Origin of the sequence: Citricoccus parietis, assembly GCF_042433045.1 — a bacterium.
GTDB classification, from domain to species: Bacteria; Actinomycetota; Actinomycetes; order Actinomycetales; family Micrococcaceae; genus Citricoccus; species Citricoccus parietis.
The window spans coordinates 115344-171840 of sequence record NZ_JBHLWH010000013.1 but is presented as its reverse complement, the minus strand read 5'-3'; the positions used below and the strand labels follow the sequence as shown (position 1 = coordinate 171840).

Below are 56497 nucleotides of genomic sequence, written 5' to 3'. Positions count from 1 at the left end.
ATCCTCGAGCGGGGCTGGCTGGCCGGCGGCAACATGGCCCGCAACACCACGATCATCCGCTCCAACTACCTGTGGGACGAATCGGCGGCGATCTACGAGCACTCCCTCAAGTTGTGGGAGGGGCTGCCGGAGGAACTGGAGTACGACTTCCTGTTCTCCCAGCGCGGCGTGATGAACCTGGCCCACACCCTGCAGGATGTGCGAGAGTCCCAGCGGCGTGTGAATGCCAACGTGCTCAACGGCGTGGACGCGGAGTGGCTGGACCCGCAGCAGGTCAAGGAGGCCTGCCCCATCATCAACATCGGGGACGACATCCGTTACCCGGTCATGGGGGCCACCTACCAGCCACGCGCCGGGATCGCCAAGCATGACCATGTGGCCTGGGCTTTCGCCCGCAAGTGCGACGAGATGGGCGTGGACATCATCCAGAACTGCGAGGTCACCGGCTTCATCAAGGACGGCGAGCGGGTGGTGGGTGTGGAGACGTCCCGCGGCCGCATCAACGCCGGCAAGGTGGCCCTCGCGGCCGCCGGTCACTCCTCGGTGCTGGCCGACCTGGCCGGGTTCCGCCTGCCGATCTCCTCGCACCCGCTGCAGGCACTCGTCTCCGAACTCTTCGAGCCGGTCCACCCCACCGTGGTGATGTCCAACCACGTCCACGTGTACGTCTCACAGGCACACAAGGGCGAGCTGGTCATGGGTGCCGGGATCGACTCGTACAACGGCTACGGCCAGCGCGGCGCGTTCCACGTGGTGGAGGAGCAGCTGGCTGCCGCGGTCGAGCTGTTCCCGATCTTTGCCCGAGCGCACCTGCTGCGCACCTGGGGCGGGATCGTGGACACCACCTTCGACGCCTCGCCGATCGTCTCCACCACCCCGATCGACCAGATGTACGTGAACTGCGGTTGGGGCACGGGCGGTTTCAAGGGCACACCAGCCTCCGGCTACACGTTCGCCCACACCATCGCCACCGACGAGGCCCACCCGTTGAACGCCCCGTTCGCGCTGGACCGCTTCGAGACCGGGCACCTCATCGACGAGCACGGCGCCGCCGCCGTGGCCCACTAGGAAGGTACAGGCAGGAGAAAAATCATGCTGCTGATCGACTGCCCACACTGCGGGCCGCGCAACGAGACCGAATTCCACTACGGGGGCCAGGCCCACATCGCCTACCCCGAGGACCCGCACTCCCTGGACGACCGGGGCTGGGCCGAGTACCTCTTCTACCGCGACAACCCCAAAGGGCTGTTCGCCGAGCGCTGGCAGCACGGCGGCGGGTGCCGCAAGTGGTTCAACGCCCTGAGGGACACCCACACCTACGAGTTCGCCGCGACCTATCCGGCCGGTTCGCCGCGGCCCGATGCCGGCGACCTCCCGGACCCCGGCCACGGCAACTCCACCCGGACCACCCCTTCCAGCCCTGCCAGTGCGAACACCGATCACGGAGGCCACCAGTGAGCACCGCCAACACCCGGCGTCTTGAGGCCGGACGCGCCCCCGGCCACGGCATCGACCGCAGCCGCGAGATCACCTTCACGGTGGACGGCCACCAGTACACCGGCCACCCCGGAGATACCCTCGCCAGCGCCCTCATCGCCAACGGCCGCCTCGACTGCGGATCATCGCTCTACGAGGGCCGACCGCGCGGCATCCTGTCCGCCGGCGTCGAGGAGCCCAACGCCCTCGTCACCGTCGCCGCGCGCTTTGCCGGGCACGTGGACGAGTCCATGCTGCCGGCCACCACGGTGGGTCTGACCGAGGGGCTGCACGCCACGTACCTCTCCGGGCTCGGCGTTCTGGATCCGAGGAACGATGAGGCGGTCTACGACCACAAGTATGTTCACGCCGACGTCCTCGTGGTGGGTGCGGGACCGGCTGGCCTGGCCGCCGCCCGCGAGGCTGGGAAATCCGGTGCCCGCACCATCCTCATGGACGACCAGCCCGCCCCGGGAGGCTCCCTGCTCTCGGGGCGCGCCGGAGACGCCGAGGACCTGATCGACGAGATGGACGCCCGCGACTGGGCCGCCGCCACCCTCGAGCGCCTCGCCGGCGCCGAGGACTTCACCTACCTGCCCCGCACCACTGCCTTCGGCAGCTATGACGAGAACTTCGTGGTGGCCGTCCAGCAGCGAACCGATCACCTGCCGGCGCGCGAGAGGCCCGGCGTGTCCCGCCAACGGATCTGGCACGTCCGCGCCGGCCAGGTGGTGCTGGCCACCGGCGCCCACGAGCGCCCGCTGGTCTTCGCCAACAACGACCGCCCCGGCATCATGCTGGCCGGCGCCGTGCGCACCTACCTGAACCGGTATGCCGCGCTGGCCGGCGAGAGGATCGCGGTGGCCACCACCAACGACTCCGCCTACCGGCTCGTCGCGGACCTGCACGCCGCCGGCGTCACCGTGGCGGCCGTCGTCGACTCCCGCCCGGAGGCCTCCGGCACCGCGCTGGAGGTCCTCGAGGCCACGGACGTGCGCGGGATCTTCGGCGCCGCCGTGGTGGACACGGCCGGTGACGGACCCGCCGGCCGGATCAGCGGCGTGACCGTCTCCGCCCTGGACGGGGACGGTGCCCTGACCGGTGAGCCGGAGACCCTGGACGTGGACCTGCTGGCCGTCTCCGGTGGCCACTCGCCGGTGGTGCACCTGCACAGTCAGCGCCAGGGCCGGATCGTCTGGAACCGCGAGCTCGCGGCATTCGTGCCGTCTGCCCGCGTCAAGAACCAGTTCACCGCGGGAGCTCTGACCGGGGCCGTGACCCTGGGTGAGGCGCTGTCCCAGGGTGCCGAGTCCGGCCACCAGGCCGCCCGGGCCACGGGCTCCTCCGCCCCGCTGCTGGTGCCGAGCGCCCCGGCGCCCCCCGCCCCGGGAACCGTCCGGCCCGTGTGGCTCGCCCCGGCCCTGGCCGGTGAGCCGGCCGGGTGGGACACCCACTTCGTGGACCTGCAGCGGGACCAGACCGTGGCGGACGTGCTGCGGGCCACGGGTGCCGGGATGCGCTCGGTGGAGCACGTCAAGCGCTACACCTCCATCTCCACCGCCAATGACCAGGGCAAGACCTCGGGGGTTAACGCGATCGGCGTGATCGCGGCCGCCCTGAACGAAGGCGATCTCGGGGAGATCGGGACCACCACCTTCCGGGCGCCCTTCACCCCGGTGGCCTTCGCCGCCGTGGCCGGCCGCCGCCGCGGCGAGCTGTTCGACCCGGCCCGCGTCACCTCGATCCACCCCTGGCACGAGGCACAGGGTGCCCTGTTCGAGGACGTGGGCCAGTGGAAGCGCCCCTGGTACTACCCGCAGGACGGGGAGGACATGGACGCCGCCGTGTACCGCGAGTGCGCCGCCGTGCGGGATTCGGTGGGCTTCATGGACGCTTCCACCCTCGGCAAGATCGAGGTCCGCGGGGCAGACGCCGCCGAGTTCCTCAACCGCATCTACACCAACGGCTTCCTCAAGCTGAAGGTCGGGATGGGCCGCTACGGGCTGATGTGCTCCGCGGACGGCATGCTCTTCGACGACGGAGTGACCATGCGCCTGGCCGAAGACCGGTTCCTGATGACCACCACCACCGGCGGGGCCGCCAAGGTCCTGGACTGGGTGGAGGAGTGGCACCAGACCGAGTGGCCGGAACTGGACGTGGTGTTCACCTCGGTGACCGAGCAGTGGAACACCGTCGCCGTCGTCGGGCCCAGATCCCGCGAGGTGGTGGCGAGAGTGGCGCCGGACCTGGACGTCTCCAACGAGGCGTTTCCGTTCATGGCCTTCCGCGAGACCACCCTGGCCAAGGGGACCCGTGCCCGGATCTGCCGCATCTCCTTCTCCGGCGAACTCGCCTACGAGATTAACGTGGAGGCCTTCTCCGGCCTGTCCACGTGGGAGGCCGTGGCGGCGGCCGGTGCCGAGTTCGGGATCACCCCGTACGGCACCGAGACCATGCACGTGCTGCGGGCCGAGAAGGGCTTCATCATCATCGGCCAGGACACGGACGGCACCGTGACGCCGCAGGACGCCGGGATGGACTGGGCGGTGTCCACGACGAAGGACTTCGTGGGCAACCGCTCGTTCTCCCGGGCGCACACAGCCCGCGAGGACCGCCGCCACCTGGTGGGTGTGCTGCCCGTGGACCGCACCACGCGGCTCGCGGAGGGCGCCCAGCTGGTGACGGCGGGCACCCCGCTGACGCCCGACGCCGGCCCGGTCCCGATGATCGGCCACGTCACCTCCTCCTACAACTCGCCCGCGCTGGGCCGGACCTTCGGTCTGGCCCTCGTGGACAACGGCCGCAACCGCATCGGCGAGACCGTGCGCTCGCCGATCGGCGCCGGTGCTCCGGACGGCGAGAACTACGTCGAGGTGGAGATCGCCTCGCCCATCCTCTACGACCCCGAAGGGACCCGCCGTGATGGCTGAGACTCTGATGACCCGATCGATCCGCGCCTCCCCGGCGGCCCACCTGGAGTCCCTCATGGCGGCGGCCGAGGTGACCGGCGGCCGCGCCGTGTCCCTGCATGAGCTTCCCTTCGCTGTCCAGATCGGCCTGCGGGCCGCGCCGGACTCCGAGTCCGCGCAGGCCCTGGAAACAGTCCTGGGCGTCCAGTTGCCGGCCGGTCACGGCCAGAGCGCGGGGGACGCTTCCGGCCAGCACGTGCTGTGGCTGTCCCCGGACGAGTTCCTCGTGGTGGACGTCTCTCGCGAACAGTCCACGGGCGATGCGGACTCGCTCGAGGCCGCCCTCGAGGGATTGCCGGGCCAGGCTCTGGACCTCTCCGCCAACCGCACGATCCTCGTGCTGGCCGGGCCCTCGGCCCGAGACGTCCTGGAGAAGGGGTGCCAAGCGGACCTGCACCCGCGCTCCTTCCCCGTCGGCCACGCGATCGTGACGGCGGTGGGACCGGTCCCGGTGCTGCTGCACCGCTCCGGTGAGCGAGAGTACCGCGTCTACCCCCGTGCATCCTTCGCCGACTTCCTCGTACGCTGGTTGGTGGATTCCATGGCGGAGTTCAGGCAGGAGGAAGTGCTATGACGCTCAGCGTGCTGGACCTGTTCTCGATCGGCCTGGGGCCGTCGTCGTCCCACACCGTGGGGCCGATGCGGGCGGCCCGCCTCTTCGCCCGCTCCCTGGCCGACGCCGGACGGCTGGGTGAGGTGGCGCGGGTCAAGGCCGTGCTGTTCGGCTCGCTCGGCGCCACCGGCCAGGGGCACGGCTCGGACCACGCCGTGATCCTCGGCCTGGCCGGGCTGGACCCGGAGAGCGTCGGCGCGGACGAGGCCCCCCGGGTGGTGGCCGAGGCCGTGGAGTCCGGACGGCTGAGGCTCGACGGCACGCACGCGGTGGCCTTCTCCTCCGACGACGTGGTGCTCAACGGCTGGGAGTCCCTGCCCGGCCATCCCAACGGGATGCGCCTGACCGCCTACTCCTCCGAGGAGGCCGCCGAGGCCGCTGGGACTGGGGCCGACGATGATCCGGAGGGGGCCGGCGTCGTGTCCTCCCAGGAGTACTACTCGGTGGGCGGCGGGTTCGTGGTCACGGCGGAGGACTTCAGCAACCCGGCCGATGCCGAGCCGGAGGTCCCGGAGCCCTACCCGTTCGCCAGTGGGGCCGAACTGCTGCAGCGCTGCCGGGAATCCGGGCTGTCCGTGGCCGGCGTCATGCATGCCAACGAGCTGACCCGGCACTCGGCCGAGGAAATACGCACGGCCCTGCTGGATGTCTGGGCCGTGATGCAGGAATGCGTGGAGAACGGCTGCAGCCGCACCGAGGAGGTGCTGCCGGGCGTGCTGCTGGCCAAGCGCCGGGCCCCCGGACTGCGCCGCCGGCTGCGCGAACAGCAGGCCCAGGGGGACACCCTGGACACGCTGTGGGCCATGGAGTGGGTCAACCTCTTCGCCCTGGCCGTGAACGAGGAGAACGCCTCGGGCGGCCGGGTGGTCACGGCCCCGACCAACGGTGCCGCCGGGATCATCCCCGCCGTGCTGCACTACTTCGACATGTTCCGCGAGTGCAATGACGACCGGGTGGAGGAGTTCCTGCTCACCGCCGGCGCCATCGGCACCCTGTTCAAGCGCAACGCCTCCATCTCCGGCGCCGAGGTCGGCTGCCAGGGCGAGGTGGGCTCGGCCTGCTCGATGGCCGCCGGGGCCTTGTGCGCCGTGCTGGGCGGCACCCCGGAGCAGGTGGAGAACGCCGCGGAGATCGGGTTGGAGCACAACCTCGGGCTGACCTGTGACCCGATCGCCGGCCTGGTGCAGATCCCGTGCATTGAGCGCAACGCGATCGCCTCCGTCAAGGCCATCAACGCCGCCCGGCTGTCCCTGGCAGGCGATGGCACCCACCGGGTCTCCCTGGACGAGGCCATCATGACCATGCGGGACACCGGTCGGGACATGATGTCCAAGTACAAGGAGACCTCCCGCGGCGGGCTCGCCGTGAACGTGGCGGTGAACCTCCCCGAGTGCTGAGGCGGTTTTCCGCCCCGTGAAAGGGGATCGGACGGGCGGGGCGCCACCGGCGACGATGGGCCTGTCCACAATCCCGCTTCCGGATGGAGATCCCCGTGGCAGACACCGCATTCCCCGCGCCCCTCACCGACGACCTGGCCAGCCCGCCGGACCGCTGGCTGGAGGGCAGGACGGCCGTGGTGGCCGGAGGCGGACTGTCCGGTCCTCTCGGCAACGTGGGCTTCGCCCTGGCCTGGCTCTACCATCTCGCCGGGGCGCGCGTGGCCGTCCTGGACCGGGACCGGCGGGCCGGGGACCGGACCGTCCAGTCGATCCGGGACGCCGGGGGAGAGGCTGAGGCCTTCGAGGTGGACCTGCTGGACCAGGAGTCCACGCGCCACGCGGTGGACGCCGCGCACGAGCACTTCGGCCGCCTCGACGTGGTGGCCACCACGATCGGCGGCGGCGGCGCCGTCAGCGTCTTCGAGGTGAGCGAGGAGGAGTGGGACCGCACCTTCGACCTCAACCTCAAGGCCGCCTGGCGGCTGATGGTCGCCGCGAGGCCCCACCTGACGCCCGGCAGCGCGATCGTCACCGTCTCCTCGGGGGCGGCCGAGGGGCGGGGTCCGGCCATGCCCTACTCCATCGCCAAGACGGGGATCGAGAAGCTCTCCGTGGGCGCCGCCGCGTCGCTGGCCCCGGAGGGGATCCGGGTCAACTGCATCCGCGTCGGCATGATCTGGGGTGCCTTCGCCGCCCGGGGCATGAGCGAGGAGCAGCGGGAGGTGCGCCGGCAGAACGTGGCGCTGCAGACCGAGGGCTCACCCTGGGACATCGCCTCCGCGGCGGTGTTCCTGTCCACCGACCAGGCCCGGTGGATCTCCGGCCAGGTGCTGGCCGTGGACGGCGGCGGCTTCGCCATGCGGAACGTCGGCGCGGCCGGTTCGAAGTAAATCCCGCGGCAATTCCCGCGTCGTGGGTGTTGCCTGCATCACAGATTCATACCTATGCTCATAGGTATTAGGTTTCGCCGCACGTGCAGTCGTGCACCCAACATGCAGGAGAGTCAGTGATGCCGGAGCAGAAGTCGTTGCAGCAGTCCCTGGACGCCGCCGGGAGTCCCGTCCAAATGATGCGGAACTCGAAGGTGGGTGCCTACGTCTACCCGGTGGTGGCGCCCGAGTTCACCAACTGGCGGGACGAGGTCATCGCCTGGCGCGAGTCCGCCGTCATGTTCGATCAGACCCACCACATGGACAACCTGATCATCAAGGGCCCGGACGCCAAGAAGCTCGTCTCCTACACCGCGATCAACTCGCTGGAGAACTTCCCCGTCAACCGCGCCAAGCAGTTTGTCCCGGTCACCCCGGCCGGCCATGTCATCGGTGACGGGATCCTGTTCCACGAGGACCAGGACCAGTACACCTACGTGGGCCGCGCCCCCGCCACCAACTGGCTGAAGTTCCATGCCGAGACCGGTGGCTATGACGTCGAGCTGATCGAGGACCGGCGCTCGCCGTCGCGGCCCATGGGCAAGGCGGTGTCCCGAGAGTACTGGCGCCTGCAGATCCAGGGCCCCAAGGCCTGGGACGTCATCGAGAAGGTCAACGGCGGTCCGGTGGAGCAGCTGAAATTCTTCCACATGGACACCATGAACGTGGCCGGCACCCAGGTGCGGACCCTGCGGCACGGCATGGCCGGCGCGCCCGGTCTCGAGCTGTGGGGCGACTACCAGGACTATGACAGGATCCGTGAGGCCATCATGGAGGCCGGTGCCGAATTCGGCCTCGCCGCCGTCGGCGCCCGGGCCTACTCCTCGAACACCCTGGAGTCCGGCTGGATACCGTCCCCGCTGCCGGCCATCTACTCCGGCGGCGGCATGCTCGCGGACTACCGGGCCTGGCTCGGCGCCGACTCCTACGAGGCCAACAATGCCATCGCCGGCTCCTTCGTCTCAGACAACATCGAGGACTACTACACGACCCCGTGGGAGCTGGGCTACGGCAACTTCATCAAGTTCGACCACGACTTCATCGGACGCGAGGCGCTCGAGAAGGTCGACGCCTCCACCCAGCGCCACAAGGTCACCCTCGCCTGGGACGACCAGGACATGGCCACCATCCACGCCTCGATGTACGGCAAGGGCGAGATCGGCTACAAATTCTTCGATCTGCCCAACGCCAACTACGGCTCCTCGAACTTCGACTCCGTGGTGGACGGCTCCGGCAAGGTCGTGGGCCTGTCCATGTTCACCGGCTACTCGGCGAACGAGCGCACCGCGCTCTCCCTGGCCGTCGTCGACCCGTCCGTGCAGGTGGGGGACCGGCTGAAGGTCGTCTGGGGCGAGCCCGACGGCGGCTCCGGCAAGACCACGGTGGAGCGTCACCGCCAGATCGAGGTCAACGTGACCGTCTCCCCGGTGCCGTACTCCTCCGAGGTGCGGGACAACTACGAGGGCTCCTGGCGCAAGGCCGGTCAGGTCTGAGCTGAATCGTCGTTGAGCGGGTTCGGGCCGGTGTGGGCCTGACTCGTAGGACCCACTTCCTGCCGGCAGCACTGAGGCCGTACCTCCATCGAACCATCGAGGGAGGTGCGGCCTCAGTGCTGGTGCGGGTCAGGCCGTGCGCAGACTGTCTTCGGGTAACGCTTCCTCGGGTCCATTGAGGGCGCGGGAGATCCTCTGTGCGGTGGAGACCAGCGGGGGGATGAGCTGGTGCGGGGTGAAGCGGTCCTTCGGTGCCGTGATGCCGACAGAGGCCACGGGGTGGCCGTGTGGTCCGACGATCGGGGCGGCCAGGGCGATCACTCCGAGGGCGATCTGGTCATAGGCAACAGCGACGCCGCGCTGCCGGACCTCGGCCAGCAACAGCCGGAGCCGGTTCGGGTCCGTGTCGGTGTGGGGCGAGTAGGCCGCGAGCGGTTGGCGCAGCAGGTCGTCGAGTTCCTCGGGGGGCAGGGCGGCCAGCAGAACACGGCCGGTGGCCGTGGCGTGCATGGGCCAGCGCCCGCCGAAGCGGCTGGTGACCGGGGCTCCGCCCGGTGCCAGCATTGACTCCAGGTAGAGCACGTCCTGCTGAACGGACACCGAGAGGTGGATGTTGGTGTTGGTCGCGTGGTGCAGGCTGTGGAGATAGGGGTGGGCCAGCTGCTTCAGGCGCAGGCGGTGCCCGGCGAGTGAGCCGAGTTCCAGGACTTTGAGGCCGATGGTGTAATCGCCGTCAGGCTGGCGGTGGAGGGCCCCCCATGCGGTGAGTTCGCCGACGAGGCGATGGGTGGTGGGGAGGGTCAGCCCTGAGCGTCGTGCGATCGAACTCAGGGTCTGGCTGTCATGCCGGTCGGTGAAGGTGTCCAGGATGGCCAGGACGCGACCAGCGGCGGTGGGTTTGGTCGGAGATGCCAAGACGACTCCTTTGGCGTGATCTGGATCACATCAGTCTAAGGATGGATCCACTATAGGGATAGGTATCACTTGCGTCGACCGGAGGGTGACGGCGGGTGTACTCAGACCGCGAAGGGCTGGACTGCGGACCCGGGGGCGCCCGGCGGCGAGATCCCCGAGGAGGCCGAACCCAGGGCCCGGGACAGGGCGCGCGCCGTGGCGTTCAGCGCCGGCAGGACCTGGTGCACGGTCCGTGATCCGTCGATTTTCAGCGTGACGCTGAGGGCGGCCACCACCCGCTCGCTGGGCCCGCGGACGGGCACCCCGACGGCGAACGTGCCGAGGGTGATCGTCTCCGTCAACACGGCCACCCCGGTGCGGTGCACCTCTGCCAGCATCCGGCGCAGGGTGTCCGGATCGGTGATGGTGTGGTCCGTGTAGCGCTTCAGCGGGCTGGCCAGCACGTCCTGGCGGACGGCTGCTGGCGCGGAAGCCAGCAGGACCATGCCCGTGGCGGTGGTGTGCAGGGGCCAACGCCCACCGAGCCGGCTGAGCACGTGGGCGCCCGAGTGCCGTTGCAGCGACTCCACGTACACCACGTCATGGCCGTCCCGGACGGAGAGGTGTACGTTGGCCCGGACCGCAGTCTGGAGGTCCGCAAGGTAGGCCGGGGCCACGTCCCGCAGTTGCAGCATCTGCGGCTCGAGGCTGCCCAGTTCCAGCACCCGCAGTCCGACGGCGTACCGTCCCTCCGCGGTCCGCTCGAGTGCACCCCAGTCCCGGAGTTCGCCGACGAGTCGATGCGCCGTGCTCAAGGTCAGGTCCGCGCGGCGGCTGATCTCGCTCAAGGTCAATTCGAGATGGTCCTGGTCGAAGACGTCCAGGACGGACAGGACGCGGCCCGCGGCCGTGCGATGGTCCTCGGCGGCGAGGGCCTCGTGCAGGGCGGGGTGGTCCCCGGTTGATGGGGGCATCGAGTGGACTCCTCCCGGGATGTGATGTTCCTCACCATGGTGGGACATCTCCGGACGAGCGGTCCCTGGCTTCCATCGGGCGGAAGCCGTCGGTGCCGGTCCGGGCCGTCTTCCACGGGAAGGAATCCGGGCTGTGGGCCGCGGGCGATGCACCTAGATTCGCTGACCATGACCGACGAGCACCACACACCACAGCGCCAGGATCCCGCGGGGCAGACGGACGAGGCCTCAGCGGGCGCGGGCGGTTCGCTCCGGCCCCTGGCCGGACAGGTCGCCCTGATCACCGGTTGTGGCAAACCGGATGGCATGGGGCAGGGGATCGCCAGGGCGGTGGCCTCCCGGGGCGCATCGCTCGTCATCACGGACCGCGAGCCCCGCGGAGTCGCCAACGACCGCCAGCGGATGCTCGGGCAGGTTCCGCCCAGTGGCCTGGACGAGTTCGCGGACCAGCTGCGCCGGGAGGGCGTGGATGTGGTCACCGCCCTGGGGGACATCTCTCAGCGGGCCGACGTCGCCGGGATCCTGCAGACCGTGCAGGACCGCTTCGGGCGGCTGGACATCCTGGTGAACAACGCGGCGGCCCCGCAGGGCCCGGACCGCCGGGACATCGAAGAGGTGCCGGACGAGGCCTTCGACCTGCTGATCGACGTCAATGTTCGTGGCACCTACGCCATGTGCCGAGCAGCCGTACCGCTCATGCGGACCGCACGCTACGGGCGGATCGTTAACATCTCCTCCATGGCCGGGCTCTCCGCGGCGCCGTTCTCCGTGGCCTACTCCGCCTCCAAAGCCGCGGTGATCGGCCTGACGCGCGCCCTGTCCATGGACGTGGGACCGTGGGGGATCACGGTCAACGCGGTCTGCCCCGGTCTCGTGGCCACCAGCCGGGCCATCCTGGACCCCTCCGCGGATCTTGATGTGGACTCCACGCTGGCGCAGCGCGGCCGGAACATCCCGGTCGGCAGGGTGGGCCAACCGGCGGATATCGGCGAGCTCGTCTCCTTCCTGGTCTCGCCGGGCGCCGGGTACGTCACCGGCCAGGCCATTCCCGTGGACGGCGGCGGCCTGACCCCCTTTCCGCTCCGCCAGCCACCCTCTGACACCTGATCACCGTGATCATCAGGGCCGCTCCCGACTCCGGACGGTCGACGATGCAGCTCTCGCAGTCGCGCACCACAGCCTGGCCCACATAGTTGCCTCAAGCAACTAAATGGGCGTAGGGTGCGGACCATGGACACCGAGGACCTGGACCTGCATCGCAGCACCCTCCGCGCGCTGACCAGGCTCATGTCGCAATGGTCATCGCTCGAGCTGCAACGGAAGATCACCGCCGACTGTGGTGTCTCCCTGGACCCGGTCTCGGTGCGCGCCCTCTACGGCCTCGGCACCGCCGGCGGCACCTCCCGCCCCAGCGCCCTGGCCGACGAGCTGCACCTCACCCGGCCCTCCACCTCAAAGCTCATCGCGCGCCTCGTCGACGCGGGCCTGGTGGACCGCCACCCTGACGAGTCCGACGGCCGCTCCGTGCAGCTGGAGCTGACCGAGGAGGGCCACCGGACCTTCGAGACGCTCTTCGACGCCGGCGTCGACATGCTCGCCACCTCCACCGCCGGCTGGGACACAGCCGACCTGCGGGCCCTGGCCACCCTGCTCACCCGCTTCACCGGTGGAACCACCACCGACCGACCCACTCTCTGATCGAAAGGCCACCACCATGTCCCGCACCTACGTCATCACCGGCGCCGCCTCCGGCATCGGCAAAGTCACCGCCGAGATCCTTCGCGAGCGCGGGGAGACCGTCATCGGCGTCGACCTGAAGGGCGTCGAAGTCGCCGGCGATCTCTCGAGCCACGAGGGCCGCCGCGCGGCTGCCGGGGAGGCAGTGCAGCTCGCCGGGGGAACCGTCGACGCCGTGATCCCGTGCGCCGGCCTCTCCGTGATGAAACCCGTGACCGTCGCGGTGAACTTCTTCGGCATGGCCGAGTTCCTCGAGGCGCTGCTGCCCGCTCTGGGTAGGTCCGAGGCGCCGCGCGTCGCCCTGGTCTCCTCCATGGCCTCGCTGCAGCCCGTCTCCACCGCTCTGGTCGACGCCATGCTCGCCGGTGACGAGGAGCAGGCCCTGTCGATCGCGGGCTCGCTCGCAGACGCGTCGCCCGAGTCGAACCCCATCTATCCGTCGTCGAAGCGCGCCATCTCCCGCTGGGTGCGCCGAGAGGCTCCCACCACGGCGTGGGGCGGCGCCGGCATCCCGCTGAACGCGGTCGCGCCCGGCACCGTTGTCACACCGATGACCAAGGACCTGCTGGCCAGCGAGCAGGGCCGTGCCATGACCGACGCCTACGTGCCGATGCCACTGAACTCCCATCAAGGTGCGGAGAGCATCGCGCACCTGCTGATCTGGCTGACCTCCGTGGAGAACACCCACTGCACGGGCCAGACCATCTACTGTGACGGCGGCGCTGACGCCGTGCTGCGCGGCGACGACGTGTGGTCCTGGAACGACGAGGCCATGGCCCGGAAATTCCAGGAGATCGGGGCGCGCCTGCGGGGCTGACATCGCGCCTGCGCGGTTCCGCCGAGGACGAGCGCTTCGGTCGTCCGACCGGCGGCTGCCGTCCCGATCGGACCCTCGGGACTACCGGGTCGGCGCGTGCTCCGGTGCCGGTTTCCGGCGCTCCTGGTCATAGACGGGTGAGGACAGCAGGAACGGGATGGCGGCCTTCCGTTCCTCGTGCAGCGGCTCGTCGGGGAAGGACTCCTCGATCGCGCGGTGACGTTGCACCACCCCGGCCTTGAACTCGGGGTGCGTGAGGATGAACATGTCACCGCGGCGGACCCCCTCGAGGACCCTCTCGCCGGCCTCCTCCGCACTCATGTACGGCTGCGTCAGCTGGAAGGCGGTGGCCTCCGGGCCGGGGGCGGTATATCCGGAGGCGCCGTACTCGGCAGGCCGTTTGGCCACCGAGGAGGCGATGTTCGAATGAGTGGGCCCGGGGCAGTAGGCCGAGACGCCGATGCCCTCGGCCAGCAACTCGATGTGCAGGGCCTCGGACAGGGCGATGATCGCGGCCTTTGACATCGAGTAGAGACCGGCCACCACTGGCATCAGCCCTGCCATGGACGAGGTGTTCACGATGTGCCCGCCGTGGCCATGCCGGCGGATGGCCGGCAGGAAGGCCTGGATGCCGTGGGCCACGCCCTTGATGTTCACGTCGATCAACCAATCCCAGTCGGCGGGAGTGGCGTCCGAGACAGCTCCGGTCAGGCCGATCCCGGCATTGTTGACCAGCAGGTCCACGCGTCCCTGTTCGGCCTCGATGCGCTGAGCCGCCTGCTGCATGGCGGCCAGGTCCGTCACGTCCACCTGGAGGGTGGCGACCTCGAGGCCCCGAGCGGAGAACTCCGCCTGGGTCTCGGCCACATGGTCCGTGCTGCGTCCGGTGACGTAGACGGTCATGCCCGCACGGGCGCAGGCGAGGGCGATACCGCGGCCGATGCCGCTGCTACCGCCGGTGATGACGGCAACGCGACCGGTGAGTTCTTGCATGGGAGATCCTCTCGATGGTGCCGGAGGTGCCGGCTGGCAGTTCAGGGGGTGGACGGTGAGCCGGGCGCAGTGGCGGTGCCGGGCAGTTGGAGCAGCCGGGCGGCATTCTCCCGGAGGATCAAGGGCCTCACGGAGTCCCGCAGGGGCAGCTGCTCGAAGGCCTCCATCCACCGCTCCGGGGTGATGACCGGGAAGTCCGAGCCGAACAGCACCTTGTGCTTGAGCAGGGTGTCTGCATACTGCACCAGTTGTGGCGGGAAGTACTTGGGGGACCAGCCGGAGAGGTCGATGTAGACCCGCGGCTTGTGGAGGGCGATGGACAGGGCCTCGTCCTGCCACGGGAAGGACGGGTGGGCCATGATGATGTCCATGTCCGGGAAGTCCGCCGCCACATCGTCGATGGCCAGCGGGTGGGAGTACTTCAGCCGCACTCCGCCCCCACCGCGGGAGCCGGCGCCCACCCCGGTCTGTCCCGTGTGGAACAGCGAGATCAGGCCGAACTCCTCGATCACCTCGTACAGGGGGTAGGCCGACCGGTCGTCGGGGCAGAACCCCTGGACGCCGGGATGGAACTTGAAGCCGCGCACACCGTAGTCGCGAGCAAGGATCCGTGCCTCCCGCACGCCGGCCGCGCCTCGGGCCGGGTCGATGCTGGCGAACGGCACCAGTACGTCCGGATGCTCGGCTACCAGTTCGGCGATCTCGCGGTTCCCCGGAACGGGCTCGTCACCGGTGGCGGAGATCGAGTCCACGGTGAAGACGACGGCGGCCATGCGGCGCTCGCGGTAGTAGGCGGCGAGCTCGGGGACCGTGTATCCGTGCATCGTGCCGATCCCGAAGTACTCGCCCATCTGCTCGCCGGACTCGACCGGGCCGGCGTCGTCCTTCACCGAACGATGGACGTGGACGTGGACGTCGATCGCGGCCAGGTCCTGCCACTGCTGCAGGGACGGCGCACCGGCGTCCGGAGGGGACCCGGTGCTCATGCCGGGACTGCCTCGACGTAGTCGGCCTCGGTCTGCAGCCGGACGTCCTCCGGGGTGACGCCGGGGGCGCACTCGACGAGCGTCAGCACCCCGTCGATCAGGTGGAAGACCGCCAGGTCCGTGTAGACACGGGTGACGACGCCGCGGCCGGTCAGCGGGAAGGTGCACTCCTGGACGAGCTTGGACTGACCTTTGCGGTCCACATGCTCCATGCAGACCCAGACCTGAGGGGTCCCGGCCACGAGGTCCATGGCACCGCCTACGGCGGGGTTGCGGCCCGGGACGTACCAATTGGCCAGGTCACCGGTCTCGGACACCTGCAGTGCGCCCAGGATGGTCACGTCCAGGTGGCCGCCGCGGATGATCGCGAAGGACGTGGCCGAGTCCACGATGGCCCCGCCGGGGATCATGCTGGTCGGCTGCTTCCCGGCGTTGGTCAGGTCCGGATCCTCGGTGCCGGGCTCGGGTGCGGGTCCGAGACCCAGGATCCCGTTCTCGGACTGGAGGAAGATCTCCCGGTCCGCGGGAATGTGCTGGGGCACCGCCAGCGGGATGCCCACCCCGAGGTTGACGGTGTATCCGTCCACCAGGTCCGCGGCCAGACGCTGGGCGATCTCGTCCCGCGTGCGCCCGGTGATCCGGGGCGATTCGGTTTTGGTCATGGACATGGTCAGCCCTTCTGGAGCGAGGCGGCCCGCCGGGGCAGGTCGGCCGGGATGGGTGCTGCAGTCATCACCACGTGGTCCACGAAGACCCCGGGGAGGTGGATGTCGTCCGGGTCCAGCGACCCGGTGTCCACCAGCCGTTCGACCTCCACGAAGGTCGTCCGCCCGGACATGGCTGCCAGCGGATTGAAGTTGCGGGCGGAGAGGTGGAAGCGGAGGTTGCCCTTGGGATCGGCCTGCTGCGCCTTGACCAGGCCGAAGTCCGCCCTGATGCCGTACTCGAGGACGTGGGCCCGTCCGTCGAACACCCGTTCCTCCTTCGCCGGCAACAGGTCGCCCGGGGTCCCCCCGGAATAGGAGGCCGGGAACGTCCCGTCCGAGAGCATGGTCTCCGCACCGGAGGGCGTGAAGAAGGCGGCGATGCCGGCGCCACCGGCCCGCATGCGCTCCGCCAGGGTGCCCTGCGGGATCAGCTCCAGCTCAACGCGGCCCGCGAAGTACTCGTCGTAGAACTCGGGCAGCACGGGGAAGGACCCGGTCAGTCGGCGGACCCGGCCCTCCATGACGAGCCGGCCGATGCCCGTGAAATCGTCACCCACGTTGTTGACGTAGAGGTGCAGGTCCTTCTTGCCGAGGTCGGACAGGGCGTTGAGCAGGGCGTCCGGGCGCCCGGAACTGCCGAAGCCGCCGACGGCGATCGAGGCACCGTCCCAGACAGCATCCAGGTGCTCGTGGAGATCGGTGCGGAACTTGTTCATCACGGTGCGTCCTACTTCTCTTCAGGTTCTCGAGAGGGGAGGCCGGGTCTGGGGCCGGCAGGTGGTGGCATCGACCGGTGATGGTCCGGTCATGCAGTAGTCAATCCCCACTGGCCCCTGGGGTCATCCCGGTTTCCACGCGGTAGAAGACGGAGGCCCGGCGGGGCCCTGCGGGCTGGGATTGTGACCCTGATCACGGTGAATCCTTCCATGCGGCGGAAAGCCCGTGGCAGCGTGCCGGCGGACGGAGCACCGTGGAGGCAGCTGCACCACCGGTGTCTGAATCCGGTGATGCGCCCACCTCACCCGCCGGCGCCTCGTCCTCGGCGCCACCTGCCAGAAAGGGACCCCTTGAGCATGAAGACTCGTGCGGTCGTATGCCGCGAACCCGGAACGCCCTGGGAAGTCACCGAACTCGACCTCGACGAACCGAAGGCCAACGAGGTCCGCATCAAGATGATGGCCGCGGGAATGTGCCATTCGGACGACCACATCCAGAAGGGTGATGCCGCCATGCGCATGCCCGTGGTGGGCGGGCATGAAGGTGCCGGCATCATCGATGCGGTGGGCGAGGGCGTGACCCGCGTGCAGGTGGGAGACCACGTGGTGTGCTCCTTCATCCCGGCCTGTGGCTCCTGCCGCTACTGCTCCACGGGTCACCAGAACCTGTGTGATTCCGGGAAGAACGCCGCCACCGGAGAATTCCCGGACGGTACCTTCCGCTTCCACCAGGACGGCGTGGACTTCGGCGGCCTCTGTGTGCTGGGGACCTTCTCCCAGCACACGGTGGTCTCCGAGTACTCCGTGATCCCTATCCCGAAGGACCTCCCCTTCGACGTCGCCTGCCTGGTGGGCTGCGGAGTCCCCACAGGATGGGGTTCGGCCGTCCACGCCGCCGGCGTCCAGGTCGGGCAGACCGCGGTCATCTTCGGCGCCGGCGGGGTCGGCATGAACGCCGTCCAGGGTGCGGCCATGTCCGGCGCCAATCGCGTGGTGGTGGTGGACCCGGTGGAGTTCAAGCGGGACAAGGCCCTCGAGTTCGGGGCCACCCAGGTGTTCGCCACGGCGCAGGAGGCCACGGACTTCGTCATCGAGGCCACCTGGGGTGAACTGGCCGACCACGCCATCATCACGGTCGGCAGCCTGCATGACCAGGTCATCCATGACGCCATCAACATCGTCGGCAAATCCGGCCAGGTGACCATCACCGCCGTCGGCAACGGGTCCATCAAGGAGCACCCGGGTGCCCTGATCGGCTTCCAACGCCGGATCCAGGGCGCCATCTTCGGAGGCTGCAACCCCCTGCATGACGTGCCCCGCCTGGTCAGCATGTACCAGAACGGCAAGCTCAAGCTCGACGAGCTGATCACCAACCGATACTCCATGGCCCAGGTGAACGAGGGCTACCAGGACATGCTCGACGGCAAGAACATCCGCGGCATCATCACCATCGACCACTGAGCCAGCGCCCGAGACGGAAGAGAACACCATGACCGCAGTCATCGATCCCCAGGCCACCCTCGACACCCCGCTGCTGGCAGACAACGTCCAGCTGATCGGCGGGGAATGGGTCCCCGCCGCCTCCGGCGAGACCATCGACGTCATCAACCCGGCCGATCGCGACCTCCTGGGCCGGGTGCCCCGGAGCAACGCTGAAGACGTGGATGCCGCCGTCCAGGCCGCCGAGCGCGCCCTGCCGGGCTGGCGTGACACGAATGCAACGGCTCGGGCCGGGCTGCTGCTGCGCTGGGCATCCCTGGTGGAGGAGAACGCCCAGATCCTGGACCAGCTGGAATCCCGCGACGTCGGCCGTCCCCACTGGGGGCCCTCGCCCCTGGCAGGGATGATCCGCTTCATCGCCGGCCAGGCGGACAAGGTCCAGGGCGTCTCTCTGCCGACCTATTCGCCGGATGTCCTCGGCTTCACCTTGCGCGAGCCCTACGGCGTGGTCGGGGCCATCATCCCGTGGAATGCGCCCGGACCGATGTTCACCAACGAGGTTGCCGCGGCGATCGCCGCGGGCAACACCATCGTCATCAAGCCGGCCGAAGATGCACCCCTGGCACCCCTGGCGTTGGCCCGGCTCGCCATGGACGCCGGGATCCCGGCCGGCGTGATCAACGTGGTCACCGGCCTCGGATCCGAGGCCGGCGCCGCCATCCCGAGGCATCCCGGCATCCGGCGCGTGGGATTCACCGGCTCACCGGCCACTGGCTCACTCGTGATGGAGTCCTGTGCCCTGAACCTCATCCCCCTTCACCTGGAACTGGGCGGGAAGTCACCCCAGGTGATCTTCCCGGACGCGGACCTCGCCGTGGCCGCACCCGCGATCGCCACCGGCATCACCCTGAACACCGGGCAGATCTGCGCCGCGGGCTCCCGGGTGGTGGTGCACCGCAGCGTCCACCAGGAAGTGGTCGAGCGGTTGGCCGAGGCTTTGCAGAAGGTCACCGTGGGCCCCTGGCACCAGCAGGTGAACATGGGCCCGTTGATCAACGGCCGCCAGCACGAGCGGGTCAGGGGATACATCGAGGCGGGTAGGGCCGGCGGCGCTGACGTGGTTGTGGGGGGTGACGCGCCCTCCGGCGCCGACTACGGTAACGGATTCTTCGTCAACCCCACCCTCTTCGACAACGTCAGCCCGGACATGAGAATCGCCCAGGAGGAGATCTTCGGTCCCGTGCTCTCGGTCATCCCGGTGGATGACGAGCAGGAGGCCATCGAAGTGGCCAACGGCGTGGACTACGGGCTGGTCGCGTCCGTGTGGACCCAGGACGTGGGCACCGCCGTCCGGATGTCCCGGGCGCTGCAGGCCGGCCAGGTGGGCGTCAACAACGCCCTGGGCGCCGGCGTCATCGGCGGCCCCTTCGGGGGTTACAAGAGCAGCGGCTTCGGCCGGACCATGGGCGCCGATGCCGTCCTCAACTGGACGCAGATCAAGACCGTCTCGATGCGTGGCGCCACGCCCGCGGCCCACTGAACGAAAGGCAGAACGACATCATGGCTATCACCACGCCCACTGCGGCCAGCGAGCAGTCCACCAGCGCCCTGACCGGCGGTGCCACCCTCACCACGAGGGCGGCCGTCGCCCGGGGGCCCCACGACGGCTGGCAGGTCACCGACCTGCAACTGGACCCGCCGAAGGAGCACGAGGTCCGGGTCAAGCTCCATGCCTCCGGCCTGTGCCATTCGGACCACCACATCACCGCCGGGGACGCCCCGGTCCGCTTCCCGATCGTGGGTGGTCACGAGGGGGCCGGCATCGTGGAGTCGGTCGGCCCGAGCGTCACCCGGGTGAAGCCGGGGGACCGCGTGGTCTGCGCCTACATCCCGGCCTGCGGCTACTGCCGACCGTGCTCGACCGGGCACCAGAACATGTGCGTCAAGGGGCTTAATGCCGGGACGGGCATGTTCCTGGACGACACCTTCCGGTTCCACGACGGTGACGGAGAGGACGTCGGCGGATTCTGCACCCTGGGCACGTTCTCCCAGTACACGGTGCTCTCCGAGTACGCCGCCGTCCCGCTGCCGGATGACATCCCGTTCGAGCTCGGTGCGCTCGTGGGCTGCGGCGTCCCCACCGGGTGGGGATCCGCCGTCTATGCGGCCGAGGTCCGCGCGGGGGACACCGTGGTGATCTTCGGAGCCGGCGGTGTGGGCTCCAATGCGGTCCAGGGGGCCCGCTACGCCGGGGCCAAGAACGTGATCGTCGTGGATCCCGTGGCCTTCAAGCGGGAGTCCGCGCTCGAGCTGTTCGGGGCCACGCATGCGTTCGCCACGGCCCAGGAGGCCCATGACTTCGTGGTGGAGACCACCTGGGGGCAGCTGGCTGACAAGGTCATCATCACTGCGGACGCCGTCACCCAGGAGATGGCCAATGCGGGCATCGCGATGACCGGCAAGGGCGGCAAGCTCACCATCACCTCGGTGGGCCACCTGAACGAGCAGGCCGTGACCATTCATGCCGGACTGCTCATCAGCTACCAGCGGCAGATCCGCGGGGCCCTGTTCGGTGACTGCAACCCGTTGTATGACATCCCGAAGCTGTTGGGCCTCTACCGGACCGGGGACCTCAAGCTCGAGGAGCTCATCACCCGGAAGTACACCCTCGACGAGGTGAACACGGCCTATGAGGATCTGCTGGCCGGCCGCAACATCCGCGGCATCATCGTCCACGAGCAGTAGGAGCGCGTCCATGACCCACACCATCCTCGATCCCACCGGCAGGGGGGCCCAGCCCGCGGGGTCGGCTGCAGGCCCAGCCGACCCGCAGGACCGTCCGACTCCGGAGCTGGCGCCCCGGCCGGCGTCGTTGGCCGGGGCCCGGGTCGGGCTGCTGGACAACACGAAGCACAACGCCCTGCTGTTCCTGACCGTGGTGGGGGAACTCCTCGTGGAGGAGCACGGTGCCGCGTCCGTCGGCATCGTGGAGACCAAGAAGAACTTCTCCATCCCCGTGGACGAGGAGATCGTCTCCCGCTACCGGGAGTCGTGCGACGTGGTGGTCACCGGAGTCGGTGACTGTGGTTCCTGCAGTGCCGCCGCCGTGGCGGATGGGATCAACTTCGAGCGGGCCGGCCTGCCGGCCGCCGTGGTCCTCACCGACGCCTTCGACATCACCGGCCGCACCATGGCCGGCGTGCAGGGGGCACCGGACTACGAGTGGATCCGGACCGAGCACCCGATGGCCGTACTGACCGAGGAACAGGTGCGGGAACGCGCTCGCCTGTTGCTGCCGGAGATCCTGTCCACCCTGACGGACCCGGACCGCGAGGTGCGAGCATGACAGCGGCGTCCGTTCAGCACGAGCAGCACGTTCAGTCTCTGGACCCGGCCGCCGCCCAGAGCGCGATCGAACACGCCTACGAGCAGGGCTGGACGGACGGGCTGCCCGTGGTCCCGGCGACCCAGGACCTCGTGGACCGGTTCCTCGCGGCCGCTGGCCGCCCCGCAGGCGAGGTGCTCAGCCACCTGAAGCAGGTCGACCGCACCGTGACGGTCGAACTGCTGGCCATCAACGCGGCCATGGCCGGATGCCGGCCGGAGTACTTCCCGGTGGTCTTGGCCGCCTGGCAGGCGCTCTCCCAGGAGCGGACCACCGGTGGCGGCGGCTGGCAGTCCACCAGTGGACCGGCCCCGTTGATCATCGTCAACGGACCGCTGCGCCAGGAACTCGGATTCAACAGCACCGGAGGGGTGTTCGGGCCCGGCTTCCGGGCCAATGCCACCGTGGCCAGGGCCATCGGCCTCACTGTCCGCAACGTGTACGGGATCCGCCCGCACGAGCTCGAACAGGCCACGCAAGGCCTGCCCGGACGGTGGTCCATCTGCCTCGCGGAGAACGAGGAGGAAAGCCCCTGGGCCCCCCTCGCGGAAGACCTCGGGGTCAGCGGCAACGCCGTGACCTCCACGTTGTTGCGCACCAGCGAGTTCGTGGACAACCGGCATACGTCCGATCCGGAGCAGTTGCTCGCCGACTTCGCCGACACCATCGGCCGTTCCGGCCCGTGGATCTTCCGGAACGCCGGAGCAGGCGTGGTGCTGTGCCCCGAGCACGCCAACCAGCTGGCCAAGGCCGGGTTCTCCCGTGCCGACGTGGCGGCGTGGCTCGCCGAACACTCCGGACGCACCAAGGGCCAGCTGGCCTCTGTGGGCAAGGACCGGGCCAACGAGAACGGAGTCCGGTTCCCGGGGGCCACCGGCGACAACAGGGACACCACAGACCCGGACCAGTTCCAACGCACCATCGCTGACCCGGCCTCCATGATCGTGGCCGTGGCGGGGTCCCGCAACGCGGGGATCTCCATGGTGGTGCGGTACTTCGCCGACTGGTCCGGGAAACCCGTGGCCATCACCACCGGAACACCGCAACCCACCGGCACGTCACCACAGAAGGATGATCGATGACCAGCACTGACGTCGAGGAACGCCTGACCGGCACACCGCTGGAGGATCCGCTGGCCGCCCGGGGGACCGCCCGGATGGCCGGGCGCCGAGCCCTCATCACGGGGGCCGGACAGAATGGGGACCTGCCCGGCGTCGGGTACGGCATCGCCCGGCTCCTGGCGGCCCGCGGCGCGTCCGTGGTGGTGTTGGACCGCAGCGCGGAGGCGGCCCAGCGCACCGTCGACCGGATCACGGCCGAGGGCGGCACGGCCCACGCCCTGACCGCGGACGTGACCACCGATGCCGCGTGTGAGCAGGCCGTGACCGAGGCCGCCGGACTCCTCGGCGGATTGGACACCCTGGTGAACAACGTGGCGAGCGGAGACCGGGCAGGGATCTTCGAGGTCACCCCCGAACGGCTCGACGAACTGATGAACATCAACTTCACCTCCGCCTGGTCCGTCACTCGCCACGCGGTGCCCCATCTGCCGCCGGGCAGCGCCATCCTCAACATCTCCTCCGTGGGGGTGAGCGCTCGCGGACCCGGCATGCCGTACTGCGTGGCCAAGGCCGGCCTGGAGAACTTCAGCGTGGGAGCGGCCTCCACGCTCGGGCCGCAGGGGATCCGCGTCAACTGCATCGAGGTGGGTGCCATCTGGGGCTCCTTCGCCGCCGCCAATATGGACGAGCGCTTCCGTGAGGCCCGCCGGGAGAGCACCACCCTGAAGAAGGAGGGCAGCGCCTGGGACATCGCCCATGCCGCCGCCTTCCTGCTCAGCGACGAAGCCCGGTGGATCACCGGCCAGATCCTGGCGGTGGACGGCGGCCCCTTCGGGCGCAGCGGCCCCGCCACCCCGCCCGTGGCCACCGTGGCCCGCTAAGGAGAGACTGACGATGACTCAGCGTTTGCATGACCACCTGCCGGACACCGTGAGGGCCGTGGTCCAGACCGGTCCCAGCGCCCTCGAGATCCGGGAGTTCCCCCGGCCGGTGATCGGCCCGGACGATGGCCTGATGAGGGTCGAGGCCAACGGTATCTGCGGTTCGGACGTGGAGATCTTCCGCGGCCATCTCCAAGGCAGGTCGAGGCCGCCCTTCATTCCCGGGCACGAGCCGCTGGGCATCATCGAAGAGCTCGGCGAACGTGCTGCCGAACGGTGGGGCGTCCAGGTGGGTGACCGCGTGGCCCTCGAGGTGATCGTGCCGTGCCGGTCCTGTGCCGACTGCCTCGTGGGCCGCTACCAGGCCTGCCGCCACAAGCAGAACGGCCATGGCGTCACCCCGGTGGACGTGGAGCCGTCCCTCTACGGTGGTTTTGCCGAGTACCTGTACCTCGCGCCCAACGCGGTGATGCACAAGGTCGACCCATCCCTACCCATCGACATCGCTGCCATGTACAACCCCCTGGGAGCCGGAGTCCGCTGGGCGGTGGACCTGGGCGAGGTCGGCCTGGGGGACACCCTCGTGGTCCTCGGGGCCGGCCAGCGAGGGCTGGCCGCTGTGATGGCGGCCAAGGCCGCCGGCGCCCGCACGGTCATCATCACCGGGCTGGAGTCCGACCGGCACAAGCTGGCCGTCGCCGCGGAGCTGGGCGCGGACCACACCGTGGTGGTGGACGGGCCGGACGGACGGGACATCGTCGAGGCCGTCACGGAGATCACCGGGGGCCGGATGGCGGATGTCTCGCTGGACCTGACTCCCATGGCGGCGGGACCGGTCACGGACGCCCTGAAGGTCGTCCGCCACGGCGGCCGCGTGGTGCTGGCCGGATTGAAGGGCGGTGGCGAGATCCCCCTCAGCACGGACCTGCTGATCAACCGGGGACTCACCGTCCGGGGCGCCTACGGCGTGGACGCTGCCGCCAACGAGAAGGCCATCGCCCTGCTGGAATCCGGACGCTTCCCGCTGGAACGCCTGCACACCCACACCTTCGGCCTGGAACAGGTGGCCGAGGCCATCGAGACCCTCGCCGGAGACCGCGAGGACAAGAGCGCCATCCACGTCACCGTCCAACCCCATCTCGGCCGAACCCTTGATCCAGTGGTGGCGCCGCACCTCCTGACCACGAGCCACTGAGTCATCCCCGAACGGGAGAAGGACATCCCCATGATCATTGACGCCCATGCCCACGTGCTGCCAGACGGCTACCCCGAGGACGCCCCGTCCTGCTTCCCCTCCATGGAGTCCGTGGCGGGCTCCACGGACCGCACCCTGGCCTTCGGCGAGATGCGGTTCCGGGCCAAGGACGTGTTCTTCGCCGCTGAACGGCGCCTCGAGGCGCAGGACGCCTCGGGCGTGGACCGGGAGGTGGTCAGCCCGATGCCGCCGCTGCTGAAGTACGACCTCCCTCCCGCTGACGGCCTGGCCCTGGCCCAGCACGTCAATCACTTCACCGCGGAACTGTGCGGCCATGACCCGGACCGGCTGACCGGTCTCGGCATGGTGCCGCTGCAGGACCCGGACGCCGCCACCGGCGAACTGGCCGCGATCAAGGAGGCGGGCCTGGCCGGCGTCGAGATCGCCTCGAACATCCTGGGGGACTCGATCGGGCACGAGAGGTTCCTGGGCTTCTTCCAGGAGGCCGAACGGCTCGGCCTGTCCGTGTTCGTCCACGCCATGCCCTCACACATGAACCGGCTGCCGACGTCCGCCATGGGGACCTATGTCGTGGGGGTGGAGGGCATGTTCGCGGCCGGTTCCATGGTGCTGGGCGGCACGGCCGCCGCCTGCCCGGACCTGCGCATCTCGTTCAGCCATGCCGCCGGCGGCTTCGCCATGATGCTGCCGCGGGCCAACTACTTCTGGGGCGGCGCCTGGAATGAGGGTCCGGTGGACCTGGACCGGGCCGTGATGCACGACGACGGCCCCTCGCCTCTGGAGATCGCGCGGCGGTTCTACTACGACTCGATGGTCTTCGACCACCGGGCGCTGCGCTATCTCATCGACCTGCTCGGAGCCGACCGGCTGCTGGTGGGATCGGACTTCCCCGCGATGCTCCGCGAGGACCCGGTGGCCAAGACCCTGCGTGACATGGACCTGCCTGCGGAGCAGTGGGAGGACATCAGCTCACGCAACGCGCTGCGCTGGCTGGGAGAGGGCTGACCGGCCACCTGCCCTGATGGCTTCCGACTGGCTTTCACCCGATGGAATTCACCTGTGAGCGACTCTCTGACTGGGCCAGACTTCTCGTAAGCGAGATGTGCTGTAGGTCACATCCCGGTCCTGTCGTCCACCACTGTGGGGAGTCGTCATGAGCTGTAGACCACGCCAGAAGGGCCCGCGCCGCGGGGTCCTGGGAACCGTCGCCCTGGCGGCGAGCCTGGGCCTCGTCCTCGCCGGCTGCGGAGCCGGGGATGCCGGCACCAACGCCTCGGACAACGGGGAAGCCGCGGCGGGTGAACCCCAGTCCGGCGGTGACCTGACGGTGCTGCTGGACGCCGGGTACTCCGGCGGCTGGGACACCGGGCTGGACCCGGCCACCTCCAACTCGGTGGGGGCGAATCAGTCGCTGAACTCGGCGATCTTCGGCGGACTGTTCACCCTCGAGGCGGATGAGAACGGTGAGAACGCGGAGATCGTGCCCCACCAGGCCGAGAGCTATGAGTTCTCGGAGGACGGGCTGACCCTGACGGTGAAGCTCCGGGAGGGCATCACCTTCTCGGACGGGACGCCCATGGATGCTGAGGCCGTCCTGTGGAACTGGATCCGCAACCTCAGCTCGGGGAGCACAGGAGCCCCGCAACTGGACCTGGCCCAGGACCTGCCGGTGCCGGAACTGGACCAGCAGTTCCTGGACGACCTCTACGCGGCCCTGCCTGAGGACGTGGACCAGGAGTTGATCGAGCAGCGGCTGGGAGCCATCCGTGCCGTGGATGACGTGACGTTGGAGATCGAGCTCGCCACCGCGAACGGCGCCCTCGTGAACGCCATGCCCTACAACAACCTGAACCTCATCGCCTCGCCGACGGCGTATCGGGAGATGGGTGCCCAGGAGTTCAGTCAGGCCCCCGTGGCGGCGGGGCCGTTCACGGTGGAGGCCAACCGCATCAGTGAGCGTCTGGACCTGGACAAGAACGACGAGTACTTCAAGGACGGCCTGCCGTACTTGGACGAGCTGTCCTTCCAGTCCGTGGCCGGAGACCAGGTCATGTACCAGACGTTGCAGGCCGGCCAGGGCGATGCGATCGAGGGCCTGAGCTCGCTGACCCTGATCGAGCAGGCTCAATCCAATCCACAGGTCACCACCACCCTGGGGGCGCCGACCTCCCCGTACGTGATCCAGCTGAACACGCGCAAGGCGCCGTTCGATGAGAAGAAGGCGCGGGAGGCGATCTACTACGCCACGGATTTCGAGGCCATCAACGAGGGACTGTTCGGCGGGCAGGGTGACATGTCGCAGTCGTTCACCGCGTCCGGTGGCCTGTTCCACCAGCCGGAGGTCGAGGGGTACCGCACCTACGATCCCGAGCAGGCCCGGGAGCTGGTCGAGGAGATCGGCGGGCTCAAGGTCGAGCTGGGGACCACGGACATCGTGACCGCCCGCCAGGTCACCACGGCGCTGCAGACCCAGTGGCAGGAGGCCGGGATCGACGTCACGATCGACTCCAAGCCCCTCGGTGACGTGATCACCAAGTTCGGCACCGGGGAGTGGGAGTCCATGCTCCAGACCGCGGGCGCATGGGACCCGGCCGCCGGCATCGGGGTGGCCGTCCGCTTCGGCTCCACCTCCACGTACAGCGGGACCCCCTTGCCGGAGGGCGCCAGCACCGCGGCCGAGGCCCTGGCGGGTGGGTTGCAGACCGACCTGGACCAGGTCATCCAGGACGCCGCCGGAACGGTGGACGAACAGGAACGTGAACAGCTCTACCAGCAGGCCGCGAAGATGATCTCGGACGAGGCATATGGTCCCTTCGGTATCGCCTTCTCCCCGGCCCAGGTGGTCCGCAAGGGCGTCCATGGCCCCGGGCTCACCACCCCGATTCCTGCCCTGGCGGTCAATCCCGGGGTCATCTACGAGCGCGTGTGGGTTGAACAGTGACTGACACCGCCGTCCACCCCCACGCGGCCCGGCCAGACGGGACCAAACCGCCCGGCAGGCAGGCACGCGGGGCCGCTCGGGGCACCGGCAGCGGCTCGCCCCTGCTCAGGCTGTTCGGCCGTCGCCTGCTCATGACCATTCCGTTGCTGGTGGCCATCAGTGTCCTGGTCTTCGTGCTGCTGGAGATGATGCCCGGGGACCCGGCTCGGAACCAGGCCGGCATGGATGCCTCCGAGGAGCAGGTCGAGGCCGTGCGCCAGCGCATGGGCCTGGACCGGCCCGCCCCGGAGCGATATTTCGGTTGGCTCTTCGGCCTCTTCCGCGGCGATCTCGGTCAGTCTTCCGTCAGCGGCCAGTCGGTGGCGGACATGATCGCCGATCGCGCACCCGTCACCCTGGAGCTGGTCGTCCTCGCCTTCGTGGTCTCCCTCGGGATCGCGATCCCGGTGGCCCTGATGGCCGCACGCAAGCCCGGCGGACTGTTCGACCGGGCCACCATGGTGGTCGCCATGACCATGCTGGCCATTCCGAACTTCGTTCTGGCCATGCTGCTCGTCCTGGTCTTCGCCATCACGCTGCAGATGCTGCCCGCCATCGGGTTCGTCCCCCTGGAGGACGGACTGGTGCCCAACCTGAGATCGGTCGCCATGCCGGTCCTGGCACTGGCCGTCCCCCTGGCAGCCTTCTATACCCGTTTCCTGCGCGGCGACCTCGTCGAGCAGATGAACTCCGCCGACTACGTGGACACAGCCCGGTCCAAGGGCGTCCGCCCCGGGTTGGTCCTCTGGCTCCATGCCTTCCGCAATTCCTCCTTCGGACTGCTGACCATCGTGGGCCTGAACATCGGCACCCTGGTGGGTGGCACGGTCATCATCGAACAGATCTTTGCGATGCCGGGGATGGGCATGATGATGCTCGAGGGTGCGATGTCCCAGGACGTGGCCGTGGTGCAGATGTGCGTGTTCATCTTCGCGGCCGTGGCCGTGCTCGCCAACCTCGTCGTCGACCTGATGTACGCCGTCCTCGACCCAAGGATCCGTTATGGCAGTCACTGAAGCCCCCGCGGTCCTCGCCGCGTTGCCCGAAGTCCACGACGATTCCGACCTGCGCTGGGGCCGCCTGCGCCAACGGCTGGTGGTCGGCCTGCCGGTGGCCTTCGTCAGCCTGCTGCTGCTGGCCTGCTTCGTGGCCCCGTACGTGTTTCCCGTTCCGGCCCCGGTCGGCGGCAGCATCCTGGAAAGCGCCCTGCCGCCGGGCAGCCCCGGCCACCTGCTGGGCACGGACATCAACGGCAACGACGTCCTGGCCCGGCTGCTGCACGGTGGCCAGTCGTCGCTGATCGTGGCCATCTCGGTCAACCTCATCGGCCTCGCCGTCGGTGGGGGCATCGGCGCCTTGTCCGGCTATGTCGGCGGCCGGGTGGACAACCTCATCATGCGCGTCCTGGACGTGTTCATCGCCTTCCCCTCCCTGGTCCTCACCATCTTCATCGCCCAGGCCCTGGGCCCGAGTATCCCGAACACCATCCTGGCCTTGTCCGCCTTCAGCATCCCGGCCGTGGCCCGAGTGGCCCGCTCGGCCACGCTGAGGGTGATGACCATGCCGTACCTGCAGGCCGCCGAGCTCAGCGGAAGCCCGGCCTGGCGCATCCTCCTGAGGCACGTGGCGCCGAACATCACCCCGCAGATGCTGAACTTCGCCATGCTCGGCATGGGCATCGTGATCGTGACGGAGGGCGCCCTGAGCTTCCTCGGCCTCGGCATCCCACCGCCCGCACCGAGCTGGGGGAACATGATCTTCGAGGGCCAGCAATCGATGTCCGCCACACCACTGCTGGTGCTGTGGCCCAGCCTGGCCCTGTTGGCCACGGTGCTGTCCTTCAACCTGTTGGGTGAGAACATCCGCGACGAGATGAGTGGGCGATGAGCACGACCATGACTATCACACCAGATCCGGCCATCACCGACGGGATCGGAGACAAGCCGATCCTCACGGTCAGAGACCTGCAGGTCACGTTCACGCGGGCCGGCAAGCGCATCCGGGCCGCCAAGGGAGTGTCCTTCAACGTCCGGCCCGGGAAGATGCTGGCCATCATCGGTGAATCGGGCTCGGGCAAGTCCGTCACCGTCCGCGCCCTGATGGGCCTGTTGCCGCCCAGCGCCAAGGTCTCGGGGTCCGCGGACCTCGACGGCAAGGAACTGGTGGGCCTGAGTGACCGGAAGATGCGGTTGGTGCGGGGCCAGGAGATCTCCATGGTCTTCCAGGACCCGGCGCGCTCGTTGAACCCGACCATGTCGGTGGGTGCGCAGATCGTGGAATCAGTCCGGACCCATCGAACGATCGGCCGCAAGGAGGCAGCGGAGAGGGCCGTCGAACTTCTCAAACTGGTGCGACTGCCGGCCCCCGAGAAGAGGTTCCACCAGTTTCCGCACCAGCTGTCCGGCGGCATGCGCCAGCGCGTCATGATCGCCATCGCGCTGGCCTCCGACCCCAAGGTCCTCATCGCGGACGAGGCGACCACGGCCTTGGATGTGACCACCCAGGCCCAGATCATGGAACTGCTGGTGGACCTGCGCGAGCGGCTGGGGACCGCGGTCATCATGATCAGCCACGACCTGGGACTGGCGGCCAGCTATGCCGACGAGGTTCTCGTCATGTATGCCGGCCAGGTGGTGGAGCAGGCCGAGACCTCGGAACTGTTCGCCAACGTCAGGATGCCGTATACTCGCGCCCTCCTGGAAGCCATTCCCCAGGTGTCCCGGCCATCCCACTCGGCCCTGACCGTCATCGGCGGGCACCCGCCGGATCCCTCCCAGCAGATCGAGGACTGCCCGTTCCGGCCGCGATGCGTCCGGGCGACCGAGACCTGTGTCACGGCGCCGGCGCTGCTGGAGCATGACGCCGGCCACTGGTACGCGTGCTGGCATCCGGTGACCGGCGATCCCCGAGAGGAGACTGAGTCATGAGCGAACCGTTGCTGTCCGTCAGGAACATCGTCCAGGAGTTCGAGAGCCGGGGACCCGGAGGAGTGAAGGAGGGAGTGGTCCATGCCGTCTCCGACATCTCGTTCGACCTGATGCCTGGCGAGACCCTGGGGATCGTGGGGGAGACCGGCTCAGGGAAGTCCACCCTGGCCCGTGCCGTGATCCAGATCGACCGGCCGAAGTCGGGATCCGTGGTGTTCGGGGGCGAGGACCTCACCGGGCTCAGCCGCAAAGAGCTGAAGAAGGTCTGGTCCAATTTCCAGATGGTCTACCAGGATCCCTTCAGCTCCCTGAACCCGCGGTGGCGGATCGAGGACGTGGTGGCCGAACCACTGGACAGCCACCGCTCACTGAGCCGGCAGGAACGTCGGGCGAAGGTGCGGGAACTCCTGGACCTCGTGGGCCTGGACCCGGACACCTACCTGCGGCGCAGGCCCATGGAATTGTCCGGCGGACAGGCTCAGCGCGTCGCGATCGCCCGGGCCATCGCCCTGGACCCGGCGGTCATCATCTGCGACGAGGCCATCTCGTCCCTGGACGTCCTCATCCAGGCCCAGGTGATCAACCTGTTCGAGAAGCTCCGCGTGGAACTGGGGCTGTCCTACCTCTTCATCGCCCACGACCTCGCCACGGTGAAGCAGGTCAGCGACCGGGTCGCAGTGCTCTATCTCGGCCAACTGGCCGAGATCGCCCCCTCGGACCGGATGTATGAGACGCCGCGCCACCCCTATACGCGTGCCCTATTGGACTCGGTGCCCGGCCTCGACCCGGAGACCGGGGTGGCCAAGCGCCCCATCACCCTGCCCGGGGACGTCCCGAGCCCGCTGGATCCGCCCTCGGGGTGCCGGTTCCGCACCCGCTGCCCTTTTGCCCAGGACGTCTGTGCGGCCGTGGAGCCGAAGCTGGAACCGTGTTCGGGCGGCGGGTTCGTGGCCTGTCATTTCCCCCTGGACGACGACGGCCTGCCCACCAACGGGCATCCGGAGGGCGCCAGGGCTGCCATGCCCGCGTAGCGCCTTTCGTCCGACGGAAGGTGCATGGTAGCTGCCGGCCACCTGGGACAGACTTCCGTGAAGTCAATGTGACGTGAATCACTCTGGCTGATCCTCCATCACCGTCCTCTTGGGAGTCGTCATGAATACCATGCCCCGCCAGAAGGGTCCGCGCCGCGGGCTCCTCGGCACCCTGGCCCTGGCGGCCAGCCTCAGTCTCGTCCTCGCTGGTTGCGGTGGGGGAGAGCCCAATGCGGAAGGCGAAGCCACCGAAGCCGCCGCCAACGTGGGCGAGCCTCAGACCGGCGGTGACCTGACCGTGCTGCTCGATGCCGGTTTCGCCGGTGGGTGGTCCACGGGGCTGGACCCGGCGACCTCCAACACGGTCGGCGCCAACATGCCGCAGAACTCGGCGATCTTCGGCGGACTGTTCACCCTCGAGGCCGATGAGAACGGCCAGAACGCGGAGATCGTGCCGAACCAGGCCGAGAGTTATGAATTCTCTGAGGACGGGCTGACCCTGACGGTGAAGCTGCGGGAGGGCATCACCTTCTCGGACGGATCCCCGTTGAACGCTGATGCGGTGGTGTGGAACTGGATCCGTGCGCTGAGTTCCGGCAGCACGGGTACGCCCCAACTGGACCTCGATCTCACGCGGGACATGCCGGACCTGGATCAGCAGTTCCTGGACGACCTCTATGCGGCCCTGCCCGAGGACGTGGATGAGGCCGTGATCGAGCAACGGCTCGGGGCCGTCCAGGCCGTGGACGACCTCACCTTCGAGGTCCACTTCTCGGTGGCCAACGGTGCCTTCGTCAACGCCATGCCCTCCACCAGCCTGAACTTCATCGGCTCGCCCACGGCGTATCAGGAGATGGGCGCGGATCAGTACAGTCAAGCGCCGGTTGCGGCAGGGCCCTTCACCGTCGACGCCAACCGGTTGTCCGAACGGCTGGAGCTGACCCGGAACGAGGAGTACTTCAAGGACGGCCTGCCGTACCTGGACGAGTTGTCCTTCCAGTCTGTGGGCGGCGACCAGGTGCTGTATCAGACGTTGCAGGCCGGCCAGGGCGATGCGATCGAGGGCCTGAGCTCGGTCACGCTGATCGAGCAGGCGCAGGAGAACCCGAACCTGACCACCACTCCCGGTGCGCCGACCTCTCCGTATGTGATCCAACTGAACACGCGTCAGGCGCCGATTGATGACAAAAAGGCGCGGGAGGCCATCTACTACGCCACGGACTTCGAGGCCATCAATGAGGGGCTCTTCGGGGGACAGGGTGACATGTCGCAGTCGTTCACCGCGTCCGGTGGCCTGTTCTACGAGCCCGAGGTCGAGGGATACCGCACCTACGATCCCGAGAAGGCCCGGGAGCTGGTCGAGGAGATCGGTGGGCTTACGGTGGAGCTGGGGACCACGGACATCGTGACCGCCCGCCAGGTCACCACCGCCCTGCAGACCCAGTGGCAGGACGCCGGGATTGATGTCACGATCGACTCCAAGCCCCTCGGCGACGTCATCACCAAGTTCACCAGCGGCGAGTGGGAGTCCATGCTCCAGACCGCGGGCGCATGGGAGCCCGCCGCCGGCATCGGCGTGGCCGTCCGCTTCGGCTCCACCTCTCCGTTCAGCGGCACTCCGCTGCCGGACGGCGCCGAGACGGCGACCCAGGCGCTGGAGGAGAACCTGAACACCGAGCTCGATGAAGTACTGACGAATGCCGCGTCCACCGTGGACCAGGAGGAGCGCGGCGAACTGTACAAACAGGCCGCGAAGATGATCTCCGACGAGGCCTACGGCCCCTTCGGCATGGCCTTCTCCCCGGCCCAGGTGGTCCGTCAGGGCGTCCACGGCCCCGGACTCACCACGCCCATCCCGGCCCTCGTGGTCAACAGCGGGGTCCTGTATGACCGGGTCTGGGTGGAGCAGTGATGCCACTCCGATGAACACACCGCCACTCACCGCCGGCCGGGGGCAAAGCCCCCGGCCGGCGGCGCGCTCAGACCAGACTCACACCAGCTGGCCGTCGTCGCCGATCTCCGTGGGGTAGGTGATGTCGATGGAGTCTGCGGCGGTGCCGGTGGCGTTGGAGATCATGGCGGCCATCAGGTTCTTCGGCACCAGGCAGTCCCCGCAGACCCCGTCCTCGGCACGGATGCGGGCGTCGAGCCGGTCGCCGGACTCGTCGATCGTCAGGATGTAGCCGTCCGCGGCCAGGGTCTGGCGCAGGTCTTCGAGGGGCTGGGCGGTCATGGTTCCTCCGATGGGTGGTGGGAGCCGAGGCTCAGGGTGAGGCTGGCGGTCGGTACCGTTCCGGGTGCCGGCATGGCCGTGTCGGGTCAATTGTGGTCCCCGGGCCGAGTAATCCTGAGGCGTCCTTCCGCCGCACGGAACATCGCCTGGGCGGGGAGCCGTCGTCGTGATCCGTTACCGCGAGCTCTCCCAGGAGGCGTCGAAGCGGCCGGTCCTCAGCGGCAGGATCGCCACCAGCGCCAGCACGCCGAGGGCCAGGATGTACAGCGAGATCGGCCAGGAGGCACCGAAGCTGGCGTAGAGGCTGGTGGCGATCAGCGGGGCGAACCCGCCGCCGATGATCGAGCCGATCTGGTAGGCCGTGGAGGCCCCCGAGTAGCGAACGTTGGCGGGGAACAGTTCGGCCACCAGGGCCGCCTGCGGGCCGGCCATGAACGACTGGGCGAGCAGGAGCACGGCGAAGCCGAGCAGGATGAGCACCGGCTGTGCCGTGTCCACGAGCCAGAAGAACGGGAACGCACCCAGGACCACGAGTGCCGCACCGACCACGAAGACGGACTTCTGCCGGAAGCGGTCCGCCAGCATGGCCCCCAGCAGCACCGTGACCAGGTGGACCACCGCACCGCCGACGATCAGCCAGAGCATGGTGGGCTGGGGGAGGCCCAGTGCCTCGGTGCCGTAGGAGAGCATGTACACGGAGTAGAGGTAGCCGATGGCCGGGGAGGCCGCGGAGGCCAGGCCGGCGAGCAGGGTGGTCCAGCCGTGGTGACGCAGCAGCTCGCCGAGCGGGAAGCGGTGCACCTCGTCGTTCTCCTGCGTCTGCTGGAAGACCGGGGAGTCCTCGACCTTGAACCGCAGGTAGAGGGCCACGATGATCAGCAGGGCGGAGACCAGGAACGGGACGCGCCAACCCCAGGCCTCGAAGGCCTCCGGGGCGAGGGTGGCCGTGACGAGGATGAAGACCAGGTTGGACACGATGATGCCGACCGGCAGGCCCATCTGCGGGAACGCGCCGAACAGGGCGCGCCGGTTCCGTGGGGCGTACTCGACCGCCATGAGGACGGCACCACCCCACTCGCCGCCCACGCCCAGGCCCTGGACGAAGCGCAGCACCACCAGCAGGATCGGCGCCCAGACGCCGATGGTCGCGAAGTTCGGCAGCAGGCCGATGCCCACGGTGGCACCGCCCATCACCAGCATGGTGATCAGCAGCATCTTCTTACGGCCGATCTGGTCGCCGAAGTGGCCGGCGAGCAGCCCGCCGATCGGCCGGGCGATGAACCCGACTGCGAAGGTCGCGAAGGCCGCGAGCGTCCCGGCGATCGGGTCTTCGCTCGGGAAGAACTGTGGCCCGAAGATCAGGGCCGCCGCCGAGCCGTAGATGAAGAAGTCGTACCACTCGATGGCGGTGCCCACGAAGCTGGCGCCGAGGACCTTGCGCTGTTCGGCGGGGGTGGGGGCTACCGCGCCGGCTGGCGGCGTCGGTGAGTGGGGCGTCTCTGCGGCTGGAGCGACGGGGTGGTTCGAAGGCAAGGATCGAAACCTTTCTCGGATCTGGTCACGGGGCGTCGGTCGAGGTCGTCGTGCGGTGATCTGAAACACATGTCACTATCCCCGTAGTGAGTTGGATTGTCAACAATTTTGTTGGCAGTTTTGCGGATTCGTGTCTACGCTGGGAGCAAGAGTGAGCATCCAGCCCCGAAGCACCGGCGCTGACACCCCCGAAAGGACCCCCACCATGACCAGTGATTCCCCCTCCGACCGTTCCGCCGGCCGCCTCCTGGTGGTCGGGGCCCATTCCGCTGACTTCGTCTGGCGCGCCGCGGGCGCCGTGGCGACGTTCGTGAAGGCCGGTGGCGAGGCCAAGGTCGTCGCCCTGACCTATGGTGAGCGCGGCGAGTCCGGGGTCCTGTGGCAGGAGGAGGGACAGACCGAGGAGAACGTGAAGCGCATCCGCCACCAGGAGGCCGAGAAGGCCTCCCAGCACCTGGGCGCCTCCTTCGAAGCTTTTGATCTCGGCGACTACCCCCTGGTCAACGACCACTCGGACATCGAGCGGCTGGCCGACCTGATGCGCGAGTTCGCCCCGACCGTGGTGCTGACCCACCCGGACAAGGACCCCTTCAACCCGGACCACCCGGTCGCCTACGAGATGGTCCAGAAGGCCCGCCTGATGACCTCGGGGGCCGGCGTCGAGTCCGGGTTCAAGACCGCCCCGCCGAGCGAGTTCCTGGTCTTCGAGCCCCACCAGCCCGAACTGTGCGGCTTCATGCCGTCTGTCTTCGTGGACATCACCGCCGTCTTCGAGCAGAAGAAGGCCGCCATGGCCGAGATGAAGGCGCAGGTCTACCTGCAGTCCTACTACGCCGAGCGCGCCGAGCACCGCGGCAACCATGCCCGCAAGGTCACCGGGAACAAGGAGATCCGCCAGGCCGAGGCCTTCATGCGCCTGGTCCCGAACGTGGTGGACAGCCTGTGAGCGAGCTGGCTGAGCTGACCGAGGTCGAGCTGATCGAGCGCTTCGCCGCCCTGCCGGTGGCCAACGTCGGTGACGCTATGGACCGACTCAACGTGGTCGATTCCGGCATCCAGTCCGTGTGGCCCTCCGCCGGTGCGAAGCTGGCCGGCCGTGCCGTCCCCGTGACGGTGGCCGGCGGGGACAACCTGGGCATCCACGAGACCATCCCCACCCTGCAGCCCGGTGACGTGCTGGTGGTCAACGGCCAGGCGGCCACCCACCGGGCGCTCATCGGAGAGCTCATCGCCGGCCGGGCCATGGCCCAGGGCTGCGTCGGCTTCGTCCTGGACGCCAGCGTCCGGGACGCGGTGGACCTCGAGCAGATGCGGTTCCCGGTCTTCGCCCGGGGCACGACGCCGGCCGGCCCCTACCGCAACGGGCCGTTCGTGGGCGGGGTGGCGGCCGCCGTCGGGACCGTGGTGGTGCATCCGGGCGACCTGGTGCTCGGGGACGACGACGGGGTCGCGATCGTTCCCCGCGTCCGCGCCGCCGAGATCCTGGTCAAGGCCGAGGCCAAGCACGCTGCGGAGACGAAGCAGCGCGCCGAGATCGGCTTCTGAGCCCAGCGACCCCAGCAACTGAGTCACACGTAGTGGCCCTGTCCAGCGTCAGCGGGGGCCACAACGTGTGACTCAGTTGTAATCCCGTGTTTGTCGTTGCATATTTGCAACTACTTGCACAGACTGAACGTGGAAGGAGGCGCACCATGAATGAAGCAACGGGCCGGGTGAAGGAGCCGGAGGTCCCATCGGCACCGCCGAGAAGGTTGACGGTCGCAGACATCACCCTGCTGGTGGGCCTACCCCTGGTCGCCTATGTTGGAGGGTTGGGGGCTGCCTTCGGACATGGCGCTGGCCTGGTGCTGAGCGGATTCGCCGCACTCGGCATGATCGCCTTCCGCTCCTTCCGCATCAATCGTCGCAATGAACCGCGCATTCCGTCCTACACGCACTACGTCGCCATGGCCGTCGCTGTCATCACGTTCGTGACCTCCTGGAACCTGTATCGGATTCGGCCGGAATCGGAGGCCGTCATCTACCTGGCGCCCGCCGCGCCGATGGTGCTGTTCGGCTTGCTGGTCGCCCTGATGTTCAGGAGGCCTCGATGAGCGACGGGGGATTCGACCGCTCGCTCTTCACTCCACCCCGGTTCAAGGTTCTGGGTTTCCTCGTCCAGGTCGAGGAGTCGGACTATGCCACGATCCAGGAGTTCACGGGCCTGAACACCCCCGACATCTCGCGAGCGGTCTCCCATCTTGCCGACCGCCATCTCGTGAGGGTCCGCAAGGAGCTCAAGGGCCGGTATCCCCTCACGGTGGTCCAGGCCACCGACGAGGGGCGGAAGCGCTTCAAGGGACTGCTCACGTCTCTGAAGAAGTACGGGGTGGATGGATAGCAGTTGCTCATCACGCCAGGGCGCCGGTCACCATCAGATCAGCCGAGGGGGTCCGCCGTCTCGGTGGTGAACTCGAGTTCCTCGGGGGCCGGCCAGGCGGTGATCGACTCGATGGCTGCCTCGTGGTCCACCGGGCTGTCCGGCCCGTACATCTCGTCGGCCAGCATGACGGACACCGATTCCAGCCGCCCATCGTGGATCTGCAGCTCGATCTCGAACAGGGCGTCGCCGCGTTGGAACCGGGCCTTGACCGGCCAGGTCTGCGTCCGCGGGGTGATCCGCGGGGTGTCCGGGTGGACCACCAGGAAGGCATCCGTGCTGAACCCGGCACCCGCGTCCTGCTGCTCCACCGTCTTCAGCTGGAGCCGCAAGGCCTCTGCACCGGGGACGCCGGGCACCAGCAGTGCGTCCAGGAGGGCTGAGACGGCGGGGTCGACGGGGCCGTGGCCGCCGTCCTCGGTGTACTCATCCGCACCCTGCTGCAGCGCGTGCTGCAGGGCACGGGCCTCGGCCCGGTCGGAGGCCCAGCCGGCCGCCACCATCGCCACCCCGACGCCGGCCATCCACCAGCGCGGGCGGCGCACCCCGCGCTCGGCGAGCCAGTCCGTGATGCGGGTGTCCAGTGCCTCGAGCGGTTCGGCCAGGCCCAGGGAGAGGCCGCCGGCGGCCAGCGCCGCCGAACCGCGCCCGATGTCGACCAGGGGGATCGAATGTCCGCGCGGCCCGTCGGTGTAGCGAGCGGGCATCCCCACCGTGGTCCCGACGGGCAGGGTGGCGGCGGTGTACGCGCCGGTGAGCGCCGCCGTCGTGATCCGGTAGGCAGCCTTCGCCCCGAGTCCCAGGCTGCGGGGCTCGACGAGTGTCAGCCCCCCGAAGGCCACGGCCGAGGCTGCGGCGAAGCAGCGTGATGCGGCCAGCCGACGGGGTGAGACGTTGGAGTCCTGGTACAGGACCGCCTTGGCGCTCGGGGCGAAAGTGGATCCTGACCGGGGCGCATACGCGAACCAACCGAAGTTCTGGGGCATGACCCGAGAATACGTGAGGTCAGGACTCCAGGCCCTGGTCCTGCTTCGGTGCCTCATGCGGGTTCGCCGCGGAGTCCGCGTCCTCCACCACCGGGGTGCCGTGGGTGTGGAACGTCGGGATGGTCTTCATACCCCAGGCCTGACCCTTGGCGCGCTCCTCCTGGGTCCAGCCGACCGGCTTCCAGTCCGGGGCCAGGATCAGGCGCGAGCCCTGGTTGGCCAGTTCGATGCGGTTGCCGCCCGGCTCCCACACGTAGAGGAAGAAGCCCTGCTGGATGGCGTGCTTGTAAGGGCCGTACTCGATGAAGATGCCGTTCTCCAGGAAGATGTCCGCGGCTTTGAGGATGTCCTCGCGCGTATCGGAGGCGAAGGCGACGTGGTGGAGGCGCCCGGGCGTGCCAGTCCAGTCGTCCGAGTAGACCATGTCGTAGGACTTCTGGCCGAAGGTGTACCAGTGGGCACCCACGTCACCGTCGTTGAGCTGGATGAACTCGGTGGTGTAGCCGCCCATCACCTTCTCGGAGAACTCGCACACGCCGGCCATGTCCGCGGTGAGGTAGTTGATGTGGTCCAGGCGGCGGGCGTTGGCGCCGAAACCGGGGAACTTGGATGCCTGGTTCTTCAGTGCCGGTCGGTCCTCATCCGTGGCCTCGTACCACTGGGTGTCGAAGTAGACCTCCATCAGGTGCCGGTCCGGGTTCTGGTATCGGTAGGTGCGCCCGCGGCCCTGCTCGCCGTCCACCCAGCCCTCCCCGAGCCCGGTCGCCTCGATGCGGGCCACGGTGCGTTCCAGGGCCTCCGGGCTGTGGGCGCGCCAGCCCACGCGGCCGACGCCGGCGTGCTCCTTCTCGGTGAGCTTGATGGAGTAGGGCTCGTAGTCGTCCCAGCAGTGCAGGTAGGCGACCTCGCCACCGTTCTCCGTGGTGCGGCCGACCTCGCGCATGGCCAGCAGGTCTCGGAAGAACCAGAGCGACTCCTCGAACTTCGGGGTGTACAGCTCGACGGTGGACAGGTGGGCGATGTCGCGGATGCGTTCGGTCATGGACGGGCTCCTGTGGGGACGCGGTGCTGCTCGGATCGTGCTTCACGGATATTGAACAAGATTGTCAACAAAATCATAGACAGTTTGCGGGGCTATGGCTACGGTCATAGGTATTCGACTCCATCGTGGCGCTCGCCGCCAGTAGCTCCGGGCCTTCGGCGAGCTGGGCTGTGAAGTACGGGGTCATCGACCAGGAACCCGACCTGGACGCCATGATCATCCAGTAGGACCGAGCACTCTCGACCAGCGCGGATATGGAAGAATAAGGGGTCGTTCGAACGCCACCCGGGGCAGCGGGTGAGCGCGGGGCCGTTGAGGCCGTCAGTCGCCGCGTCCGGACCACAGTGAGTGTTAATACAGCCGATCGCCACCCCGCCCTGGGGCGGAGGCCTCGGCGAACCACCGCCCAAGGACCCCACGTGAACTCTTCCGCACCTGCCCCTCAGCACGCCCCCGCCCGTTTCGCCCCCACCGGCACCGGCCTCTATGCCATCTTCACGGCGGTCATGGCCGTCGTGCTGATCCTGTCCAACCTCGGAGCCTCCAAGGGCGTGACCTTCGGGCCCATCGTCACGGACGGCGGGTTCTTCCTCTTCCCGTTGGCGTACATCATCGGGGACGTGGTCTCCGAGGTCTACGGATTCAAGGCCTCCCGGCGCGCCATCGTCACCACGTTCGCCCTCTCGGTCTTCTCCGCGCTCTGCTTCTGGGTCATCATCGCCCTGCCCGGCGCCGAGTGGTACGACGGCGAGGACGCGCTCGTCCGCACCCTGGCGCCCGTGCCCCTGATCGTGCTCGCCTCCCTGCTTGGCTTCCTCATCGGCCAGCTCGCCAACTCCTGGCTCATGGTCCGCCTCAAGCGCCGCTCCGGCGAACGCCTGCTCTTCGGCCGGCTGGCGGCCTCCACCCTGGTCGGCGAGTTCCTGGACACCCTCGTGTTCTGCTCCATCGCCGCCGGCGTCATCGGCATCACGGACCTGCCGACGTTCCTCAACTATGTGCTGGTGGGCTTCGTGTTCAAGTCCGTCGTCGAGATCGTCCTGTCCCCGGTGACCATGTGGGTCATCGGCCGGGTCAAGAAGGCCGAGCCGGCCTACGCCGCGGTTCCCGGGGCCTAGGGGGCCGAGACTTCACGCGGCCTCGATCACCGGGGAAACTGGGCCGATGGCCCACCCGCAGATGTACGACGACGGCGACCGCCACTTCCAGCGCGTCCGCGCCTTGGCCTTGGCCCTCCCGGCGGCGGACATGAAGGTCTCCCACGGGAGGCCGGCGTTCTTCACCCAGAAGGTCTTCGCCTACTACGGGGCCTCGGTCAAGGACACGGGCAGCGCCCAGGAACGATCCGGTTCGACCGCCGCCGGGGACGCCTACGTCCAGCACCCGCAGGCGGTGGTGATCAGACCCGAGGAGGCCGACGTCTCGTTCCTGGAGCAGGATCCACGGGCCTTCCGCCCGGCCTATCTGGGGCCCGCGGGCTGGTTCGGCATCGACCTGGACGGACTCGATCCGGCCCAGGACGAAGGATGGGATGAGATCGCCGAGTGGCTCGAGACGAGCTACCGGCTCACCGCAGCGGTGAAGCTGGTCAGGGAGCTTCCTCGCCGGGATTGAGCGCAGGGGCATCTCACCGCATCCCGCCGGGGGAGTGAGGGAGATTTCGCGGCCCCGTGCAGGGACGGAAACACCGCAGAAACGCACTCTTCCTAGGTTGGGGGTATGCCCGGCCCCTCGCCCTTGGAGTGATGTCACATGTCCTATGTCAGCCCGCCAGACTTCGTGAAGCACATGGTGGACGCTGGTGAGTCCAAGGTCTTCATGTCCACCCGGGACACCCTGATCCGCTCGTTCATGGCCGGTGCCATCCTGGCCCTCGCCGCCGCGTTCGCCATCACCGTCACCGTGCAGACCGGCAACGCACTCGTGGGTGCGTTGCTGTTCCCGGTCGGCTTCATCCTGATCTACCTGCTCGGATTCGACCTGCTCACCGGTGTCTTCACCCTGGTCCCGCTGGCGTGGATCGACAAGAGGCCCGGCGTGACCATCGGCGGTCTGCTGCGCAACTGGGGCCTGGTCTTCGTCGGCAACTTCGCCGGAGCATTCCTCGTGGCCATCATGATGGTGGTGACCATGACCTACGGCTTCCAGACCCCGCCGAACGAGGTGGCCCAGCAGATCGGCTCGATCGGCGAGGGGAGGACGGTGGGGTACGCCGAATACGGAGCGGGCGGCATGCTGACCCTCTTCATCCGTGGCGTGCTCTGCAACTGGATGGTCTCGACCGGTGTGGTCGCCGCCTTCCTGGCCAAGGACGTCGTGGGCAAGGCACTGATCATGTGGATGCCGGTCATGCTCTTCTTCTACATGGGATTCGAGCACTCCATCGTCAACATGTTCCTCTTCCCGGCCGGACTCATGCTGGGCGGTGAGTTCTCCATCATGGACTACCTCGTCTGGAACGAGATCCCCACCGTGCTCGGCAACCTCGTGGGTGGCCTCTCCTTCGTGGGCCTGACCCTCTACGCCACCCACTACCGCACGGGGGCTAAGCGTCAGCCGAAGCTGCCGACCCTGTCCGACCACGTCGTGAGCCGCTGACCATGGACCCGATCATGCCCAAGGCGCACGCTGCCGATCTCGTCGACGCGGCCCGCATCCGTGCCGGCCTCACCTGGGCGGACCTCGCCGGCGCCCTCGGCGCCGCCCCGGTGTGGACCACGGCCGCGCTGCTGGGACAGCACCCGATGACCGCAGCCCAGGCCGGCGTCGTCGTCGAGATGCTCGGTCTGGGCGACGACGTGGCCGAGAGCCTGCAGCAGCAGCCGAACAGGGGCAGCGACCCGGCCGTGATGAACGATCCCACGATCTACCGGCTGATGGAGGCCATGTCGGTCTACGGGCCGGCGCTGAAGGCGTTGATCCACGAGGAGTTCGGGGACGGCATCATGAGCGCCATCAATTTCAAGGTCAACCTCGACCGCCGTGCCGATCCGGATGGCGACCGCGTGGTCATCACCTTGGACGGCAAGTTCCTGGACTACCGCTGGTGACCGGAATGTCCCGTCCGTCACCGGCCGTCACAGACCGTCATCTGGGGCGGCCTGCAGCCATCGGTGCGGCACATCGGCACGGAACCGGTCGCAGATGACGTCAGGCCGCTGAACATGACCCGAGGCTTGGCGGCCACGAGCTGACTGCCTAGGGTCGAGAACAGAATCACGAGATCCGGTGCTAAGCCCTGGCTGGCCGGACGGCAACCCTCTCACCGTAGTGGGGTGCTCCAGGTGATGATTCGGCCTCCGGGGACCACCGCGGGGCAAGTACGGCACCACCGTGAATGCGTGTCCCGGCCGCAGGGCCCCGATGACGCCGTGTTCCGGGCCAACGCCATTCCGGTGTGCCATGGCTGATGGGGACACCCATGACGGACACCACCCACCTCGAACACCGCTCCGCGCTGACCAGACTGCCCACCTTCGAGGAGCTGCGGGCAGCCATCGGCCCCTCGGGACCGACGGACGCCCAGCTCAGCGCGCACTTTGCGCCGGTCTTTGCGGCCATCGCGGCGGGATCGGCACAGCGCGAGCAGGATCACGAGCTGGCGTTCGCTGCCATTGAACATCTCCGCGGCGCGGGGTTCACCCGGGTGCGGCTCGGCCGCGACCACGGGGGCATCGGGGCGAGCCTGCCGCAACTGGCCGATCTGCTGGTGGATCTCGCCGCCGCCGACTCCAACCTGCCCCAGGCGCTGCACGGGCACTTCATGTTCACCGAGCAGCACGAGAACGAGTCCCAGGGCGCGGTCTCCGAGTGGTGGCTGGCCGGGGTGGCGGCCGGGAGGATCTTCGGCAACGCCCTGGTGGAGCTGCCGCCGTCCGCGGGCCGGCGCCCGGTGCACTGGATCGACGCCGACCTGGACACCGTGCAGTCGGCCGCCGCCACGGGCACCACGGAGGTGGCCCGCCTGACGGGTGACAAGTTCTACTCCACCGGGGCGATCTTCGCCGATTACCTGCTGGTCTCCGCGGTCCGGCCCGGGCTCGAGGAGGACGGCCCGGTCTTCGCGATCATCGACGCCCGTGATCCCGGCGTGCAGCGCATCGACGACTGGAACGGCTTCGGCCAGCGGCTCACCGCCTCCGGCACCACCACCCTGGACCACGTTCCCGTGCGGGCCCAGCGGACGCAGGAGTTCAACGTCCCCACGGGCGTGCTGGCCTACACCGTCCTGTGGATCGTGCTGGCGGCCACCCAGGCGGGGATCGGCAGCACCGCGCTGGCCGAGATCACCGCGTTCGTCCGCGGCCGGCGTCGCACCTATGACCACGCGACGGCGGAGACGCCGGCGGAGGACCCGCTGGTGCACCAGGTCATCGGTGCCGTGTCCGCCAAGGTGGGCTCGGCCCGGCACATCGTGCGGGGCGCCGCGGCCGTGGTGGAGGAGTCGTTCCTCCAGGTCCGGGGCCATACCGACCTGGAGGACCCGGTGGTGGTCCAGGCGCATGCCCGGGCCAACATCGCGCTGTCCGAGGCGTCGCTCGTGGTGTCCGATCTGATCCTGGAGGCCACCAACCAGATCTTCGAGTCCGGCGGGGCCTCGGCCACGGATGCCAGCCGGCAGCTGCACCAGCACTGGCTCAACGCCCGGACGATCGCCAGCCACACCCCGCTGATCTACCGCACCCAGGCCGTGGGCGACTACCGGATCAACGGCGCCATCCCGCCGTTCCATTCCACGGCCCGCAACTCCGCCGCCGCGGAGGCCGCCACCCCATCCACCACCGAAGGAGCATGATGACCACCACCACCGAGCGCGCCACCGCGCTCTCCACCGCCGCCTCCACCGGGACTGAATCGTCCGGTCAGGCCTACCGTGCCGTCCGGGAGCGGATGGCTCCGGTGTTCGCCGCCATCGCGGACAGTGCCGCCGAACGGGAGGCCGAGCACATCATCGACCGCGACGCCGTCCGGCGGCTGGCCGCGGCGGGGTTCACCTCTCTGCGGGTGCCGGTGGAGTACGGCGGTGCCGGACTCTCCTTCGCGGAGCAGGCACGGCTGATCGTGGAGCTGGCGGCGGCGGACTCGAACCTGGTCCAGGCCCTGCGTGCGCACCTGATCAACCAGGAGAACGTGCTGGGGCACCCGGATCCGGTGTTCCGGGACCGGTGGCTGCGCCGCCTCGGGGACGGGGCCGTGGTCGGCAACGCCGTCACGGAGATCAACAACGCCGTGGGGGAGGGGACCACCACGCTGGCCCAAGACTCCGAGGGCACCTGGCGGCTCAACGGCACCAAGTACTACTCCACCGGCACGCTCTACGCCGACTGGATCATCGTGGCGGCCGTGGACGCCCACGGTGAGGAGATCGCCGCCACGGTGTCCGTGAACGCCCCCGGGATCACGAGGCTGGACGACTGGGACGGCTTCGGCCAGCAACTCACCGCCTCCGGCACCACGGTGTTCGAGAACACGCCGGTCGAGGCCGAGGAGGTCTACGCCGGCGGCCTGGATGACGGCACCCGTGTTGCCACCGGCCAGGCCAGCTGGCAGTTCCTGCACCTCGCGGCGTTGACCGGCATCGCCGAGGCCATCGTGCGGGACGTCAGCGAGTACGTCCGCGGCCGGCGTCGGTCCTTCAGCCATGGGACCGCGGACCTGCCGCGGGACGACGCCCAGGTGCTGCAGGTGGTCGGTGAGCTCTCCTCCGCCGCGTTCGCCGCGCGGGCCGCCTTCGACTCCGTGGTCTCCGCGCTGGGCGGCATCCTCGAACGGGAGGCCTCCGGTGAGGCCCTGCCGGAGGAGGACGTCAACGCCCTCTACATCCGCGTCTACCAGGCCCAGCAGGTCATCGCGAAGAACGTCCTGGCCGCGGCCACCCACCTGTTCGAGGTGGGCGGCGCCTCGGCCCTGAGCCAGTCGAAGCGGCTGGACCGGCATTGGCGCAACGCCCGCGTGCTGGCCAACCACAACCCCCTGATCTACCGGTCCCGCCTCATCGGGGACTGGGAGGTCAACGCCACCCCGCCAGCCCGTTCCTACCGCATCGGCTCCGTGCCGAACGCGCAGTGAACCCGAACCCCGATCAGCATCCAGGAGACACCATGAGCACCGAGAACACCCCCTCCCACACCGCCCCGCGCCCCCTACGCCCCCTTCGGTTTAATGCGTTCGTCATGAACACCACCAGCCACATCCACCACGGCCAGTGGCGCCGAGAGGATGCCGGCCAGACCGAGTTCACGGACGTCAACACGTGGATCAACCTCGCGAAGACCCTGGAGGCAGCCAAATTCGACGCGATGTTCTTCGCGGACGTGGTGGGCCACTACGGCGATGCCGACGCGGACTACTCCGTGTACGTCAACGAGGGCCTGCAGATTCCCTCCAACGATCCGACCGTGCTGCTCGGGGCGCTCGCCGTGGTCACCGAGCACATCGGCCTGGCCACCACCTCGAACGTGTTCCAGTCCCACCCGTTCCAGTTCGCCCGCCAACTCTCCACGCTGGACCACATCTCCGGCGGCCGCATCGCCTGGAACATCGTCACGGGCACGCAGGACAACGGCTCGCGCAACTTCGGCCTGCCGCGGCTGACCGACCACGCCGAGCGCTACCGCTGGGCCGAGGAGTACATCGACGTCACCTACAAGCTGTGGGAGGGTTCCTGGGACGAGGACGCCGTGGTCAAGGACCGCCAGGGCTCGCGGTACTCGGATCCGGAGAAGGTGCACAAGATCCACCACGTGGGCGAGCGCTACTCGGTGGAGGGCCCGCACCTGCCGTCTCCGTCCCCGCAGCGCACCCCGGTGCTGTTCCAGGCCGGTTCCTCCGCCTCCGGACGTGAGTTCGCCGCCCGGAACGCCGAGGCCGTGTTCATCGTCGCCGCCACCCCGGACGTGGCCCGCCAGCAGATCGAGGACACCCGGCGCCGCGCCGTCGAGGCCGGACGGTCCCCGGAGGACATCACGTTCTACCAGGGCGTGAGCTTCGTCATCGGGGACACCGAGGAGGAGGCTCAGCGCAAGCTGGAGGAGTACGAGCAGTACGCGTCCGTGGACGGCTACCTGGCCCATGCCGCCCTCGTGGACCCGGACGGCCGGGTCTATCCGCCCGAGACCCCGCTGAAGGACCTGGAGACCAACACCCAGAAGGGCTTCGCCGAGTGGACCTCCAAGGCCATCACGGACCGCGAGCCCGTGGTGGCTGACATCGCCTGGCGCAGCCACCGCAACAACCGCATCGTCGGCACCCCGGAGCAGATCGCCGACCAGCTGGAGCAGTGGCAGGCGGCCGGCGTGGACGGCATCAACGTCATCAACTGGGTCATCCCCGGCTCCTTCGAGGAGTTCGCGGACAAGGTCCTGCCGGTGCTGCGCGCACGCGGCCTGGCCCAGTCCGAGTACGCCCCGGGCACCCTGCGCCAGAAGCTCTTCGGCCGCGACCGGCTCCCCGAAACCCACCCGGCGGCCCAGTACCGCGGAGCCTTCGCCCGCCTGGAGAACGCCGTGCCCGCCGGCGCCTGACCCCGCGCCTCCCGGCCACGAGAGCCGCCCAGCGGCCCGAAAGGAACCCCATGAACACCCCACCCTCCCCGAACGCGCCCGAAAACCGGCGCGGTCCGGACGACCAGACGGCCACCACCACGGCCAGGACCAGAACCAGAACCACGGCACGACGCCGGCCGGGCGCCCTCACCGTCGGTCTCGCCCTGGCCGTGGGGTCGGCCGTGGCACTGTCCTCCTGCTCGTCCGGGGCCGCGGGCCCGCAGGAGCAGGCAGCACTGACCGGCTCCGCCACGGAACCGGTCCAGGGCGGCGTCCTCGAGTACGGGCACCTCCAGGAGCCCAACTGCATCTTCGGCGGCTGGATCCAGGAGAACTTCACGGCCCGCCAGGTGCTGGACAATCTCGTCTCGGCCACCGAGGACGGGTCCGTGGTGCCGTGGATCGCCACGGACTGGGAGGTCTCCGAGGACCAGTTGGTCTGGACGCTGAACCTGCGGGATGACGTCCACTTCACGGACGGCACACGGTTGGACGCGGAGGCCGTGGCCTACAACTTCGACTACTGGATGGACGGCGGCAATGGCACCGCGGCGGCCCACCTGGGCGGGTTCTACGACCACTCCGAGGTGGTGGATGCTGACACGGTGGAGATCCACCTCTCCGCCCCGTTCGCCCCGTTCCTGTCCACCATCTCGCAGTCGTACTTCGGCCTGCAGTCGCCGACGGCGCTGCAGACCCGGACGGTCGAGGAGAACTGCACCGAACCGATCGGCTCCGGCCCCTTCACGGTCAAGGACTGGAAGCGGGGCGAGTACATCGAGTTCGAGCGCAATGAGGACTATGACTGGGCGCCGGAGAACGCGCGGCACCAGGGCCCGGCCCACCTGGAGGGCGTCCGCTGGAACATCGTCCCAGACGGCACCTCGCGCTACGGCTCGCTGCTCGCCGGAGAGATGGACGCGATCGGTGAGATCCCCGCCGTCAACATCGCCGAGGCGCGCCAGCGGTATGACTTCACGCAGTACATCACCCCCGGCCGGCCCGTGGTCATCAACCTGAACACCGAACGGGGCATCTTCACCGACCAGGCGGTCCGCCAGGCCCTGAGCCATGCCACGGACCGCGAGGCGAACATCGAGTCGGCCTTCCTGGGCACCGTCCCGTTCGAGCCCAGCGGCTACCTCTCCCAGTCCACCCCTGACTATGACGCGGACGCGGCCCAGCAGTACCCCTTCGACCTGGAGAGGGCGAACGAGCTGTTGGACGGGGCCGGATGGACCGGTCGCGCTGAGGACGGAACCCGGCTCAAGGACGGGAAGCGGCTGCAGGTGAAGATCGTCTACGGCCTGAACACCATCGTCACGCCGGACGGCAACACCGCCATCCAGAACTTCCAGGAGCAGGCCCGGGCCGCCGGATTCGACATCGAGCTGCGACCACTCACCCCCTCCGAGAACTTCTCCGGCGCCTACTCCACCCCGGACAGCTATGACGGCAGCGTCGGGTACTGGACCAGCCCGCACGCCGGGATCCTCAACATCAACTACCGGCCCTCCACCGAGGACCAGCCCAACGGGGCCAACACCACGTTCCTGGACAACGAGCAGGTGTTCACCACCATCCAGGAGGCCCTGCAGGCGCCCACGGCCGAGGCGGTCTCCGCGAAGTTCTCCGAGGCCCAGTACCAGCTCAGCGAGCTGGCCCCCGCGATCGGCCTGTATACGCAGACCAACACCCTGGCGGTCTCGGACCGGGTCAGCGGGCTGTGGCTCGAGCCCGCCCAGGGTGGGCCGATCTTCCACGACGCCCACTTCACCTCGGACGGGGCCCGGGACTCATCCCAGGGCTTCTCCGCAGAGCACGCAGAGCACGCAGAGAACGAAGGCTGAGCCATGTCCGTCACCACCGACACCCTCACCACGGCACCCGCCCAGCCGTCAGGCCCGGGGCCCGGTCCCGAGCCCGGCCCCGTCCGGCGCAGGCGCCCGGTCGCCTCGACCGCCGCGCTCATCGGGAAGAAGGTCCTCGGCGCGCTGTTCGTCATCTGGGCCGCGGCCTCGATCACCTTCCTCATCCAGTCCCTCCTGCCCGGGGACCGCGCCACGCTCCTGTTGAACCAGCAGACCGGGCAGGTGCAGGAGCGCTCCGCCGAGGAACTGGCGCCGATCAACGAGCAGTTCGGCTTCGATGATCCGCTGATCACCCAGTACGTCACCTTCCTGGGTGGCCTGCTGCGCGGGGACCTGGGCATCTCCTACACCCTGTACCAGCCGGTCACCACCGTGATCGGGGACCAGATCGTCCCCACCCTGGTCCTGACGTTCACCGCCCTCGCCGTGGCCTGGGCCCTGGCGATCGTGCTGCTGCTGCTCACGGCCCGCCGCGCTCCCTGGGTGTCCCGGATCTTCTCCGGCCTCGAGTCCGCGGCGGCCGCCCTGCCGCAGTACTGGCTGGGCATCATCCTGCTCGTCGTGTTCTCCCTGTGGCTGGGACTCTTCCCGGTGGTCTCGGGCAGCGGCACGGCCGGCCTGGTGCTGCCGGCGCTGACCCTCGGCATCCCGCTGGCCGGCTTCCTCGCCCAGGTGATGCGCGCCGAGTTCGAGCGGACCCTGGATGAACCGTTCGTCCTCACCGCCCGGGCCCGCGGTATGCCCGACGGCGGCGTGCGGCTGCGCCACGTGCTGCGCCACTCGCTGTTGCCCGGTCTCAGCCTGACCGGCTGGGCGGTGGGAGCCCAGTTCTCCGCCGCCGTGATCGCCGAGAACGTGTTCGCCCGCCCCGGCCTCGGCCGCGTCCTGGTCACCGCCGTCAACGGCCGTGACCTGCCGGTGGTCTGCGGCGTGGTCATGCTCGTGGCCCTCGTCTACGTGATCACCAACCTGATCGTGGACACCGCCTACATCCTCGTGGACCCCCGCCTGAAGGAGGCAGCATGACCGCCCAGCCCCAGACCACAGCCGACGCCGGCACCACCGGTGGGGTGACCGCCGCGTCTCACCCGGCCGGGCCGGCGTCGTCCGCCACCGCGCCGGGCGGGCGCCGTCCTGCCGCGGCCTGGCGACGGGTCCCGGTCACCGTGTGGATCGCCGGGGTGTTCGCGGGGCTGCTGCTCCTCGCCGCGTTCGCCCCCGGCGTCCTGGCCACCCATGATCCGCGCGCCATCACCTTGGGCAGCCCGCTGGCCGCGCCCAGCTGGGAGCACTGGTTCGGCACCGACCAGTCGGGCCGGGACCTGTACTCGAGGATGGTGCACGGCACCGCCCAGTCCCTGCTGATCGGACTCGGTTCCGCGGCCGTGGGCGTGGGACTCGCCGTGGTCTTCGGGTCCTGGGCGGCACTGGGCGGACGCTGGGCGGACGCCGTCATCGGCCGGGCGATCGAGGTCCTCTTCGCCTTCCCCATCCTGCTGCTGGCCATGGTGTTCATCGCGGTCTACGGGCCCTCGGTGCAGACCCTGATCCTCGCGGTCGGGTTGGGGATCGCCCCCGGTTATGCCCGGATGGTCCGCGCCCAGGTGATGAGCGTCCGGCGGTCCGGTTACGTCCAGGCGGCGCAGGCCCTGGGGCACCACCCCGGCCGGGTCCTGGTGCAGCACATCCTGCCGAACGCCCTGCGGCCCCTGCTGGCGGTCCTGACCCTCGGCATCGGCCAGTCCATCGTCTGGGCCTCCGGCCTGGCGTTCCTCGGCTTCGGGGTGGCCCCGCCCTCACCCGAGTGGGGGGCCCTGCTGGAGGCCGGCCGTCCCTACATCATCGAGGCCTGGTGGCTGGAGATCATCCCGGGCCTGGCCGTGCTGGCCACCGCCCTGACCGCCACCGTCCTCGGCAAGTTCGTGGAGTCCACCCTAGAAGGAGAACGCTGATGACCATCCTGACCGACACCGCCACGCCCCTCCTGACGGACGCGGCCCGCGGCTCCGGCGCCGCCGGAGCCGCTCCCCGCCCCCTGGCCGAGGTGGAGAACCTCAACGTCTGGTTCTCGGACGCCCACGGCCGCCGCAGCCACGTGGTGCATGACGTCTCCGTGCAGATCCACGCCGGCGAGTGCGTGGCGGTCATCGGCGAATCGGGCTCCGGGAAGTCCGTCACCGCCCGGACCCTCATCGGCCTGACCGGGCCCAACTCCCACGTGCAGGCGGACACGGCCACCGCCCTGGGCCGGGACATCCAGACGCTGCGGGACACGGACTGGCGGTCCATCCGCGGCAAGGACATCGGCTTCATCCTGCAGGATGCCCTCGTCTCCCTGGACCCACTGCGCACCGTGGGAGCGGAGATCGGTGAATCGCTGCGCCTGCACGGCATGCGGGACCGTGCGGAGCGGGCCGCCCGGGTGGAACAGCTGCTCGCGGAGGTCGGCGTCCCGGAGCCACACCTGGTGGCAGGCCAGCGACCGGACCAGCTCTCCGGCGGCCTGCGCCAGCGTGCCCTGATCGCCTCGGCCATCGCCAACCACCCGTCCCTGGTGGTGGCCGACGAACCGACCACCGCCCTCGACGTCACCGTCCAGGCCCAGGTCCTGGACCTGCTGGCCCAGCGCAAGGCGGACGGCACCGCGATCCTGCTGATCAGCCACGACTTCTCGGTGGTGGGACGGCTGGCCGACCGCGTGCTGGTGATGCAGGGCGGCTGGATCGTGGAGTCCGGGACCGCGGCCGAGGTCCTGGAGAACCCGCGGCACCCCTACACCCGCCAGCTGCTGGACGCCGTGCCCTCGGGTCACACCAAGGGGGAGTACCTCACCGAGGAGGGGAGGGCTCGGGGCTCCGAGCGGGCGGCCGGGCGGGTGATCGGGCGTCCCGCAGACGGTGCCGCGATAGCGCCCGGGGAACCGGCCGACATCGTCCCCCCGGCGGTGCTGTCCGCGCGCGGACTGACCAAGTCCTACCGGGGACCGGACGGCCGGGACCGCACCGTGGTGCGGGACGTGTCCTTCGACGTGCACGCCGGGCGGACCCTCGGCATCGTGGGGGAGTCCGGCTCCGGCAAGTCCACCACGGCGTCCATGGCCCTGGGCTTCATCGCCCCGGATGCGGGCACTGTCCTGCTGGACGGTGCGCCCTGGAGCGAACTGTCCCTGGCCGGGAGGAGGCCCCGCCGCCGAGAGGTGACCGTGGTCTACCAGGACCCACTGAGCTCCTTCGACCCGCGGTGGAGCGGCGAGCGGATCCTCACGGACGCTCTCGACGCCGGCGCGGCCCCCGGGGTGTTCGCCTCGTCCCGGGCGCGGCGGGCTTACCGTCAGGAGCAGTCCGAGCGGGCGGCGCAGCTGGCCCGGGTGGTCGGCCTCGCCCCGGAGCACCTGGCCAAGCACCCGCTGCGGCTCTCCGGGGGCCAGCGGCAGCGGCTCTCGATCGCCCGGGCCCTGGCCCCGGAACCGAAGGTCGTGGTGTTGGACGAGGCCGTCTCCGCCCTGGACGTCTCGGTGCAGGCCCAGGTGCTGGACCTGCTCTCCGAACTGCAGGAGACCCTCGGGACCACCTACCTGTTCATCTCCCACGACCTCGGGGTGATCCACCACATGAGCGACGAGATCCTGGTGATGAAGGACGGGGTGGCCGTGGAGTACGGGGAGGCCGATCACGTGTTCGAACAACCGGAACACGACTACACCCAGGCCCTGCTGGCCTCCCTCCGCGCCCTCTCCACCAAGGTCCTCTGAGGCACTCAGTCGATCCGGGCTGAGACGTTCCAGATGTCGATGGTGGACACCTCACCGGGCTGCTTGCCGGTGATCGCATCGATGCGTGCCAGCTCCTCCTCCGTGAACGCCGTGTTGGCCAGGGCGCCCAGGTTCTCGTCCAGCTGGCCCGTCGACGAGGCGCCCAGCAGCACCGAGGTCACCCCTCCCTCGCGCAGCAGCCAGGCGATGGCCAGCTGGGCCAGGGACTGGCCGCGTTCACCGGCCACCTCATTCAACGACCGGGCCGTCGCGAGGTTCTCCTCGGTGAGGTGACCGGACAGGGAGGTGCGGCCGCCGGAAGGGACGGCGCCGTCGCCCTGCAGGTACTTGTCCGTCAGCAGGCCCTGGGCCAGCGGCGTGAACGCGATGGACCCCATGCCCTGCTCCTGCAGGGTCTGCAGGAGGCCGTCCTCCACCCAGCGGTTGAGCAGGGAGTAGGCGGGCTGGTGGATCACCAGCGGAGTGCCCAGCTCCCGGGCGATGCGCTGGGCCTCGACCGTGCGCTCGGGCGAGTAGGACGACAGGCCCACGTAGAGCGCCTTGCCCTGGGTGACCAGGGCGTGCAGGGCACCGATGGTCTCCTCCAGGGGCGTGTCCGCGTCCGCGCGGTGGGAGTAGAACAGGTCCACGTAGTCCAGGCCCATCCGCTGCAGGGAGGCGTCCGCGGAGGCCAGGATGTACTTGCGGGAGCCCAGGTTGCCGTACGGCCCCGGCCACATGTTCCAACCCGCCTTCGAGGAGATGATCAGCTCGTCCCGGTAGCGGCCCAGGTCCTTGGCGAGGACCCGGCCGAAGTTCTCCTCGGCGGATCCGGCGGGCGGCCCGTAGTTGTTGGCCAGGTCGAAGTGGGTGATGCCGCGGTCGAAGGCGTGGGTCAGGATCTCGCGTTGCGTGGAGAAGGGGCGGTTGTCCCCGAAGTTCCACCACAGTCCCAGGCTGATCGGCGGCAGCGCGAGCCCCGTGGCGCCGACCCTGCGGTATCCGGTGGACTCGTAGCGGTCCGCCGCCGCCACGTAGGGGGCGTGGTGTTCGGGCGTGGGCACGGGGCGGATCTCACCGGTGTTCATGCAGTTCCTCCAGGGCGCTGGTCGGTCCTCTACCGTGGAGCACTGTACGCCCCGGGTGGCAGGCTGGGCTCATGAGCGAAACACAGGGCCTTCCGGAAGCCAGCGGTGAACCCACCGCCCGTATCGAGAGGGAGGGACAGGGCTGTCTCGCCATCGTGGAGGTGACCGTCCCCGGACCCGCCGAGGAGGTCTGGGAGTCGGTCGCCTCCGGTCCCGGCTACCGCCGCTGGTTCGTCGAGGCGGAGCTGGAGCCCCGCGTGGGCGGCGCCCTGGTCACCCACCATGGCGACTTCGGCGACTCCGAGGGGACCATCACCGCCTGGGATCCGCCCCACCGTTATGCGTACGTGGAACCCGACTGGATGGGCGAGGGCACCCCGGTCCCGGACTGGGCCACCGAGATCACCCTGGAACCCGTGCCCGACGACGGCCCGCCGGCCACCCTCGTCCGGCTCACCAGCGGCGTGGCCACCGAGGCGGACACCTGGGGTGAGGACATCGAGGGCACGCTGCCCGGCTGGCGGTCCGCGCTGCGGCTGCTCGCCGAGTTCCACGCCCACGTCGCCGGGCGGGAGACCGCCCAGGCCCTGGTGATGCGCGAGGTCCCGGCGGGGCACCGGCTGACGGTGCTGCTGGGACTGGACGGTGCCGTCGTCGGGCAGCAGGCCACCGCCCGCGCCGAGGCCGATGGGCGGCACCTCGCGGTGACCGGCACGGTGATCGAGGCGAGCAGCGGCCCGGCCGGTGAGGGGCCGACCCAGCAGGATTCCGTGGTGCTGCGCGTGACCGACGGGTCCGGCGGGATCACAGCGGGCGTCTACGAGTTCGGCACCCTGCAGTACGGCGAGACCCGGATGTCCGTGGTGCGTGGCTACCTGCACGTCCCGGCCGGTGCGGACCCGGGGGCCGCCGCGGCAGCCTGGGCCGTGGAACGGGACTGGTCTGCCGTCCTCGACGCACTCCTGGCGTGACGGGCGAGACGGTTAGTCAGGCCTTCGGCGCGTAGTAGCGGCCCAGCACCTCGTCTTTGAGGTCGTAGAACGTGTCATCGTCGATCGAGACGCGGATCCGGTCCACCAGACGCACGGTGAAGCGCTCGTTGTGGACGGAGATCAACGTGTGCGCCACCATCTCCTTGGCCTTGATGAGGTGGTGGATGTACGCCCGCGTGTAGTGGGCGCAGGTGTAGCAGTCACAGCCCTCCTCCAGCGGGGAGAAGTCGCGCTTGTACTTGGCCCCGGGCAGGTTGAACCGGCCGTCGGAGGTGTAGAAGGCACCGGTGCGGGCCACGCGGGTGGGGGAGACGCAGTCGAAGGTGTCCGCTCCGTTCTCCACGGCGGTGAACAGGTCGTCCGGTTCGGAGATGCCCAGCAGGTGACGCGGCTTGTCCTCCGGCAGCTCCTCGGCGCACCAGCCGACGATCGTGCCCAGGTTCGCCTTCTCCAGCGCCCCGCCGATCCCGTAGCCGTCGAAGCCGTGCTCGAGCCACTGACTGTCACCGTGGCCGCCACCGCCGTCGGGGAACCCGGTGCGCATGGCGGCCAGGTCACCGCACGCCTTGCGCCGCAGGTCCTCGTACTGTGCCCCCTGGATGACCCCGAACAGGGCCTGGTAGGGCTTGGCCGTGCGCTCGCCGGTGAGGCGGGCGTGCTCGTCGAGGCAGCGCTGGGCCCAGCGGCGGGTCCGCTCGAGGGCCTCCTCCTGGTAGCCGCGGGAGTTGTGCAGGGTGGTGAGCTCGTCGAAGGCGAACATGATGTCCGCGCCGAGCTGGTGCTGGATGCCCACGGAGACCTCCGGGGTGAACCGGTGCTGGTCCCCGTTGAGGTGGGACTTGAACCAGACCCCGTCCTCGTCCACATTGGCCAGGCGCTCCTTGCCCGGTGCCACGGCGTCGTCCGCGCCCTGGCCGGAGGGGGCCTTCGGGCCGGCCATGTCGATGACCTTCTTGAACCCCGAGCCCAGGCTCATCACCTGGAAACCGCCGGAATCGGTGAACGTCGGTCCGTGCCAGTTCATGAACTGCCCCAGGCCGCCGGCCTCGTCCAGCAGGTCCGCTCCCGGCTGCAGGTACAGGTGGTAGGCGTTGGCCAGCAGGGCCTGCGCGCCAAGCTCCGCCATGGCCTCGGGCAGCACGGCCTTGACGGTGGCCTGCGTGGCCACCGGGATGAACGCCGGCGTCTGGATGATCCCGTGCGGGGTGGTGATAGTCCCGGTGCGGCCCGGACGCGGCTGCCCGTCCGGTCCGGTCAGCCGGGAGCCGACGGCGAAGGAGAAGTCCCGCGGGGTGGCCGGAGCGTGCGCTGGGTTACGGGGGGACGTCTGATGGGTCACGGTGGGCGGGGTTCCTTCGCTCGGGGGTCTGCCAT

Annotated in this window: 52 protein-coding genes and 1 riboswitch (1 of these 53 running past the window's edge); of the genes, 40 read left to right on the top strand and 12 right to left on the bottom strand. The window is 69.2% G+C overall.

The genetic code is table 11. From position 1 onward, the window contains the following. From ACFFIO_RS04785 to ligM, 7 genes are all read left to right on the top strand, one after another. Window positions 1–1068 carry the 3' portion of a sarcosine oxidase subunit beta family protein gene (locus tag ACFFIO_RS04785; RefSeq protein WP_378040439.1) on the top strand. It extends 150 nt beyond the left edge of the window, so 1068 of the gene's 1218 nt are visible here — the last part of the coding sequence; the start codon falls outside the window, past its left edge; the stop codon is at window positions 1066–1068. A gap of 24 nt (window positions 1069–1092) precedes the next feature. Continuing rightward, window positions 1093–1458 carry a sarcosine oxidase subunit delta gene (locus tag ACFFIO_RS04780; RefSeq protein ID WP_378040438.1) on the top strand — a complete coding sequence of 122 codons (366 nt, stop codon included), beginning with the start codon at window positions 1093–1095 and terminating at the stop codon, window positions 1456–1458. Next, window positions 1455–4406 (top strand): sarcosine oxidase subunit alpha family protein, encoded by a 2952-nt coding sequence (locus tag ACFFIO_RS04775; RefSeq protein ID WP_378040437.1) that lies wholly within the window; start codon window positions 1455–1457, stop codon window positions 4404–4406. Before ACFFIO_RS04780 ends, ACFFIO_RS04775 begins: the two co-directional genes overlap by 4 nt. After that, window positions 4399–5019, top strand: a complete 621-nt coding sequence (locus tag ACFFIO_RS04770) for a sarcosine oxidase subunit gamma (RefSeq protein WP_378040436.1) — start codon at window positions 4399–4401, stop codon at window positions 5017–5019. Before ACFFIO_RS04775 ends, ACFFIO_RS04770 begins: the two co-directional genes overlap by 8 nt. Continuing rightward, the gene (locus ACFFIO_RS04765) at window positions 5016–6455 is read left to right on the top strand and encodes an L-serine ammonia-lyase (protein WP_378040435.1); all 1440 of its coding nucleotides are present in this window, start codon (window positions 5016–5018) and stop codon (window positions 6453–6455) included. Before ACFFIO_RS04770 ends, ACFFIO_RS04765 begins: the two co-directional genes overlap by 4 nt. 95 nt (window positions 6456–6550) lie before the next feature. Beyond that, on the top strand, window positions 6551–7387 hold the full coding sequence (locus ACFFIO_RS04760; protein ID WP_378040434.1) for an SDR family NAD(P)-dependent oxidoreductase: 837 nt from the start codon (window positions 6551–6553) through the stop codon (window positions 7385–7387). 119 nt (window positions 7388–7506) lie between these two features. Beyond that, window positions 7507–8919 (top strand): vanillate/3-O-methylgallate O-demethylase, encoded by a 1413-nt coding sequence (gene ligM / locus ACFFIO_RS04755; protein WP_378040433.1) that lies wholly within the window; start codon window positions 7507–7509, stop codon window positions 8917–8919. A gap of 129 nt (window positions 8920–9048) precedes the next feature. Here ligM and ACFFIO_RS04750 read toward each other — a convergent pair whose 3' ends face one another. Further along, entirely contained in the window at window positions 9049–9834 is a 786-nt protein-coding gene (locus tag ACFFIO_RS04750; RefSeq protein WP_378040432.1) for an IclR family transcriptional regulator, read from the bottom strand. A 101-nt stretch (window positions 9835–9935) separates the two neighbouring features. Beyond that, complete coding sequence (locus ACFFIO_RS04745; protein WP_378040431.1) at window positions 9936–10787, bottom strand: IclR family transcriptional regulator; 852 nt, start codon at window positions 10785–10787, stop codon at window positions 9936–9938. 168 nt (window positions 10788–10955) lie between these two features. On the opposite strand from ACFFIO_RS04745, the gene ACFFIO_RS04740 reads away from it, so the two are divergent. From ACFFIO_RS04740 to ACFFIO_RS04730, 3 genes are all read left to right on the top strand, one after another. Then, on the top strand, window positions 10956–11894 hold the full coding sequence (locus tag ACFFIO_RS04740) for an SDR family NAD(P)-dependent oxidoreductase (RefSeq protein WP_378040430.1): 939 nt from the start codon (window positions 10956–10958) through the stop codon (window positions 11892–11894). A gap of 123 nt (window positions 11895–12017) precedes the next feature. Then, a complete protein-coding gene (locus ACFFIO_RS04735; RefSeq protein WP_378040429.1) occupies window positions 12018–12485 on the top strand; it encodes a MarR family winged helix-turn-helix transcriptional regulator in 468 nt (155 codons plus the stop codon). 16 nt (window positions 12486–12501) lie between these two features. Next, entirely contained in the window at window positions 12502–13341 is an 840-nt protein-coding gene (locus ACFFIO_RS04730; protein WP_378040428.1) for an SDR family oxidoreductase, read from the top strand. Between the two features lie 81 nt (window positions 13342–13422). Here the strand turns inward: ACFFIO_RS04730 and ACFFIO_RS04725 are convergent, their stop codons facing one another. The 4 genes from ACFFIO_RS04725 to ACFFIO_RS04710 are packed head-to-tail and all read right to left on the bottom strand — an operon-like array spanning window position 13423 to window position 16743. Next, a complete protein-coding gene (locus ACFFIO_RS04725; RefSeq protein ID WP_378040427.1) occupies window positions 13423–14334 on the bottom strand; it encodes an SDR family NAD(P)-dependent oxidoreductase in 912 nt (303 codons plus the stop codon). 41 nt (window positions 14335–14375) lie between these two features. Further along, window positions 14376–15320 (bottom strand): amidohydrolase family protein, encoded by a 945-nt coding sequence (locus ACFFIO_RS04720; protein WP_378040426.1) that lies wholly within the window; start codon window positions 15318–15320, stop codon window positions 14376–14378. Beyond that, window positions 15317–15982: a 3-oxoacid CoA-transferase subunit B gene (locus tag ACFFIO_RS04715; RefSeq protein WP_378040425.1), complete on the bottom strand. Its 666-nt coding sequence runs from the start codon at window positions 15980–15982 to the stop codon at window positions 15317–15319. The genes ACFFIO_RS04720 and ACFFIO_RS04715 overlap by 4 nt, the downstream gene beginning before the upstream one ends. An 8-nt stretch (window positions 15983–15990) precedes the next feature. Beyond that, entirely contained in the window at window positions 15991–16743 is a 753-nt protein-coding gene (locus tag ACFFIO_RS04710; RefSeq protein ID WP_378040504.1) for a CoA transferase subunit A, read from the bottom strand. 357 nt (window positions 16744–17100) lie between these two features. Between ACFFIO_RS04710 and ACFFIO_RS04705 the strand changes: the two genes are divergently transcribed. From ACFFIO_RS04705 to ACFFIO_RS04640, 14 genes are all read left to right on the top strand, one after another. After that, window positions 17101–18204 (top strand): NDMA-dependent alcohol dehydrogenase, encoded by a 1104-nt coding sequence (locus ACFFIO_RS04705; protein WP_159548723.1) that lies wholly within the window; start codon window positions 17101–17103, stop codon window positions 18202–18204. 28 nt (window positions 18205–18232) lie between these two features. After that, window positions 18233–19723: an aldehyde dehydrogenase family protein gene (locus ACFFIO_RS04700; RefSeq protein ID WP_378040424.1), complete on the top strand. Its 1491-nt coding sequence runs from the start codon at window positions 18233–18235 to the stop codon at window positions 19721–19723. Window positions 19724–19743: 20 nt separating this feature from the next. Continuing rightward, window positions 19744–20928 (top strand): NDMA-dependent alcohol dehydrogenase, encoded by a 1185-nt coding sequence (locus tag ACFFIO_RS04695; RefSeq protein WP_378040423.1) that lies wholly within the window; start codon window positions 19744–19746, stop codon window positions 20926–20928. A gap of 10 nt (window positions 20929–20938) precedes the next feature. Next, the gene (locus tag ACFFIO_RS04690) at window positions 20939–21529 is read left to right on the top strand and encodes a UGSC family (seleno)protein (RefSeq protein ID WP_378040422.1); all 591 of its coding nucleotides are present in this window, start codon (window positions 20939–20941) and stop codon (window positions 21527–21529) included. Continuing rightward, a complete protein-coding gene (locus ACFFIO_RS04685; protein ID WP_378040421.1) occupies window positions 21526–22650 on the top strand; it encodes a hypothetical protein in 1125 nt (374 codons plus the stop codon). The genes ACFFIO_RS04690 and ACFFIO_RS04685 overlap by 4 nt, the downstream gene beginning before the upstream one ends. Next, window positions 22647–23510: an SDR family NAD(P)-dependent oxidoreductase gene (locus tag ACFFIO_RS04680; protein ID WP_378040420.1), complete on the top strand. Its 864-nt coding sequence runs from the start codon at window positions 22647–22649 to the stop codon at window positions 23508–23510. Before ACFFIO_RS04685 ends, ACFFIO_RS04680 begins: the two co-directional genes overlap by 4 nt. Window positions 23511–23523: 13 nt before the next feature. Further along, window positions 23524–24705 carry a zinc-dependent alcohol dehydrogenase gene (locus ACFFIO_RS04675; RefSeq protein ID WP_378040419.1) on the top strand — a complete coding sequence of 394 codons (1182 nt, stop codon included), beginning with the start codon at window positions 23524–23526 and terminating at the stop codon, window positions 24703–24705. A gap of 30 nt (window positions 24706–24735) precedes the next feature. Continuing rightward, complete coding sequence (locus tag ACFFIO_RS04670; RefSeq protein WP_378040418.1) at window positions 24736–25731, top strand: amidohydrolase family protein; 996 nt, start codon at window positions 24736–24738, stop codon at window positions 25729–25731. A gap of 148 nt (window positions 25732–25879) precedes the next feature. Further along, entirely contained in the window at window positions 25880–27667 is a 1788-nt protein-coding gene (locus tag ACFFIO_RS04665; RefSeq protein WP_378040417.1) for an ABC transporter substrate-binding protein, read from the top strand. Further along, window positions 27664–28722, top strand: a complete 1059-nt coding sequence (locus tag ACFFIO_RS04660) for an ABC transporter permease (RefSeq protein ID WP_378040416.1) — start codon at window positions 27664–27666, stop codon at window positions 28720–28722. The genes ACFFIO_RS04665 and ACFFIO_RS04660 overlap by 4 nt, the downstream gene beginning before the upstream one ends. Then, the gene (locus ACFFIO_RS04655; RefSeq protein ID WP_188805426.1) at window positions 28709–29593 is read left to right on the top strand and encodes an ABC transporter permease; all 885 of its coding nucleotides are present in this window, start codon (window positions 28709–28711) and stop codon (window positions 29591–29593) included. The genes ACFFIO_RS04660 and ACFFIO_RS04655 overlap by 14 nt, the downstream gene beginning before the upstream one ends. A gap of 8 nt (window positions 29594–29601) precedes the next feature. Continuing rightward, entirely contained in the window at window positions 29602–30633 is a 1032-nt protein-coding gene (locus ACFFIO_RS04650; protein ID WP_378040415.1) for an ABC transporter ATP-binding protein, read from the top strand. Beyond that, window positions 30630–31664 (top strand): ABC transporter ATP-binding protein, encoded by a 1035-nt coding sequence (locus ACFFIO_RS04645; protein WP_378040414.1) that lies wholly within the window; start codon window positions 30630–30632, stop codon window positions 31662–31664. Before ACFFIO_RS04650 ends, ACFFIO_RS04645 begins: the two co-directional genes overlap by 4 nt. A 121-nt stretch (window positions 31665–31785) precedes the next feature. After that, window positions 31786–33576, top strand: a complete 1791-nt coding sequence (locus ACFFIO_RS04640; protein ID WP_378040413.1) for an ABC transporter substrate-binding protein — start codon at window positions 31786–31788, stop codon at window positions 33574–33576. Between the two features lie 78 nt (window positions 33577–33654). Here ACFFIO_RS04640 and ACFFIO_RS04635 read toward each other — a convergent pair whose 3' ends face one another. Both ACFFIO_RS04635 and ACFFIO_RS04630 read right to left on the bottom strand, forming a co-directional pair. Next, window positions 33655–33897 carry a hypothetical protein gene (locus ACFFIO_RS04635; protein ID WP_378040412.1) on the bottom strand — a complete coding sequence of 81 codons (243 nt, stop codon included), beginning with the start codon at window positions 33895–33897 and terminating at the stop codon, window positions 33655–33657. Between the two features lie 174 nt (window positions 33898–34071). After that, window positions 34072–35430, bottom strand: a complete 1359-nt coding sequence (locus tag ACFFIO_RS04630; RefSeq protein ID WP_378040411.1) for an MFS transporter — start codon at window positions 35428–35430, stop codon at window positions 34072–34074. Window positions 35431–35635: 205 nt separating this feature from the next. Here ACFFIO_RS04630 and ACFFIO_RS04625 point away from each other — a divergent pair, with 205 nt between their 5' ends. The 4 genes from ACFFIO_RS04625 (at window position 35636) to ACFFIO_RS04610 (ending at window position 37810) form a co-directional block, all read left to right on the top strand. After that, entirely contained in the window at window positions 35636–36376 is a 741-nt protein-coding gene (locus ACFFIO_RS04625; protein ID WP_378040410.1) for a PIG-L deacetylase family protein, read from the top strand. Next, window positions 36373–36975, top strand: a complete 603-nt coding sequence (locus ACFFIO_RS04620) for an RraA family protein (protein ID WP_378040409.1) — start codon at window positions 36373–36375, stop codon at window positions 36973–36975. The genes ACFFIO_RS04625 and ACFFIO_RS04620 overlap by 4 nt, the downstream gene beginning before the upstream one ends. 146 nt (window positions 36976–37121) lie before the next feature. Beyond that, window positions 37122–37523 (top strand): hypothetical protein, encoded by a 402-nt coding sequence (locus ACFFIO_RS04615; protein ID WP_378040408.1) that lies wholly within the window; start codon window positions 37122–37124, stop codon window positions 37521–37523. Beyond that, window positions 37520–37810 (top strand): transcriptional regulator, encoded by a 291-nt coding sequence (locus tag ACFFIO_RS04610; RefSeq protein WP_378040407.1) that lies wholly within the window; start codon window positions 37520–37522, stop codon window positions 37808–37810. The genes ACFFIO_RS04615 and ACFFIO_RS04610 overlap by 4 nt, the downstream gene beginning before the upstream one ends. 38 nt (window positions 37811–37848) lie before the next feature. Here ACFFIO_RS04610 and ACFFIO_RS04605 read toward each other — a convergent pair whose 3' ends face one another. Both ACFFIO_RS04605 and ACFFIO_RS04600 read right to left on the bottom strand, forming a co-directional pair. Then, window positions 37849–38835, bottom strand: a complete 987-nt coding sequence (locus ACFFIO_RS04605; RefSeq protein WP_378040406.1) for a hypothetical protein — start codon at window positions 38833–38835, stop codon at window positions 37849–37851. Window positions 38836–38854: 19 nt separating this feature from the next. Further along, window positions 38855–39877: a VOC family protein gene (locus tag ACFFIO_RS04600; protein WP_378040405.1), complete on the bottom strand. Its 1023-nt coding sequence runs from the start codon at window positions 39875–39877 to the stop codon at window positions 38855–38857. Between the two features lie 419 nt (window positions 39878–40296). Between ACFFIO_RS04600 and ACFFIO_RS04595 the strand changes: the two genes are divergently transcribed. The 11 genes from ACFFIO_RS04595 to ACFFIO_RS04545 all read left to right on the top strand — a co-directional run bounded on the left by ACFFIO_RS04595 (window position 40297) and on the right by ACFFIO_RS04545 (window position 53043). Further along, complete coding sequence (locus ACFFIO_RS04595; protein WP_378040404.1) at window positions 40297–40995, top strand: queuosine precursor transporter; 699 nt, start codon at window positions 40297–40299, stop codon at window positions 40993–40995. A 46-nt stretch (window positions 40996–41041) separates the two neighbouring features. Continuing rightward, window positions 41042–41491, top strand: a complete 450-nt coding sequence (locus ACFFIO_RS04590) for an MmcQ/YjbR family DNA-binding protein (RefSeq protein WP_378040403.1) — start codon at window positions 41042–41044, stop codon at window positions 41489–41491. A 138-nt stretch (window positions 41492–41629) separates the two neighbouring features. After that, on the top strand, window positions 41630–42475 hold the full coding sequence (locus tag ACFFIO_RS04585) for a formate/nitrite transporter family protein (protein ID WP_378040402.1): 846 nt from the start codon (window positions 41630–41632) through the stop codon (window positions 42473–42475). 2 nt (window positions 42476–42477) lie between these two features. Further along, complete coding sequence (gene cynS / locus ACFFIO_RS04580; RefSeq protein ID WP_446681837.1) at window positions 42478–42927, top strand: cyanase; 450 nt, start codon at window positions 42478–42480, stop codon at window positions 42925–42927. A gap of 164 nt (window positions 42928–43091) precedes the next feature. Further along, window positions 43092–43206: riboswitch (SAM riboswitch) on the top strand. 92 nt (window positions 43207–43298) lie between these two features. Beyond that, entirely contained in the window at window positions 43299–44672 is a 1374-nt protein-coding gene (locus ACFFIO_RS04575; protein ID WP_378040400.1) for an acyl-CoA dehydrogenase family protein, read from the top strand. Then, complete coding sequence (locus ACFFIO_RS04570) at window positions 44669–45946, top strand: acyl-CoA dehydrogenase family protein (RefSeq protein WP_378040399.1); 1278 nt, start codon at window positions 44669–44671, stop codon at window positions 45944–45946. Before ACFFIO_RS04575 ends, ACFFIO_RS04570 begins: the two co-directional genes overlap by 4 nt. 32 nt (window positions 45947–45978) lie before the next feature. Continuing rightward, window positions 45979–47400 carry an LLM class flavin-dependent oxidoreductase gene (locus ACFFIO_RS04565; protein WP_378040398.1) on the top strand — a complete coding sequence of 474 codons (1422 nt, stop codon included), beginning with the start codon at window positions 45979–45981 and terminating at the stop codon, window positions 47398–47400. 50 nt (window positions 47401–47450) lie between these two features. Continuing rightward, window positions 47451–49271, top strand: coding sequence for an ABC transporter substrate-binding protein (locus tag ACFFIO_RS04560; RefSeq protein ID WP_378040397.1), 1821 nt, complete (start codon window positions 47451–47453; stop codon window positions 49269–49271). Between the two features lie 3 nt (window positions 49272–49274). Next, on the top strand, window positions 49275–50318 hold the full coding sequence (locus tag ACFFIO_RS04555; RefSeq protein ID WP_378040396.1) for an ABC transporter permease: 1044 nt from the start codon (window positions 49275–49277) through the stop codon (window positions 50316–50318). After that, on the top strand, window positions 50315–51244 hold the full coding sequence (locus ACFFIO_RS04550; RefSeq protein ID WP_378040395.1) for an ABC transporter permease: 930 nt from the start codon (window positions 50315–50317) through the stop codon (window positions 51242–51244). Before ACFFIO_RS04555 ends, ACFFIO_RS04550 begins: the two co-directional genes overlap by 4 nt. Next, complete coding sequence (locus tag ACFFIO_RS04545; protein WP_378040394.1) at window positions 51244–53043, top strand: dipeptide ABC transporter ATP-binding protein; 1800 nt, start codon at window positions 51244–51246, stop codon at window positions 53041–53043. Before ACFFIO_RS04550 ends, ACFFIO_RS04545 begins: the two co-directional genes overlap by 1 nt. A gap of 5 nt (window positions 53044–53048) precedes the next feature. On the opposite strand, the gene ACFFIO_RS04540 is transcribed toward ACFFIO_RS04545, so the two are convergent. Then, on the bottom strand, window positions 53049–54131 hold the full coding sequence (locus ACFFIO_RS04540) for an aldo/keto reductase (protein WP_378040393.1): 1083 nt from the start codon (window positions 54129–54131) through the stop codon (window positions 53049–53051). 71 nt (window positions 54132–54202) lie between these two features. Here ACFFIO_RS04540 and ACFFIO_RS04535 point away from each other — a divergent pair, with 71 nt between their 5' ends. Next, window positions 54203–55102 carry an SRPBCC family protein gene (locus ACFFIO_RS04535; RefSeq protein WP_378040392.1) on the top strand — a complete coding sequence of 300 codons (900 nt, stop codon included), beginning with the start codon at window positions 54203–54205 and terminating at the stop codon, window positions 55100–55102. 16 nt (window positions 55103–55118) lie between these two features. Here the strand turns inward: ACFFIO_RS04535 and tgt are convergent, their stop codons facing one another. Further along, window positions 55119–56462, bottom strand: a complete 1344-nt coding sequence (gene tgt / locus ACFFIO_RS04530; protein ID WP_378040391.1) for a tRNA guanosine(34) transglycosylase Tgt — start codon at window positions 56460–56462, stop codon at window positions 55119–55121. Between the last annotated feature and the right edge of the window lie 35 nt (window positions 56463–56497).

Coding starts and splice junctions, on each gene's coding strand:
- ACFFIO_RS04780 (WP_378040438.1), top strand. CDS start 1,093: ATGCTGCTGATCGACTGCCCACACTGCGGGCCGCGCAACGAGACCGAA.
- ACFFIO_RS04770 (WP_378040436.1), top strand. CDS start 4,399: ATGGCTGAGACTCTGATGACCCGATCGATCCGCGCCTCCCCGGCGGCC.
- ACFFIO_RS04765 (WP_378040435.1), top strand. CDS start 5,016: ATGACGCTCAGCGTGCTGGACCTGTTCTCGATCGGCCTGGGGCCGTCG.
- ligM (WP_378040433.1), top strand. CDS start 7,507: ATGCCGGAGCAGAAGTCGTTGCAGCAGTCCCTGGACGCCGCCGGGAGT.
- ACFFIO_RS04745 (WP_378040431.1), bottom strand. CDS start 10,787: ATGCCCCCATCAACCGGGGACCACCCCGCCCTGCACGAGGCCCTCGCC.
- ACFFIO_RS04740 (WP_378040430.1), top strand. CDS start 10,956: ATGACCGACGAGCACCACACACCACAGCGCCAGGATCCCGCGGGGCAG.
- ACFFIO_RS04735 (WP_378040429.1), top strand. CDS start 12,018: ATGGACACCGAGGACCTGGACCTGCATCGCAGCACCCTCCGCGCGCTG.
- ACFFIO_RS04730 (WP_378040428.1), top strand. CDS start 12,502: ATGTCCCGCACCTACGTCATCACCGGCGCCGCCTCCGGCATCGGCAAA.
- ACFFIO_RS04725 (WP_378040427.1), bottom strand. CDS start 14,334: ATGCAAGAACTCACCGGTCGCGTTGCCGTCATCACCGGCGGTAGCAGC.
- ACFFIO_RS04720 (WP_378040426.1), bottom strand. CDS start 15,320: ATGAGCACCGGGTCCCCTCCGGACGCCGGTGCGCCGTCCCTGCAGCAG.
- ACFFIO_RS04715 (WP_378040425.1), bottom strand. CDS start 15,982: ATGACCAAAACCGAATCGCCCCGGATCACCGGGCGCACGCGGGACGAG.
- ACFFIO_RS04710 (WP_378040504.1), bottom strand. CDS start 16,743: ATGAACAAGTTCCGCACCGATCTCCACGAGCACCTGGATGCTGTCTGG.
- ACFFIO_RS04705 (WP_159548723.1), top strand. CDS start 17,101: ATGAAGACTCGTGCGGTCGTATGCCGCGAACCCGGAACGCCCTGGGAA.
- ACFFIO_RS04700 (WP_378040424.1), top strand. CDS start 18,233: ATGACCGCAGTCATCGATCCCCAGGCCACCCTCGACACCCCGCTGCTG.
- ACFFIO_RS04695 (WP_378040423.1), top strand. CDS start 19,744: ATGGCTATCACCACGCCCACTGCGGCCAGCGAGCAGTCCACCAGCGCC.
- ACFFIO_RS04690 (WP_378040422.1), top strand. CDS start 20,939: ATGACCCACACCATCCTCGATCCCACCGGCAGGGGGGCCCAGCCCGCG.
- ACFFIO_RS04685 (WP_378040421.1), top strand. CDS start 21,526: ATGACAGCGGCGTCCGTTCAGCACGAGCAGCACGTTCAGTCTCTGGAC.
- ACFFIO_RS04680 (WP_378040420.1), top strand. CDS start 22,647: ATGACCAGCACTGACGTCGAGGAACGCCTGACCGGCACACCGCTGGAG.
- ACFFIO_RS04675 (WP_378040419.1), top strand. CDS start 23,524: ATGACTCAGCGTTTGCATGACCACCTGCCGGACACCGTGAGGGCCGTG.
- ACFFIO_RS04670 (WP_378040418.1), top strand. CDS start 24,736: ATGATCATTGACGCCCATGCCCACGTGCTGCCAGACGGCTACCCCGAG.
- ACFFIO_RS04665 (WP_378040417.1), top strand. CDS start 25,880: ATGAGCTGTAGACCACGCCAGAAGGGCCCGCGCCGCGGGGTCCTGGGA.
- ACFFIO_RS04655 (WP_188805426.1), top strand. CDS start 28,709: ATGGCAGTCACTGAAGCCCCCGCGGTCCTCGCCGCGTTGCCCGAAGTC.
- ACFFIO_RS04650 (WP_378040415.1), top strand. CDS start 29,602: ATGACTATCACACCAGATCCGGCCATCACCGACGGGATCGGAGACAAG.
- ACFFIO_RS04645 (WP_378040414.1), top strand. CDS start 30,630: ATGAGCGAACCGTTGCTGTCCGTCAGGAACATCGTCCAGGAGTTCGAG.
- ACFFIO_RS04640 (WP_378040413.1), top strand. CDS start 31,786: ATGAATACCATGCCCCGCCAGAAGGGTCCGCGCCGCGGGCTCCTCGGC.
- ACFFIO_RS04635 (WP_378040412.1), bottom strand. CDS start 33,897: ATGACCGCCCAGCCCCTCGAAGACCTGCGCCAGACCCTGGCCGCGGAC.
- ACFFIO_RS04625 (WP_378040410.1), top strand. CDS start 35,636: ATGACCAGTGATTCCCCCTCCGACCGTTCCGCCGGCCGCCTCCTGGTG.
- ACFFIO_RS04615 (WP_378040408.1), top strand. CDS start 37,122: ATGAATGAAGCAACGGGCCGGGTGAAGGAGCCGGAGGTCCCATCGGCA.
- ACFFIO_RS04610 (WP_378040407.1), top strand. CDS start 37,520: ATGAGCGACGGGGGATTCGACCGCTCGCTCTTCACTCCACCCCGGTTC.
- ACFFIO_RS04605 (WP_378040406.1), bottom strand. CDS start 38,835: ATGCCCCAGAACTTCGGTTGGTTCGCGTATGCGCCCCGGTCAGGATCC.
- ACFFIO_RS04600 (WP_378040405.1), bottom strand. CDS start 39,877: ATGACCGAACGCATCCGCGACATCGCCCACCTGTCCACCGTCGAGCTG.
- ACFFIO_RS04590 (WP_378040403.1), top strand. CDS start 41,042: ATGGCCCACCCGCAGATGTACGACGACGGCGACCGCCACTTCCAGCGC.
- ACFFIO_RS04585 (WP_378040402.1), top strand. CDS start 41,630: ATGTCCTATGTCAGCCCGCCAGACTTCGTGAAGCACATGGTGGACGCT.
- cynS (WP_446681837.1), top strand. CDS start 42,478: ATGGACCCGATCATGCCCAAGGCGCACGCTGCCGATCTCGTCGACGCG.
- ACFFIO_RS04575 (WP_378040400.1), top strand. CDS start 43,299: ATGACGGACACCACCCACCTCGAACACCGCTCCGCGCTGACCAGACTG.
- ACFFIO_RS04570 (WP_378040399.1), top strand. CDS start 44,669: ATGATGACCACCACCACCGAGCGCGCCACCGCGCTCTCCACCGCCGCC.
- ACFFIO_RS04565 (WP_378040398.1), top strand. CDS start 45,979: ATGAGCACCGAGAACACCCCCTCCCACACCGCCCCGCGCCCCCTACGC.
- ACFFIO_RS04560 (WP_378040397.1), top strand. CDS start 47,451: ATGAACACCCCACCCTCCCCGAACGCGCCCGAAAACCGGCGCGGTCCG.
- ACFFIO_RS04555 (WP_378040396.1), top strand. CDS start 49,275: ATGTCCGTCACCACCGACACCCTCACCACGGCACCCGCCCAGCCGTCA.
- ACFFIO_RS04550 (WP_378040395.1), top strand. CDS start 50,315: ATGACCGCCCAGCCCCAGACCACAGCCGACGCCGGCACCACCGGTGGG.
- ACFFIO_RS04545 (WP_378040394.1), top strand. CDS start 51,244: ATGACCATCCTGACCGACACCGCCACGCCCCTCCTGACGGACGCGGCC.
- ACFFIO_RS04540 (WP_378040393.1), bottom strand. CDS start 54,131: ATGAACACCGGTGAGATCCGCCCCGTGCCCACGCCCGAACACCACGCC.
- ACFFIO_RS04535 (WP_378040392.1), top strand. CDS start 54,203: ATGAGCGAAACACAGGGCCTTCCGGAAGCCAGCGGTGAACCCACCGCC.